Genomic DNA, 57671 nt, shown 5'->3' on the forward strand with positions numbered 1-57671 from the left:
TTTTATCTACCGCTTTTTCGTTACTTCCAGTTCCTACTGGCAGAACTTCGACAGAAGGAGTCGCCTGATCTTTAGTTATTTGCTAGCGGCAGAACCGAAGCGGCGGATACAGAAGCACCTAAAGCAGCAACCATTGTAAGTGTAGCAAGCATAGTAAACCATGTTTTCTACATTTGTAATTCCCTCCATCCTTTAATTTTTATTCTATTGATGTATAATTTTTGTATGCAAATAGTTACTAATCTTTTTTTGTAATATACAACTAATTTTTTATGGTTTTTGGAATATTCATGTTAATTATACAGGCAACTTGATAGTTTTTCCAACGTATTCAATTAATCAATAGCGAATATACCGGAATTGAGTATATAGCACTTTTTTTTGTTAAATGCGTAATTTAGGAAGTTTCACCTTCCCCATGACAACTTGATTTTTCAACAATTATAATCTCGTATATTTTTTTCAGGGAGGAATTTACATGGGCTTTTTGATCTTCGTACCACAGCCTTCAGTGTCGAATAGCCTTCCGTGGAACAATGCAAAAAAGCAAAGATTTGGCCAACTGGCTGATCCCCGCTTTTCTATGTCCATTTCCGAAAAACGGCCTTATTCGGGCTTATCCTTCGGCGGCTCATGGACGTTTACTTCTCCAAAAGCTTCAGCACGTTGTCCCAATCACTCGGCAGTCGGATTTTTGCCTATTCTGCCGGCATTTCTTCGTCTTCAAATTGACTCAAAATGAACTTTCCCTTCTGTATCAATGATGACCATAAACAACCAACCCATGCCCTATTTTTTGACTGTAAAGAAGCCATTATTGCATTTCGAATGCAATGTAAGAATATCTAAAAAATAAAATACAGGCGCCATTTCTGGCGCCTGTATTTTATTCCTACCAAGGCGTTTCCGTTTTGTGTTCAATCACTTTCAATACTTTGGGTTCCAGAATCCGTTTCAATATTTCCAGCGTACGATCGTCATCAGTAGCTCCACCATGCGGATCGGCTTGGATTTGTTTTTTTGCCTGCGTACTTGCGATTATGTCCATGACTTGTTGTTTGGAAATCTTTTTAGATGCTGCGATCTCGACGACAGATGCCCCCTTTGCCAATTCTTGTTTCAAGTCTGCTGGACTCATGTGAAGTAAAGAAAAGAGCTCTTCATCGTTTAAAAAGGCATCCGCAGTATAGTCAGGCTTGCCTTTAGTCATGAAAAAGCCTTCCACGGATGGAGCAGGGCCGCCTCCGATCAGAGAAACGCTGATCGTATTCCCTTGAACGAATGCCTGATAAAACGGCGTTGTTGATCCCTTTTCGGTGTAGTTCAATATAAATGTTTTTTGGTCCGGGTTCTGCATCGGCTCCATGTTACATTCGTACTTACTGGAGCTGCCGTACAGTTTGTTAATGAGGTCATCTACTTTCGATTTGATTTCTTGATCGGTTAAGGAGATGACCGGCTTCTCCTGAGGCTCCCAATTCTCTTGGTTCACTTGTTCGATTTCACCCGTGATACCGTTCAAATCAAGTCGGACCTTTTTGCCGTGAGCTCCCTTTTCCTGCAGCACGATGCTTGTTTGAATGGCTTTCCCCTGACTTGTATTCGTGGGGTCTCCTCCAATCTGGCTGGCGTCGATAATTTCAAACGACTTGGTTTCCGGATAAGAGCGATACAACTTTTCAAGCGCTGCTTGGCCAACCGCATCCATCTTGACTTGTTGGGCTGTCATCGGTGTCCTCGTAATCATTTCAATCAGGGGAGGGGCCGCGAATGCCGCGGTTGGAATCATAATTACTGCAGCAACAATGCCGCCGATCAATCGTTTTTTCATCGTTTTTTTGCTCCTTTGCCGTTGTACGTATTGAGAATAGGATTGTTCGATTCGTTTGGAAACAGCCGGGGGACATTCCATGGTCTCTGCCTCTTGGTGCAGGTACTCGCTGATTTGACTTTCAATAGGCATTGTTCTTTTCCATCCTTTCCAACGGGAGATTTCCCAATTGTTTTCGAAGCGACTGCAGGCCGGCATGATATCTGGACTTGACTGTACCCAGCGGAATATCGAGTAATGTCGCAATCTCCTCCAGCGTATAATCGTGATAAAAGCGGAGGATGATCACCGTTCGCTGTTTATCGGTCAGCTTGTGCATGGCCCTCGATATCTCGGGGTCTGTCCCATCCATCCTCAACGTGGGCTGATCCCAATGATACTCTTCCCGAGAAAAGACACGGATGCGTTCGAAAATTCGGAATCTCCTCCAGCTTTTCACCCGGAATCTTTGCACTTGTCGGATGACCAAGCCGTGCAGCCAGAAGTGGAAAGGACGATTCGGATCGTAGTTGGGAAGCGAGGTCCACATTTGCATGTAGATCTCATTCATAATATCTTCGCGATCCTGCGGATGATCCACCAGAAAAGAGACGGTCCGGTAGACATCCTTGTAGGTGGCATCATACAACGTATGAAACGCCTGCTGATCTCCTTCGATCATTTTTGTGAGCACGTGGTACATAGATTCACTTTGCATTCAGAGGGCCCTCCTGAGTAAGCAGCTTACACCCTATATTGTCGCTCGATGGAAAAAAGGTTCGGTTTTTTATGTTTTCGGTTGGGAGCCTATGGATTGTAAGAAGGCGAGCAGCGGCATGAAAGCGTGGAAGACATGTTGTTCTTCCGTCAGACTGCACGGTGAGCTCAAGGAATTAGGCCTTTGCAGGAGCTATCTGATCAAACCCAATAAAGATGAGTTCTGAACAATAAAGTTGAGTTCTAACTGAAAAAAATACAATAAAGTTGTGTTCTCAAAATTAAAGAGACCCGACGGTAGGTTACATCATAAGAACTCTTTTAGAGCAATAAGGGTAATTGATAATTAATTCAAAACTCAATATTATTGTATATGCTCGAATGAAAATGATGATTTTGTGAGACCAAGAACTCTACTTTATTGTCCGTAGAGGGTTACAGAAGAAAACACCATTTTTTTTTACTCTAGGATCTCCAAAAGAAAAAGTGATCGATGTTATGGGTACTTCAACGTCAATCATAGAAACTCATGGTCTATAGCAATAATGAGGTTATACTATAAATCTTAGTTATTGACTGACAGGTTACTTAATCAATTTAGGAGTGGCAATAATGGTGAAACAAAACTTAGAATATATCTCTCAATTGATCTATGACACATACAATATTTCTCTTTTTATTTTCAAGAATAAAAGTCATCGTATTACTAGAAGTGGAAAACAGCTAAGACATCCTCTTTTTGATTCAATAGAAACATTTATAAACAGGCTCATTCAACCTGGCGATCAACAAAACGTTCCTTTGATTAGAATAACAAACTATCTAGAAACGCTCATTGTATTTCATTCATCTTCCACAGAAACGATAATAATCGGACCTTTCACTTCCTTTGAGGTTACCGAGAACACCGTAAATGGTATTATGCATGATCATCAAATATCCTCTAGTTATCAGCAAGAGTTATGCCATTATTACAGTCAATTAGAGCTGTTAAACCAAAAACAAATTGTATCGCTTTGTTCACTCACGTATTTTTTAATCTACCAAGAGCCTATGGATGAAGAAATAGTGAGATCTCAATTAATGAATTTTAACGAAATTGAACCCACTCATATTGAACAAGCAATACGGCATCTTCGTCTGGAAACGTCTTTTCATTTAGACCATAAAACTGAGCAGAAAATATGGCAATATGTGAAAGAAGGCAAGAAGGAAAAGCTGTTACAGCATTTAGAATCAATTGAAATGGAGGGATTGAGTCAACTTTCGAAAAAAAGCCACCTTCGTAACATTAAAAATCAAATCATCATTTATATTGCACTTGCGACGAGGGCAGCTATTGAAGGCGGTCTTTATCCTGAAATTGCCTATACAATGAGCGATATTAGCATTCAAAAAGTTGAAGAAACGTTTGACCTACAAAAAGTTTTATTAATTGGTGATAACTTATTATTTTCATTAGTTGACCGTATGAATGAAAATAGGGAAAGTGCACATTCTAAGGCTGTGAATACTTGTAAAAACTATATATTCAATCATATATTTGAACAAATTTCGATAAAGGATTTAGCAGACCTCGTCCATTTAAATCCAGTTTATTTATCGCAGCTCTTTAAAAAAGAAACAAACAAACCTATCGGAAAATATATCCAAGAAGAAAAAATAAAAGAAGCACAAAAATTATTGATCCAAACGGACTATTCTGTAGCCGACATTTGTATGTTGCTTCATTTCAATAACCAAAGCCACTTTTCAAGCCTATTTAAAAAATTTACGGGTGTAACACCAAATCAGTACCGAAAAAATACACTCAATCATTAATTGATTGTTCACGAAAAAAACTGCTAATCCATTGCAGATTAGCAGTTTTTTCTTATTAGATGCGTCTATCTCTCCATTAACCCATACCTATTAATAGCATAGATCGCAATATGCACCATCTATTTCATTTAAGGTATTAAGCGTTAATAATGACACCGCCATCTACATTGATTGTTTGTCCCGTAATGTGTCTAGAGTCTTCACTCGCTAAAAACAGTACGACAGGTGCAATATCCTCGTAAGGCGTGCCAAATCTTCTTATAGCAGTTTGTGAGAAACCTAAATAAAGTGGATCTCGTTGACCTTCAGGCATTTGGTCTAAATATGCTTGAATCGCATCTGTAATGGCACCTGGGTTTACGACATTTACATTAATATTGTCAGGTCCCCATTCACGCGCAGCTACTCTCGAAAGACCACGAATTGCTTCTTTAATCGCTGCATATGCTGCATAGCCTTCTTGTCCTTCATTCCCACTTCCAGAGCCAAAGTTAATGATTTTACCACCATTTTCTTTCAGGTATGGATAGCAAAGTTTCATAAAGTCCCATGTTGTAACAAGACCCGTCTGGTAGCTTCGTTCTAGAGTCTCCCGCGTATGATCTAAGAACGAATGAGGTGGCTCAATCGCCATCGCTAAATTTACTAAAATATCTACAGTTTGATATTGTGCAACCGTATCGGAAATAAATGCTGTTGACTCTTTAAGATCAGTAGCATCAAATGCTTTTGCAAATACATCTGCACCTTTGCTTTTACATAATTCAGTAGTTTCGTTAAGCCCTTCTGCATTGATATCACATAATGCCAATTTAGCACCTTCTTCTGCAAAACGAAGTGCAATATATTTACCTAATCCGCCACCTGCCCCAGTAATAACAGCAACTTTTCCAACTATTTTGTTCATAATGTCTTCTCCTTCTTTGCTAACAATTGCTTTAAAATCGATGAAGTAGCCTGTTAGTCAATAACAAAGATTTGTAGTACGGTTTCATTTTAAGCAAATTTTTTAGTGTAAAATATGCATTTTTAAAGATTTTTATAAGGATTTATAGGATGTTTACTTTTTGTTATTTCAAAATATTTAATTTATTTTATCAGGGTTACGTAAGACAATTGAAAGTGCAATTCGTAATGGAAAAGTAAAATCCAGTTTGGAAACAATCAATAATACTCCTGTTTTTAAAATCTTATTTTTGTGCTTAACGATGTAAATGCAATACCTAGAGTCATCCCTTATACCACAATCGGGCGCATTTGTGGAGTAACGCAGGATGAGTACTATTTTTTCTAATGAATAAATTTAAAATTATGGAATTTAGTACACAACTTTATTGTATGTACACACTATCAGCACCAAATATTAAGTTGGCTATAATTTTGTATATAAATCTGTTGGAGTGTAATGGACATGGCCGCAACCAATTTTAGAACTGAAAAATTACTAAAGGAGCTGGAGGCTCTTTTCCAAAATTGATTGAGTCACTTGCAGAGTAAATGGGATCAGAACACCAGACCACTTCAACCTTGAAGTGGTCTTTTTTGTATAGAGAAGAATCTTAAGCTCTACAGGAATGTTTAGCGCAACAAGGCAGCTGATCCATGAGTCTGTGGTCAGCCAATCTATGGATGGAAACTTTTTCAAGTCCACCCGCGTCTAACATACAAATAGAGATTGCTGGTATGCATTCGGAAAGAACGTTGCCATCATGAGAACAGGAGTGGATACTATGAAAAAGCTTCTATGCACATTCGCCGTCATCGGTGCATTATCCGTCGGTACAACCGCGTTCGCCACCGTGGATATTGGCATTACGGTGAGGAGCAAGCCGATCGCGACCGACAGTCCCCCCATCTACGATCAGGGACTGGTGCTCGTGCCGATCCGAGCTGTCTCCGAAGCACTGGGCGCCGCCGTCGATTGGGATGCGAAAACGGACACCGTGGTCGTCCGAAAATGGTCGCAGACGATTAAGCTGACCGTCGGGAAGAAGACGGCCGCGACCGAGACGTTTGGGAATAACTCGTCCTCGTCGGGTCCGATTTCGCTCGACGTGCCAGCGAAGGCCGTCCATAATCGCGTCTATGTGCCTCTGCGCTTCGTCTCCGAGCAGTACGGCTACAAGGTGGAATGGAAAAACAACACTGTCGCCATCGAGTCGCCACTCTCCGATAAGCAGCGGGACGCGCTCTATACCGGCGATCTGGCCGCAAGCAGGAATCTGGCCATGGAAGCGATGTTCTCTGGAACCCATTACGAGCATACGCCACTGCGGACGCTCCACGAATCCGAGGACTACAGCACCGCCTTCCTCTTTCCCGAAGGAGAGGCACTCCGCTTCTTCACCATCGAGGGCAACGAGACGGCGACCTATTACGAATACAAGGACGATTTCCTTGTCGCGACATGGCAGGCCCATTTTGACGGAAGCATTGGAGATAGCTTTCAACTGCTGCTGGAGGAAAAGCTGAAGGACCGTACGGGTCGGACGCCGAAAATCGACAAGCCGCTGGTATTCTACAGCAGAGGCATTGCCGGAGATTCCAGCACGGAGGAAAGCGGCCTGATCGGACTGGACGGGAAGGTCACCCGGATCGGCTTCGAGCATACAGTCGGCGGTTCCGTGACCGACTCGTCTGGAAAGCTAACCGTGACGCAGCCGGACGAGGTGCGCAAGGAGGTCGTTCCCATCCCGCAAAATTAACAGCCTCAACGGATGTTCAAGTCTATTGCTCCTATCAGGAGGCGCCAGTAGGCAAAAAGGGATGGGATAAGATTATAAGTTCTTGTCCTTTTCGGGTACCGATTCATGTCTTGGGAAAGAACATGTATCACGATAAAAACAAAAATCCGCGAAATCCGCGAACCCGATACGTAATATGTTCTTTTCCTCCGACACATCCGTCAGGAGCATCGGAGAATTAACTGAATAGACCAGTGAATCTTGGCGTTTAACATGATTTTTTCGGATAAAAAATAAGTTGGGGCTACCGTGTGGCGCAGCCTCTTCGAAGTTAAACTAACGTTCTCCGTTAGCTTAGTCTTTTCTCAGGTTTTGAACAGGTTGTCCCCGTACTATGAATTTCTTAACATCTGTAGACTGGAATTGCTTAATAAAGCGGGTATTATCTCGTGAACGCGCACCGGATTTTGATGTTAGTCTTGTCTCTGCTCAATGCTCAAAAGGTCGACAATAGACTTGACATAGGAACGGGCGAGTCCACTTGTCATCGAGATGTGAACACCACCTGTTCCAAGCTTCTCTAAGAAGCCTTCGTTCATGACGACGCTTTCGACAGATGCATCATCCCATAAAATGGTTGCAACAATTCCCCTGCTCATTACTGTCTCAACCGGCCGGGACGCCAGCTGTGCGCCCTGAGCAACTAGGAAAAAATTAATGCTACTCTCTTACCTTGAACCAGCGCTCGAAGCGTTCGATGTTGGCCTGTAAATCAGCGCGGAATTGCTGTAACCCACCGATCTTCTGGTCAGCCTCTGCGAGATGCTACCGCAGGATAGAGAGGACTTTCTGCTTAGGTTGTACTCCACTAGGGTCAATGAAATAGAGATCAATAACGTCCCTTATTTCTTCCAGGCTGGCGGTTGATGTTGGTTTGCAGCATAGTACAGAATATAATGACTGGGCTCCTTTCATGCTCATTGAAAGTGTAAAAGAGCCTTATACTTTTAAGCCACGCTTTGAGCCTGATCAAGAAGTACAAATGAAATTTTATGTCCCTTCTGACTACAAGATCGACAAGACTATAATGACGGATCATACATTAGAAGAGTTCGTTGGGCTACATCCTACATTGGTAAAGATTCAGAAGATAATATTCCTTGGCGAAACAGTCAAACCTATGATTATTGTTCTATGCCACGGAGTAAAGTTGTAGTGGATTACGTACATGGAGGAGAGGAAACAGATAATATATTTTTAGATTGAATTCCGTGAGGGGCTGCTAGCCCCTCTCTTTTAAGGAGGATATTTTTATGGGAAAGATGTTGTTCAGAATTATGCTTATAGGTGCATTGTTTCTTTGTTTTTCTCTACCCTATATAGGAAAAATGTCAGCTCAGAGTATAACTCCAAACACTCCATTTTTGAAGATTAACAATTACTATGTCTTGTTCACAGCCCCCAAAGCACCTTATATTGATCAGAATAATCGCTATATGGTACCTTTGAGATCCATAAATGATTTGTTGGGAGGACAGACTACGTTTAACCCAACTTCTAATACGGCTACAATTAAGTTTGGAACACACAAGGTTGAGTTTAAAATGAACTCCACTGAGATTGTTACCGACTCGAGCTCGTCCGTGATGGATACCGTCCCTGTGCTTTATAAAAATGCGATGTTTGTCCCTTTAGGGGTACTTACTAAGCACTTAGACATACACCAGGAATGGGATCAGCAAAATAAACTGTATTCCCTCTCTGGGAAAGAATTAATGAAGACACCTATGATGGAGAATGTAGAAGATTTGGATCATTTTAGAGAACAAGTGGATAATGAAAATGCATTCCAGTTGTTATCGTACAAATTGACCATGGGAGAAAAAATTCATCTGGCCATTACAGCTAAGAATATGACAGGGAAAAAGATTAGTGAGGGCATTGAAGATTTAAATACCACTTTTATTTTTTCTGACAATAGCACGGCCGGGGAAAATAGAAATCGTAAAAGGCCCAGTATAGATAAGGATGAAATTGTAACTCGCGAAGATGACATAGATTATGTGAAAACAATAGAGAATAATAAAATTATCAAACATGAACTGTCGTATATTCTCTTTAAGGGCAGAACGCTAAAGACTCACAAGTAAAAAAGTACTTTTACTTGTAGAGTGGAATGGGTCAATAGTAAAGCTGATCCTAGAAAGGATCAGCTTTACTATTAAATATTAGATTTGTAGTTTCAAATTCCTTACGTTCATAAAAATACCCCAACCTACTCCATTGTCAATTAGGGACAAACTTGATAAATAGTGATTGCTTTCTCCGTTCCGAACGGCGTTTTACTTGACTGATTATTTATGTATTAGAAAGTTTATCAAGAGTATGTCTATATTTTCGACTGCCTTCTTTATTCTGGGGTGTTATCATGACGATCATCATTTTTATTCATATAATCCTCCTCGTGCAAATCTTCGTTTATAAAATAAAAATGCTGACTGTACTGAACCACGACTTGTTCTAAACCAAACCTTTTACCAGCCAACAAATTCGCAATCCACGCACTCATATAGAGTGCGACGACAGCGAAAATGAAGGAATTAATACCCTAATGATATCAATTCCATGCATTTTCGAAAAAAACGATGCCAAACAAGCTTGAATCCACTATCGACTTCTATCAAAAAAATTAATTCGAATCCATTTCGACAAATTTCGAGGTGCGAAGGATCCAGGTTTTTTATGTGAGCTTCACATTCGCACCGTAACCAAGACAATACACTCAGGATACCACAAAACATTTCTCTGTCCCAGACAATGCTCTATTTCTAAAACAATAACGACTCTGCCCCATCAATGACAATTTGTGCGCCAGTAATATGACGCGAATGATCTGAGGCCAAAAATGTTACCAAATCAGCTACCTGCTCGGGTTGACCTGGTCCATCAGCCAACGGTTGTCCTCCTTCGGGAAACTTGACGGGGATGGTAATTTGCTTTAACCCTTCCGACTTCTCCGTGGTTTCATCAATATTCGTCGAAATGGCACCCGGATAGATGACATTGACACGAATACGAAACTTAGCCAGCTCCAGCGCAGCCATTTTAGCAAAACCAGTTTGACCCGCCTTCGATGTGCTGTAGGCTGACATCCCAAAGCTGGTAAAGCGCTGATTTCCATTAATGGAACTGGTAATAATAATGCTGCCGCCACCGTTCTTTTTCAAATGTGGAATTGTATACTTCACCGTCAGGAAGGTACCGTCCAGATTCGTGGACAATGTTTGCCGCCAATCCTCAATGCTCAGATCCTCGATCGGTCCGACGACCCCGTTAATCCCCGCATTAGCAAAAATGATATGCAGACCGCCAAATAATTCAACCGCTTCCAGAACTGCTTTTTCCACACGCACCGGATCGGCAATGTCCACGTCAAATGCCCGCGCTGACCCTTCACGTATAGCATTAATTTCTCTTTCTGTCTCCAAAATACGCTCATTACTTACGTCAAAAAGAGCGACATTCGCTCCTTCTCTAGCCATTTGAATGGCCGTTGCCTTGCCAATGCCAGAACCAGCCCCCGTGATCAGAGCCGTTTTTCCTTCAAAGCGTGCGCCTCCTGCATATGTGTAGCTCATATGTATCGCTCCCTTTCAGTAATCTGTATAATCACAAGATTACCCAAAAGGATATACTTTATAATCACCATTTTTGCGCATTTTTTGCTATTCCTTTGCGATATTTAAGAAAAGTACGAATATTACGCGCATTAGCGCGTCTTTCCTTCTCCTCCTCGTTACATTCTATAAATATCTTAACGAATCGTAATGTTCTATGTATTCATCAAAAAAAGGACGTATACATCCATATCCATGGTTGTATAACGTCCTTTTGCTTATTCATTTACCACTGCAGCTCAATAAATGCAGCATCATCATCAAGTCCCCCGGTATGGGATGCATCCAGCAGTACCTGTATCTGCTCATCAGGGACAGGCTCGCGAATGGGGTCCAAATCGGATAAACCGTCCGTATATACCTGTAATCTCATCGGCATATCTGCGGGAATGCTTCTTTCATACCAATGAGGCTTCCCTCCAATCGGCCCACGACTTGTGGACCAGCGCTCCGCTGTAGAGAAGGTATGATCGAACAGCTCGCTGATTTCTTCGGCATCGTTCCATAGTCGCAAACGTGAATCCCCTTGCCAGGCAAGTCGGAGACGGCCACGGCTGCCACGCTTCGGCAGTTCGATTTTACCGCAAATATACATGGACTGGCTACCCTGACGACGTTTATCTTCCAATACCGAACGCATTAGGCCTGATTCGTGATCCAAAGGCTGCCGATCCAGTTCTTCTGCCGCTGTACCTGCCAAACGTTCAAGGTACACTCTCAATTGATCAGCAGACAGATCTTGTCCCCGTTCCATCCAATCCAGTAAAGAAGAACCCAGATAGCGGGCCGCAAAATCTCCTCGGTAACTGAGCCCGACACCATCACACAAGACAAAACAACAGACGGATTTATGAATACGTACTGCGGCGAAATCCTGTCCGCTTTCTCCCATACTGGCAGATTCGGCAGACCTTCCATAGCCATAACGACACATAAAACGACTGTGATGAGATGATAAAGGCTGATCGCCTGTCTGAGAGCTTATGTAAGCAAATTGCTGAGTCAGCCTTGCATTCATTCCCTTTTTTTTGCTCACGGGGAGCAGGGACAGCGGTGGATTCATGCTTTTACCTCCTTACCGTACAGGCGTTGCGGCCGACATTTGGAACCCAATGGACACCAGTTCCGCACAGGTTCCGGGTAGCATCATAATGGCTCCTTCACCTAACTGATAATCTGCCTCAAATAGCATTTCCCGATAGCTTTCAGGCAGCACAGAAGACATATCACGCAATTTCACAGCATGTTCATCCTGCAACGGCGTATTATGTGTTAGACCTTTCCAGCGACGGGGGTCCTGAATAGGCGTTTCCAGCAACCTGTCGGATAAAAATATATTTTCCACCAGTACATTACCGTCCGGTACGCTCATGCTCATAATACGCTTCGCAATCGGTTCCGGATCATCACCTGTGGAAACTCCATCTGTCATATGACAGACCAAAGGTGCAGGACAGTCCTGCATCCCTGGTAATTCCGCTTGCAAAATACGCTCAGCTTGCAAGAAGGCCTTTGCTGAATCTGAAAACCGTTTGGGTGTCAAATCGGGCAACGAACCAATGGCCGCGATTTCATCAATTCCCTTGACACCATTCAGCAGGTCATACACATCGTCACTATAAGCCAAAATCGCAATCCGATAGCGCGCTGTCAGCCGATTTCCTTTGGTTGATCGAAAAACCATCTGCCGGATCGCCAACGATATAGCTTCATATACAACGTCAATACGCCGCCGCCCCTCCATCAGCATGTTCATCGACGCGCTGATGTCAATCAGGTAAATGATCAGGGCGGGAGTGCGTTGTGAAGCCTGTATTGTATAATTCATGGTTTGTACATGCTCCCCTCAGTTACCTTCTATCTCCATCTGTTTCGTATCTATCATTCCGCCTATATATAAACATATGAAATATTAAATTTTAGGCAGTCTAAAATTCGTATCTCCTAAAAAATTATAAATAGAGGAGGCCCGATATCCTACTTCACCTACCGAACGATAATAAGAAGGATTACTATCATATAGTGTTCTAAAACGCTTCGCAAAGCTCTTTGCCTTCGCAGCGCTGCCACCTTCCTGAGAGGCATACGCCTTGTTGTACAGGGAAATAAGCTGAAGAACGTTCTCCTTGTTTCGTGCATGCATGGACTCTTTTTGCTTTTGTTCCGCCTCGGCTGCTGCCTTACGAGCTGCCTCTTCCTGGGCGGCACGAGCTTCCTGCTCTTTTTTCAAAGCCAAGTATTTTTCATACTTTGCCTGTTGATCATACGCTTTTTGCTTCGCCAACTTGGCAGCCGCCTGCTTATTTTGTTCCTTTTGAGCGAGATAAGCTTCATATTTAACCTGTTGAGCGATAAGGGCTTGCTGTTTCTTCTGCTCTTCCTGTTGCTTTTGAGCAGCAAGTGCCTGTTGTTTGGTCTGCTGTTCCGCTTCCTGTCGTTGTTTCTCCGTCAGCAATTTTTGAGCCGCTTTCTGCTCGGCTGCCAGCTTTTCCTCGGCCGCCTTTGCAGCCTTCGCTGCCTCTTCCTGCTTGGCTGCCTCGATTTGCCGCTGATTGGACTGATCTGCAAGAATATTCACGGCTGGGATTCCAGCTGCCAATAGAACGACTGCGGCCGCAGTTGTCACGATAAACGCTTTGGAGCGATACCAGGCTTTTGTTTTTTCAGGTTGCTCTGGCGTCATGGGATTCAACTGCTCCTCTAGTCCTGTGATCGCAGCTGACACCTCCACATGCAAAGGACTGCCGTCTTCTACAAAATGATACAACGACCGGTATACTTCCAGCGCTGCAGCAGGTTTGTTTTGCTGCTCCAAATCACGTGCCTGTCGGAACAGCTTGTCCGTTACCCCACGCTCTCCTTGCTCCAGGGCGGCCTGATTTAGCAGTGCAGCCTGTTCAGTCTTGAGCGGTGCAGGCGCTGACAAAGAGGATGCAGCTTCACTGGAAAGGCCACCCACCGCTGCCGATTCTATTGTTTCTGTCGCAGCAGGTTCCGGTTCTATAGCCTCAACTGAAATTTCCTGCTCAGTAACCGCATTAAGTACAACCAGCCATTCGCCAAAAGTAGGGCAACTGCTTAAATCCTGACTATCCCAAGCACGGCTGAACAATTCTACCACCTTGCTGCCCCAACGAGATTCCAGCGATTTTCGTAAAATAAAATAACGTTCGCAAGGCGTCTGCATTTCATGCTGATCAAAATAACTTTCGCCCCACGCTTTGTCGACTACTACACGGTCAGACCAGCCTAACATTTCTCCTATAATGATTGCCCCTGCAAAACGGTCTGCATACGCACTCCACAACCCGCTGTGGACGGTACGATGGGCGGCATACCCTGGCGAACCTGCCAATAGAGCGTCTGGACGATCCATTTTAGTACTATACATTTGTTCCACGTCCACCAATTCCACAGCTGACGTGCCTTCAGGCAGTTCCACTTCAGAAAAAAACGGAAGCATCACATTCGGCGCCGATAAATCACAGTGCGCCAATCCTTTTTGCTCCATAGCTGAACCGATCCCTGCCAATGCTCTGGCTAAAGCCAGACTATCGGAAGCCTCAAGCTGACGCTGATCTGTGAGACAATCGAACCATGTCATACCGTGAACCCATGGCATCAGTACCGCATACAGCAAATCAGGCTGCTCGGCAATCAGACTTCCGTTTCTTTCTGGAGTGAGCACATCACGCTTGCATACCTGCAAACCGGGAATATCCCCGTATGCTTCCATATGCTCAGATTGATAAACCATAGCCGGGATGCGGAACTTCGGAAAAAACACCTTAAGGGCTTTTGCCTCATGTGGCGCTCCGTTTTTGGCATTTAGCTGGTATACAATTCCCTGACGCCCTGCTTGAGCATAGGCTAAACCGGGTGCAGCGGGATGTCGTCCAACCACATAAGCTGTGCCGTTTATGATCAATTCGTCTCCCGGATTCGGTTGAAAAGACATGAAACATCCCTCTCCTTACATCATTCAGTATGCTAGTTTTCCTCACCTTATTATATACATCTATGGATGGCAAGAAAACCGGGTATCCGAAGATCGCCCGGTTTTTCCTGAACATCCTGTGCCAAACCGTGAGGAATGGCTCACATATTGCTTCTTAATAGAGTGGTATATGATAAGTTAATGCCTATCAGGCAAGACAACTTATTTCGTTTGGTCAACCGTGCGGAATTTGTTAGCGATAGCTGTCAATTCTTGACTGATGCTGTTCAAAGTCGTTACGAAAGCTTGCATTTGTTTGCTAGCTTCCTGAAACTCTTGGAAGAAGCGTTGTTTAGTCATACCTTCCCATTGACCTTCCATACCTGAGATGGACTGTGTCAAACTGGAAACGATCTGCTGGCTTTGCTCACCACTTTGTTTAAATTGGTTAGCCACCTGATCAACCTGTTCTGGGGTAATTAAAATGCGTCCTGCCATTTTTTGAGTCCTCCTTGATGATAAATAATGTTTTTGTTTATCTGGTTCAAATTGTACTATGGCTATTTAATTCCCTACAAAAGGCAAAGGACCTAATTGTAACAATCCCACTTTTTAACTATAAAACAGCACCTAACAGTATAATATTAACAAAAAAACACCTAATAAGTCCCATAAAGCCGGGAATTGTGGAACGAGCTCAAGTAATTTTGCAATCGATCCAGATTGTCCCGGAACGCGATCCCAACTAAGCGACAGGCTGATCTCTTACTGTAGACGGATCAGTAAAATACCAATCCTGCGGACTGCTAGAAGACGCCTGCATCAGAATATCCTGATGCAACGTTTCTACATCCGAAGACTGTACACCAGAAATGGCATGTACGACAGACTGCGGGTTAGAAATCAGGCTGCTTCCTTCCGAAGCTTGCCCAGGCAGAATAGACGGTGATTGCTGATTCGACCAATCGAGCATCGTGACGGGTCGTCCCAATGGTTGGCTGGCAAATGACAGTATCGTTTGATAGTTGTGGTCAACAGACTGAAACTGCTCTGCCTTTCGGTTCAGTTGTGTACCTGATGTATGGAGGTAAGCATGGATCTGTTCTGACATCCGCTTGGCCTGCATCCAATGATTCAAGATCGCCTCGCGTGCAGATACATCCCAATCCAGCGATTGTAACGCCTGCTCCAAACCTGCTGTTAACTGTTGAATTTGCTCCGCCGCATGCTGTAGCTGCCCGCTAAGCCCCCGAAGCACATCCGGTTCAACTCGAATGCGCATATCCATCACCCTTCTTCTGTCACTTCTTCATTCACTGCCGACTGTTTCAACCAATTTAATAATAAATCCACAAACTGATCTCTTGAAGCCATAGCTGCAATCAGCCAGTCCCCGTTACCACTAGAGCTCATCCGAAATATCCAGTTCATTGCAGGACACAGGACAAAGGCTGCCCGTTGTGATTCCCACTCCCTGCCGTTCCAAACCAGCAATTGCAGTTCTCCCTCAGCTACACGGGAACTCAAAGACTGAGCCAGTCTTGCAGACCCCTCTGCATCTCCGCTAGCCTCGGTCAGTTTACTGCTGATCAAAGACACACTTTCCCCTGCCGATTGCTCGTAAATTTTATTAAACGCCTGCTTGGAGAACATTAGTGCGGGGGATTCAGGCACAAGTCGATCTACCCAACCCATTTTATCAATCAATGTCTCGCAAGCCTTTTCCACATTACCCAGATCGTACAATCGATACTCATCGGGTTCATCAGCGGATTTCACGAGTTCCACTACACGCTCGTTCGTGCAATGGAGATAGCCTTCAAATTGCTTACCTCCCCGCACATAGCGTATACGGCAAGCCCTGTTGGATAATCCCGCGATAGCGACTCTTGAAAAAACAGTAGGAGGCATTGCTAGCTCTTTGCCCTTATCTACCCGCTTTAGATAACCCTTTTCCAAAAGAGTAGCTTTTACTTGCTCCCACTCTTCCGCCAACTCCTCTGCTAGATAGCCCTTAAACGGATCTTCCACCCCAAGCAGTCGGTCAGAACCCAATACGCCTGCCAGAAAAAACAGTTCCTTCGCCTTGAGGGTTATTAACTTCTGCTTGGAAGCTTGAAACGTTAACATTATGAGCCACCTCCCTTCAAACTACAACATGCCATCGGTCACGAATTTTCGTTATCCAATCCTCACAGCTCACTTGCTCTGAGAAGGGAATTGCCGCTTTTATCCTGGTAAATTTGCGCCGTACGTAGTACCCCTGCCCAGGTGGCAGGACTTTTAGTCCACCAGTAGCGGCGTTCGCCTCCGAATAAGGGATACGAAAGAACGATAGATCATTCGAATCTAGTGTTCCAAATAGCATACCGCTTTGGCTTGCCTTGACATCATTAAACCAGTCCACACCAAAGGTAGGAAAATCAGATGGCACACCCGAGAGCACGACATGCACATTGCGATCACGTCCCAACCGTACAATGGCGGAGAGCTGATCCTTTATCATAAAATCATTCAGTTGCTTGCTTAACATATCCGCATCATCAATGACCAGGAGCAATTCGGGATCATTCCCCTCCTTGTTCCGTTGTTGAACAATATCATACACTTGCTGTACCAGAGGTCCCATTTCTTCCTCACTTTCAGCAGCAGCCTTAACATGAGGAAGATGTCGTAATCTAGATAGTCCCCCGCCTCCATAGCGTGTATCAATCGTATAGACTTCCAATTGATCGGGTGATGTGTAATAAGCCAGCGATATAATCCAGCTCATTAGAAAGGAGGTTTTTCCACCCTCCATTGGACTACCCACAATAAAATTGGGCCCTTCTTTCAGATTCAGGAGAAAAGGCTCAAGATCGTCACTCTGTAGGCCTACAGGTACTTCGTAAGGTAGTGCGCCCGATGGTCCACTTGTCCTATCCCACTGCTGAAGCAGTTCCGATAGTGGAATCCGCTCAGGTAATGGTAGGATAGCTGGTGCGTGCTTGCCTTTCCATTCCTGCACAATGCCAGCAATATTGCGGCGTAGCCGTGCTGATCGCTCCGCCTCATCTTCTCCTGGTGAAGGCAGTGCCGTCTGGAACTCCAGCGGAGGAACATGCCCTTTAACCAGAGCGCGACCTGGAATTAACGGTCCTGGCGTTTTGGCTGGTCGCCCTACCGCATAGTAATAGTCACTCGGGTCGGACATTTCAAAAGAAACTGCATTCGGTATGTTACTGCGGAATTTCTCAAACACATCGGTAATCCGGTTCGCTGTAATGATAAACGTGATGCCTAGACTACCTCCTTCTCGCAAAAGAGATTCCAACAGTTCATTTTCATCTGGATAAGCATTACGGAAATTAAGATATCCATCAATAACTACGATAATTTGCGGGATATCCTCGACAGCAGAACGTCGATAAGAGCTTATTGTTTTGACTCCAGCCTCGGAAAGCATTTCCTTGCGTACGGCCACCATCTTGAACAGATAACGGAACAATCGCTTGATCCGGTCATCCTCCTCAGCCATCATAACAGCCCCGATTTGGGGAAGTTCCCCAAAGTCGCGCATCGTTCGACCCATGTCAATGATATAACCGTTCCAATGATTCGCAGCAAAACGCTGAGCCGTGGACATCAGCAACGTATGCAAAAAGGTTGTTTTCCCCATGCCGGGCATGCCATACACAGCCCAATGACCATGATCTAGCGATGCATAAATTGGCTCCTGTCGCTGATTCGGCAAATCATCCACTAGACCAATAAGAGCCTTCAGCTCCAAAGGTGATGATGTACTATCTATTTCGGTGCATGCCGGCAAATTTGTTAAATCCAGCAATTCAGGCAGCGGCGGAAGCCACGGTCCCTGAAGCCGTTCGATCCCTGCCTTAGCAGCCTCATTCGCAATATAATCAATAAATACTTGAAGCTGTTTAGGGGCTTCTTCTCCTTTTAAGCCCGAGCTTGCCCGTTCGCCGCCCGTCAGTAGCGCTTCACGTTTTCCGTTCAGTCTCACTTCATGTACAGGTAGTGCAGAAGAAATATCGCTGTTGCCTATATACGGCGCACCGCTCCAAGCAAACTGCATCTCTTCAAATACTTCGTCACTACCCACTTGGAAATATCCTCGTCCCGGCTTCGTAATCCACGCGGCATTCGGTATTTTCAACATGTCACGGCTATCGCCTTCGCTTTGCACCCGTAAGCAGATGCGGAATCTGGAGTTACTCCAAATCTTGTCATCCACGACACCTGCGGGCTTTTGCGTCGCCAAAATCAAATGGACACCTAGTGTCCGCCCAATCGCAGCAATACTGATTAGCTCGTCCATAAACTCTGGCTGATCCCGCTTTAATTGTGCAAATTCATCAATAATAATAACCAGATGAGGCAGCGGTTGTTCCTGCCGCTGCCGGAGTAGTCTGTAATATTCATCAATATGCTGTAAATTGCCTGCATCGTTCAATATCTTCTGCCGACGAACCAGTTCTGCTTTAAGAGATATTTTGGCACGTTCAATCAAATTATTGTCCAAGTTCGTGATCGTACCCACAACATGCGGCAAGTTAACGAACGTGTTGGACATGCCTCCACCCTTGTAATCGATCAGCATAAAAGCAAGATCATGCGGATGAAACTCGGCAGCAAGCGAGGCTACAATGGACTGGATAACCTCACTCTTTCCTGAACCCGTTGTACCGGCGATCAAGCCATGGGGACCATGCCCTTGACGCTCTATCTTATCATGCAGGTTAATCATAATCTTCTTGCCGCCTGCTCGCACGCCCATTGGCACAGGTAAGGTATCAGGATGGCGGTTACGTCGCCACCGATCTGCCACATCTAGTTCTTCCACACTTGCTACGCTCATCATATCAAACAGAGGCAGCACAGCGGGAATATCAGAAGCAGAGGAACGCTTCAAGCGAATAGGAGCCATGTACCGCGCTAATGCATCGGCTTCCTCTTTTGACAAACGATCCGGTTTAAAACTTTGCTGTTCAACCTCCGCCGACTCTGATTTACGGGCATATACGCCCTGCTCTTTGGAAGCCTCCACAATCAGCTGACACTGCATCGGCAAAGCCTCTTTACGAGAAGCCAGCACAATCGTACACGCATCAATGGTTCGGCCGTCTTCCAATAACAACGGCAGTAACGGTTCTTCCTCAATCAGCTGGGTGTCAGATAAAACAACGACATAACAAGGGACTTCCATCCCTTTGCCTTGACGCTCATTACGATTATTTTTACGGCGGTTCAGTCTGGCAAACAGAAAATCTGCTAATTGATGTGCACTACTACTGCGGTCTGACATCATTCTCTGGATTCGGTCATCATCCCACACATGTGGAAGCCAGCGCATCCAGGTCCATTCACTTTCCTCTCGCTCGTCATAGAAGGAAGCAATTTTCACTTCATCTGGCGAGTGACGAACCGTCACTTGTGCCAAAATGACTCTTAACGCAGCAAGGGTATGTTCCCGATCGCCGACCAATCCAACCACTTTGGATTGAAACAGCGGTAATGCAATGGAAGCAGCGTCTACCAGACGAAATTCTTCTTCCAGTTCATCCGCAGCTCCCAACAAAGGATCTCGGTCATAACCGTCTGGGCGTGGAATTTGCAATTTTATATGAAAGGGAACTTGTCCAGTTCCAATACGCACCTGCAAAAAGTCCTCATCCTCCGGTGATCGTTCCCAAAGTGAACTGTTGCGGTTTTTGACAATTTGAGTGCATATTTGCGGGTCACCGTGAATTTCATATAGTGTGCGAATTTGCTCCTCGCGTTTCATTTCAAGTTCTTCACGATGCTTTTGGAGCTGTTCCCGGTACATGCGGTCCCGTTCCTCTAGCTTGCGCTTGTATTCCTTCTTATTATTTAGATAGACAAAAAAAGGAATCGTATAAGATGTAAGCATCATGACCACAGTGACCATTTGGAACATCAAATAGTTACTGTTGCCCATCTTGCCTGTTTTGCTCATATATACGTAAAAGCCTATAGTCACCAACGTCATCATTAACGGAATAAGTATAGATATAATAGAAAAAGACGGCTTGCTCGGCTCAGCCGGAGGCCGTAAAATCTCCAGCTTCTCCTCTCGGAGCGCCGGCCTTAATCTCGGGGATCGCTGGTATAATGCATTCAAGACAAAAGTCCCCCTTTTCGCTTACTATTTCATTTTACCAAGGTTTCATATAATTTCATGTGTGTATTTACCCATTTTTTTCATTTTGAAACAGAGAACGCCTTCCATACACAGGCGCTTCGTCCTGAGTTGTCGAAAAAGCGCGCTGAATACGCACAGTACAGCCTTCCCGCAAGCCGGATCCTGTAAGTAGCTGGTTATCTCCCACCCTGAACCAGAGCCCTTCCGGGAACTTTGCTTCCATAATATATTGCATGCCTTCCGCCGGAGGCTCGCCGAAAATGCGCACACCCAGCATCAGCTTTAAATGTTCCACCGAGTATTCATCAGCTACCTCGATGTCAAACCACTCTGTTTCCTGTCGTCCTGAAAGCACGGTCAGGATCATCTGTCATCCCTCCCGATCCTTAATATATAGCAAAGTTCACGCAAAAAGCCTATTTCCACGGAAATATGGCTATCGTAACTGTAGCATCCGACTATTAGACTGTCAATTTGTTACAAAATACCCACTCCAAAAATAAAATAGTGACTTTGGTCATAGTTTCTCATATTAGTAGAGTCATTGGTATCAATAATATGTATTGGATCGGTTCTAATATGGGTATATACGTCATTTTGTCGATTAGTTAGAACTAAATTCGATTGTTACCTAGATTGTTGTGAACACTTTGTAAATTTTTCAGACCTTTATGTTTTTATAAGGTGTTTTTAAGGTAATTTTAAGAAACGGGCACTACAATTAAGCCATGAAATAACTCAGGCGAGGTGATTTTTGTGAGAACATTAATTACATTTCAAAACAAACGTATTCCCGTATACTTCAATCAAGAAAATAAGCAACCAGTACAAAAAACATTAAAACTTCTAAGTAACACTTTGGAGAATAAAATCTCCAGCGGCAAGCGTGCCCTTCAAAAATGCCTTAACTCTTTGATCAGTATAGAGATTGTCGGTTGTGAAGCCATCCTGCATAGTGTTAGTGAAAATGATTCATTGGCATTGTCCCTCTATTAAGAGGGACTTTTTTTTGTCCACTTTAGACACACAAAAAAGAGAGGGACATTTCAGCACCCTCTCCATATCAGCAGCTTTAAAACATGATACATGTGACTTACCGCAGCTTATGGATTGATCAGACTTTATTTAAAGTATTCTGCGATAACCTTTTTTACCGCCTCGTTCCTTATTCTGCGCCTTCTCAATCCGTATTCTAAACAGTTCTAGTAAATTAGCGCGTGTATGCTCTTCCCGGCAGTTGTCCAGCTTTTTTAAGATAAAACGGTCAATGGACATATGACTCAGGCTCCTTTACAGCAAGCTGCCCCTGCTTTTCAAGGGGATGATCAGGCTATCCATTTTTAACCATTCTGCCTGTTGTTTAAACAGGTACGTTCCTTATAGGATAAAGCAGGCGGGATTACATACCCTTTAATAAGGGTAAATACATAAAGTTTCGATAATTTTATCACGTTAAGCCTGGAAGCTATGGACAAGGAGCGAACAAAAACCATGAGTAAACACATGATTACCAAAATAGTCTGCAACCTTTTATTCGCATTCTTAATTCTAACGATGCTGGCTGCATGCAGCAGGGAAAAAGCTTCAACCCGGAGTATAGCCCAACATGAAGCTGAAGCACGTGCCTACACCGTAACGGGTAATCCCAACCAAGGTGCATCATCCCTTGATGAACGAGCTGCCAATCATACACCTGTCCATCAGCAAGGCAGCAGCTATGTCGAAATATCAGGTGGCGTCAGCATTGATAAAAATACCGTGAAGGTTACAGGACATTCCAACCTCCCGGCCGGAGCACGGATCAAAGGGAATCTTGCGGTCAAAAACTCCCTGTTAACTGGGTACACGGATGAGACAACCGTTCAAAAGGACGGAAGTTTTGTACTCCAGGTACAACGCCCCGGAATACAGGGCAGTATGGATCTGACTGTTCTGTTCCGTCCAGATGACCAAGACAATGAAATACGAAATCTGTATGGCAGCGGTGGCAACAAATTGGAAGGTCCTTATGTATATCAATACGAAGAAAACAAACAGCTTCTGTATGAAGTTCGGATTGGGGCTGAATTTGATCCTGAACAAGAACGCAATACCCCTTTAGTTAAGCCCGTCTGGAACAAACCTAAGGACTACGGCAGCCCTCAAGTGTGGATTAAGCCTGATGTGAAGCAAGAGGGTAACTATTATCATGTATATGCGCGCAGCAATTTGCTGGAAGGGTCGGACGTCAAACTCAAGATTGATTTTCCGGGACGATGGCAGTTTGGCTACGATGATCAAACCAAAGTTATGCCTGACGGCTCCTTCAGCATGAGGGTCAAAAAGCCGAGCCTTGCCAACCGCTACATCATAGTCATAAGTTTCGAACCAAACGAAGATATGTGGACCAACGCCAAACAGGCGTATGGTACACAAGGAGAACGTCTTTCGGGACCGTTAGTCAAATCTGCAGACGAAAAAGAGGGCTCCAAACAGATTGAAGCCCGTATCCCTATCCAACCCAAATCGTAACTAAACGCAGCATCTAACTTAAAGTTACGGCCGTTCGCCATGAAATACGCTTCACAGATACAGTCTATGACGCGGTTTCCACGTATGAGTAGATACAGAGTCTCATGTCGTCTAGCCGCTACGGCTGTATCGTGACTGGCGTGCCTATACTTACCCTCTCCTGAAGCTCAAGCACATCCTTATTCTGCATTCGAATGCAGCCATGTGACACCATCTTGCCAATGGACCATGGCTCATTGGTGCCGTGAATGCCATAATGCGGCTTGGACAGCCCCATCCAGAACGCTCCGAAAGGTCCGCCCGGATTAGGTTGTTTGTTAATAATCGTAAATTGCCCATGCGGTGTCTGTGTAGCCAGCTTGCCAATACCGACTGGATAATTAAGAACAATCTGATCTCCATCCTTCAAATATAAACGACGATCCGATAAATCCACCACAATGCTGTAGTTCGGCATATATTCACCCCTTTATACCATATGCCGACTACAACATAGATTTTCGTATATTTTTACATTTGATACTTCACTGCAGTTCGGCTCACCACTCCACATCACGTCGCCAGCCACTTCGCTGATCCCTACGCCCCGGGGTTGTGCTTGAACGACTATCTTTCCTGCGCCGGTCTGCTTCCTTACGCGCCTGATATTCCAGTTCCCGCTGCATTTTGCGATAATTGTTCACTCTGGATTCCGACAATTCCCCTCTCTCTATAGCTTCCTCCACTGCACATCCAGCTTCGCCCTTATGCTTGCAATCTGCAAAACGGCACTGCTGCGCCGTTTCCATAATATCCGTGAAGGTATGAGCGACACCCATGGAATCATCCCATAGATTAAGCTCGCGCATACCAGGTGTATCCAGCAAAACGGCTTGCTTTGCGATAGGAAAAAGCTGTCGGTGAGTGGTTGTGTGCCTGCCCCGACTGTCTTCCTCCCTCACATCCTGTGTCAGTTGAACCTCAGACTCGGAGAGCCAGTTTACTATCGTGGATTTGCCACTACCGGAAGAGCCTGTCAAAGCAACTGTAGAGCCAGGCTGAAGAAACGTCTCCAGTTGCTCTCTGCCTTCATTCTGCAAAGCAGAAATAACGATAACAGGTACACCAGGGGCAACTCCCTCCGCTTCAGCAACCCGTTGTTCGACATCTTCACAAAGGTCACTCTTACTCAAAACGACAACCGGGTTTACCCCGCTGTTCCAAGCCATAATTAAATACCGTTCCAGTCTGCGCATATTAAAATCATGATTCAGCGCATTAACAAGGAACAGCGTATCCACATTGGTAGCGATCAGCTGCTCCCTCGTCTCAAAGCCCGCTGCCTGTCTAGATATTCGACTTTTCCGCGGCAAGACGGCATGAATTACTGCATCCGACACTTCATCTGGCGTAGTGATTGCTAGCCAGTCCCCTACAGCAGGCATTTCCGCCGGATCGACAACAGCATGTCGTAGCTTACCTGAAGACACTCCCCAGCGTTCTCCATCCATTGTGATAAGCTTCACCTTTTGTCCATAATCGGCAATCAAGCGAGCAGGACGTACCTGTGTATTTCCTGTGCGTTCCTCAAAGCCTTGCTTCCATTGGTCCCAAAAAACGTTCCAGTAATCAGACCAACCGTATTCATGTATACTCATTGTTTTCCTCCTGAATTCATTGTTCATTTTTGATCGTAATGTTATTTGATAGGTGTACATTTTCTCCCCGCATGCGAACAACGCGAAAAATCCGCAGGGGTTTCCCTGCGGAGGGTATACGATTCAGGTCGATGCGATCCGTTCGTTCACTTAAGCAAGCAGTCTCACAGACCACTCCCCAGAACCAACAACTGGATAACAAGACGCCTAACCATAAAAAATCCGCAGGGAATCACTCCCTGCGGATTTCGTTGGTTCTACTGTCCAACCAACTGCTAAGCCAAGACCATAGATCTATACAGTCTTTAACCGTGCATTGTCCGTGCGGGAGACAAGTCATTCTGCTGCTGAACCCATCCATTCATGTTCGTACGCATATAACATCGCCTCCTCCTAAAATTTCCTTTATCATACAAGTCCATCAATTGTCTGTCAAGGCGGCTACGAAACTTTTTTGAAATCTTGGTCAAGTTTCGTTTAGCGTACCTGATCCCAGCGCGTCCACATCTCACGCGGGTTCAATTCGTACATTTCCCGTTCCCTGTACATAAACTGATGCATAATCAGCTCACGCCGAATCGTTGCAAAATCCTCATGGTATTGCTTGATCCACTCGTTTAATTCACGTTCAGGATACATGCGGCCTGGCTCCAGCTTTTCTGCTAGCATCTGAAGTACGATCAATTTTTTCTTATACTGCGCAGGGATTTGGCGCAACTTGCCGTCCTTGGAAAAAAAATTGCGTAAGACCGATGCCTCTAGCGTTTCATTCAACTCTGACATCTCTTCCTCCCCCTCTCCTTTTTCGAAAATAAATCGCGCCGTCGCCTCGGCATGCTGCCGGATCAATTCTGGATTCAGTGTAAAATACACCGTGTTTTTATCACGTCGTTCCTTAATCAACCCAGTCTCACGAAGTTTGGAAGCATGATGCGTAACAGTCGGTTGGGACAAATTCAGCTTTTTCGCCAAAGCTTGGCCATGCATCTCCCCACGAGACAAAAGAAGTAATATCCGCATTCGCGTTGGATCAGCAAGTGCTTTATGATAATTGACCATTTTATCCAGTTGCATCGTTATTGCACCTCTTTTCACTAGTACATACTTGCTATGCAAACGAATTCAATCACATAAATTAGATATATATCTAATTATATGTTTGCTAAAAGTGGCTGTCAATCTTCACCGTCCGTCATCTCTTTCTGAAAACGGCTGGATATTGTGTTCGCATTGCGGTAGGATTATTATTTGAAAACTTCTCACATACTGAGCTATTTGCTTCAATCCTGAGAGCTGTTTTTAATCGTCAAAATATTGTTAACCCTACAAAACTGGCGTAATAAACCAATACAACTGGAGGTTCATCCAAATGCACGACGTAATCATTATCGGTGGCGGACCCTGCGGACTATCCGCTGCAATCGAATGCAGCCGCAGAGGTTTGCAAACTGTCATTATTGAAAAAAGCAACATCGTTCACTCCATTTTTCTGTATCCGACGAACATGCAGTTTTTTAGCACCGCCGAACTACTGGAAATCGGTGATGTACCGTTCAGCACCCCTAATGACAAACCTTTTCGTCATGAAGCACTGGCGTACTATCGTAAAGTAGCTACACATTATAACTTGAACATTCAGCATTATGAGGAGGCCCAGTCTATTCATCGCCAGGATGACGGTACATTTACTGTACATACCCTGAGCAAAGGAGAAATAACCAAAACGTATTCGTCACGCTATGTCGTTGTGGCTACAGGATATTTTGATCATCCGAACTATTTGGGCATTCCCGGGGAACAATTGGATAAAGTCACTCACTATTTCAGCGAAGCCCATCCCTATACAGGAACCCGAGTCGCAGTTATCGGTGGCAGTAACTCTGCGGTAGATGCTGCGATGGAATTGGTGCGGGTCGGAGCTACGATTGATATGGTATATCGTCGAAGCGAGTTGTCCCAATACATCAAGCCGTGGGTTCGTCCACTGTTTGACAGCATGGTACAAAAAGGGAAGATCACGCTGCACTTAGGCGCACGCATTACCGAAATTCATCCAGACCATGTCGTAGTCACTCCGCTGGACACTGAAGCATTCCGACTCGAAAATGATTTTGTACTGGCACTGACTGGATTTCACCCGGAGCGAAAACTGCTGGAGTCTGTCGGCGTCCACATGGCTGAGGATCTGGACAAACCAGAATTTAATCCTGCCACGATGGAAACGAACATCCCAGGTATATATGTCGCTGGGGTCATCGCTTCAGGCAGCAATGCCAATGAAGTGTTTATTGAAACAGGCCGCTGGCATGGGCGTCAAATCGCGGAGCATATCCAAAGCTAAATATACGAAGGAGAACATCTGTATGGATTACAGCTCACTTATCTTACTGGTATTGGCTGGTCTTGGGATTGTTAGTGGCAACTCTACCGTGACTATTGCCATGGTTGTATTACTGCTACTGCGGGTAACCAGCTTTCACACTGCTTTCCCCTGGCTTGAAAAGTATGGCCTGACGATCGGAATTATTATTTTGACGATCGGGGTCATGACCCCGCTAGCCAGCGGTAAAATCAGCATCAATCAGGTGATGGAGTCCTTCCTGCACTGGAAATCACTGCTCGCGATTGGTATCGGAATTCTGGTAGCCTACCTTGGCGGCCGCGGAGTAACTTTGATGTCTGGACAGCCCATTATTGTGACAGGTCTACTGATTGGGACCGTCATTGGCGTTGCCTTCTTTAAAGGAGTTCCTGTTGGACCTCTAATTGCTGCCGGATTGCTTTCCTTGTTAATTGGCCGCAGCTAAATTCGTACAACAAATATAGGAATAAATGATAGCAATCTGCATGTCGGGCTGAATTCAGTCCCGCTTTGTGGTATACTCATATCGCATAATTTGGTAAATGCAGGAGGCTTGACCGATGTCTCGACAATTTGTAACGGAAGCTGTAATGGTGGCTATATATGGCCAACTTCTTACATCTCCCGCCCCTGTGGAATATATGGTGCCTTACACATCACTGCTAGAGCTATACGAATTCCAGGATAGCACAGAGCCGCTCATGGATAATCCTATGGACGATCAACATGTGAAGCGGAAGGTAAGCGAGTTGATCAGTTATTTTGAGGAACCGTTGAATCAGAAAAAAATTCGGCGTGCGCTTCAGATGCCTTGGGCCAAGAGCTTGCCTATTCTATTCGATGCCAATACATCACTCATTATCATTAATGCTGTTGATACAGCACATTACGGAGAATATTTTGATCCAATTGAGACTGAACTGGTGTTAACAGCTCAGCGTGAATCATTACCCATTCTGACGGATCAATTGGACTGGATCCACCGCATTATCGAAGCTTCCGTACCTGTACATGTGTACGACATTGATGATTTTGATTTTGCACTCGATGGCCCGATACTTAACAACCCTTAACATACGACATACCCGCCTTAACCACAAAAAAGCGGCGGAGCATCATGTACAGGTTCATCTCCTGTAACACGATACTCCGCCGCTTTTCATGTCCAAGAACAATTATTTGCACGCTATGATTGACAGTGGAGTACTAAGCTTGTCCATCCTCAACATAGGTATAAATAATGTCATCATGTTCCTCCAAATACTTAACTTCCAGATGATGGCCCTTGAGATACCAGTAATCCTGGTCCTCCATATAAAACGTAATGCCAGCCGCTTCATGCTGTAATACGGGGTGCTGCGGAGGCTCTACGGCAATTCCCAGAGAAAAGCCTGGATGCAACCCACCGCCAGAGCTATAGCGAACAAAAAAACGGATCGAATCTCCACGTTTCAAACCAAGCTCCTTAATGTACCACTGTGCCGCAGGTTCAGTTACCTGTATGCTCATACGCTATTCTCATCTCCTTATACAATGACGTCTGCTAACTATATCATAGCATTTTTTAGAATGACCACCAACCGTCCTAACCCAGCCAGCTTCTTGGAAAGCCATATACATTTTTTTGAAAAAGGTTTGACAATTCGCAAAAAAGGGTGTTAAGATTCAACCATACGAGAACCATTTTGAAATTTATTACCAATTTGAACGATTACTCATGTTAGAATGAATCCATTTTGAGGAAGAAAGGAGTGTTACCGGTGCTAAAATTTCCTATTGCATTTTACCCACATCTACAAACACAACAACTTCATACCGGAGCATCTCCCCTGTCGCATCCTTCAGAATTGGGCCATTCATGTTGTATGGTTTAATACGAGTGGCTGCCTGCGTTTGAGCAGTTTTTCAGTGGTGAGTGTGCTGAAAATACCTGCGCGCCATATGATATTGAGATTTAAGGCATATCGTCTGCGGACGGTATGCCTTTTTTGCGCCTGTTGTCGGATCATACTTGTGGCAGCAAGCCCTGTTGTTTCTTCAAAATGGTACACAACTCTCGAATGAACTTGTCATGAAAGGATGGGATTCCTCTTGTTTTCAGTACTTAAAAATTTAAGCTGGTTTTTTAAAAGAGAACGAAGCCGATACTCCATTGGACTGTTTTTGCTGATAGCTGTTGGAGTACTGGAGCTTGCTCCACCTCGGCTGCTAGGTAGTGCCATTGATGAAATTGTGCGCGGTTCGATTTCCTGGTCCTCACTTTGGCATTATATTTTGTACATCATAGGCATTCTAGCCGTCATTTACTACATTACGTACATATGGATGCACAAGCTGTTTGGTGGTGCCAATCTGGTGGAGCGCTTACTGCGCACACGCTTTATGAATCATCTGCTGCGGATGACCCCTCCATTTTTTGAACGTAATCGCACTGGCGATCTGATGGCTCGTGCTACGAACGACCTTCGCTCCGTAGCAAGTACAGCGGGCTTCGGCATGCTGACACTGACAGACTCTACGGTCTATCTGAGCGTGGTATTAGTTGCCATGGGCACCCTAATCAGTTGGAAGCTGACACTGGCAGCTATCCTGCCCCTACCTTTTATTGCACTGGCTATGAGCATTTACGGTAAAGCCGTTCATGAGCGTTACACACTGGCACAAGATGCATTTGGTGATATGAACGATCAGGTGTTGGAATCCGTGGCTGGTATCCGGGTCATTCGCGCCTATGTGCAAGAGCGAATGGACGAAAAGCGTTTCGCTGATATTACTGACGATGTATTTCGTAAAAATCTGGCTGTCGCCCGGATGGATGCCCTCTTTGAACCAACAATCCGTTTATGTGTAGGACTTAGCTACGTCATTGGACTCGGGTATGGTATTTATCTGGTATTTCATAACGATATCACGCTAGGCGAATTGGTCTCCTTTAATATGTATCTAGGAATGATGATTTGGCCGATGTTTGCCATTGGAGAGCTGATTAACATTATGCAGCGCGGTAGCGCTTCACTGGACCGGGTCAATGAAACTCTCGATGTCCAGCCAGACGTTCAGGATGCCGCTCAACCTGTTCCAGTGGACCGCCTCGAATCCATCAGGATGAAAGACGTTACCTTCCGTTACCCTACCTCCACTATTGACAATCTGTCACATGTGAGTCTGGATCTCAAACGCGGAGAAACGCTAGGCGTCGTCGGTAGAACTGGCAGCGGAAAATCCACTCTGCTCAAACAGTTACTGCATGAATATCCGACGGGTAGCGGTGATATTTTAATCTCCGGCATACGTTTGGAGGACATTGCAGTAGAACAACTACACAGCTGGATCGGCTACGTGCCGCAAGAGCAAATTTTGTTTTCCAAATCAGTGCGCGAGAACATTCAATTCGGGAAACCTCATGCAGATGATGACGACATTATGGAAGCAATCCGTACTGCTGCCTTCGATCAGGATTTAGGTACCCTGTCTGACGGGCTGGATACACTGGTCGGAGAAAAAGGTATCGCCCTGTCTGGCGGCCAGAAGCAGCGCGTTTCGCTGGCACGCGCCTTTATCGGTGACCCGGATATTCTATTGCTCGACGATGCACTGTCTGCAGTAGATGCCCGGACGGAAGCTAGAATTATTGACAATATCCGACGCAAGCGCTCAGGTAAAACGACTCTGATCTCCACCCACCGCCTCTCCGCTGTAGAACATGCAGACCGGATCGTCGTGTTGGAGCAAGGACGCATTATTGAGGAAGGAACCCACAACGAGCTGCTTCAGACTGACGGATGGTACCGACAACAGTATGAACGGCAACAAGTGGAATCTGATCTGACCTCAGGGGAGGTATCCTAATGAAACCCAATATCGGCAAAAGGCTATTCCAGTACGCACTGACGAGCAAAGCAGGCTTTATCGCCGCTCTCATCGCTTTGGCTATCGGAGTAGCCGCCGAGCTGGCTGGTCCCTTCATCGCCAAAACGATGATCGACGACCATATGCTCGCTATTGAAAAACCATTTTATGAAACAACTCGTGTGGACGACGGCACTGTAAGCTATGCGGGAACCCACTTTAAGCGTGAAGATCGCTTTGAGTCCGGGGAGACTAAAGGTCGCGAAGCGAGAATTTTACAAGTTGGAAAATCTTTCGTATTTGTGGATGGCTCGGTTCAAGTGGCTGACGGTAATCGCTCCTTTACGAACGGAACGCTGACTGTGACACGCGGCTCCGACACCTTTCGCTATGAAGCCAAGGCTCTGACAGCTGATGAACTGTATAGCTTTTACAAACCGGAAATGCCCGGTATCTTTCAGCTGATTGGTTGGTATTGCTTCTTCCTGGTTATTTCCATTTTTGCTGAATTCGGCAAAACATACTGGCTGCAATCCTCGGCGAACAAGGTCATTCAAAAGCTTCGGCTTGATCTCTACGCGCACATCCAGCGGTTGCCAGTTTACTTTTTTGATAACTTGCCTGCAGGCAAAGTCGTATCCCGTGTTACGAATGACACTGAGGCAGTCAAAGATTTGTTTGTGGCTGTGCTCTCAAATTTCACTTCAGGGATTGTGACGATGGCAGGAGTATATGTTGCACTCTTTTTACTGGACTTCAGACTGGGCCTTATCTCTCTGTTTATTGTACCGTTAATGATCTTGTGGATTGTATTGTATCGCAAGGTCGCCACCCGCTATAATACGATTATTCGGTCCAGACTTAGTGAAATTAATGCGATTATCAATGAATCGATTCAAGGGATGTCCATTATTCGCGTGTTCCGCCACCAGAAGCAAACGCAGCAAGAGTTTGAAGAACTGAATGATGACTATATGAAGCATCAGAATAAAATGCTGAATTTGAACGCCTTCACTTCGCACAATTTAGTCAACGTGTTGAGAAATCTCGCCTTTGCCGTCGTGTTGTGGTATTTCGGATCTGAGGCGCTCGGAACGACAGGTAGTGCTGTTTCACTAGGCGTATTGTATGCCTTCGTCGATGTGCTGGGTCGACTGTTCCAACCTATGACGGGTATGGTCAACCAACTCGCCGTACTGGATACTTCTATCGTATCCTCAGGACGCGTATTTGAGTTGATGGACGAAACTGGAGAGCCGGTGACCGACGGCATGATGCCGCGCTACAAAGGCCAGGTAGAGTTTAACGACGTTTCCTTTGCCTACAAAAAGGATGATGTACTTAAGCATATCTCCTTTACAGCACAGCCCGGGCAAACGGTTGCCCTTGTCGGACATACCGGATCAGGCAAAAGTTCGATTATCAACCTGCTATTCCGGTTCTATGATCCGCAAAAAGGAACGATCACCATTGACGGAACGTCTGTCAAAGACATCCCTAAGCAATGGCTTCGCCATCATATGGGTATTGTTCTTCAAGATCCATATTTGTTCACAGGTACGGTAGCCTCCAATGTCAGTCTCGGAGACAGCCGAATCACGAGAGAACAGGTGAATAAAGCGCTGCATGATGTTGGAGCTGACAAATTGCTGGCCCATTTGCCGCAAGGATTCGATGAGCCCGTTATTGAGAAAGGTAGCACCTTATCAGCCGGACAACGCCAGCTTATTTCCTTCGCTCGTGCATTAGCCTTTGATCCGGCAATTTTAATTCTGGATGAAGCTACTGCCAATATTGACACCGAAACAGAAGCGCTCATCCAATCCGCTCTTGAGGTACTTAAGAAGGGACGTACGACCTTTATCATTGCTCACCGTTTGTCCACCATTCGCAGTGCGGACCAAATTTTGGTGCTGCATCGGGGTGAAATTGTTGAACGGGGTAGCCATGACGAGCTTATGGCCCAAGGCGGGCGTTACTTCCAAATGTATCAGCTCCAGTCGGGAACAGTTGCAACAGAATCCGATTCAATCTCTGCTACGCCTCCTGCGCAAAATGATTTACTTACTGGCAAAGTCAGCATTTAAAGCTAGAATAGCCCTATTGCTCAGGACTAACGATGAACATTTGGCATGAAAAAACCAGCAAGTCTCCCCCACAAATTGGAGGCTCGCTGGTTTTATTTATATCTATAACATATGGCTTGTAATTTTATTTAGCTACAGATGTGCCTGTTCCTGTGGGCGGAAGCACTGTTCCATCTACCGCTTTAAGCGTAACCTTATACTTACTGTCTACCATTGTACTTGTGTGGGTATCCGTAATGACCTGAATATTCATTTCCCCTGGCTTTGGACTAGTCAACTTGTAGTAAATTACTGCATTTGTATCACCTACGTAGTCGATGTGATCCACTTCAATGCCGTAACCCGGATTAGGTGCCTGCAAACGAGTAATTGTCACTTTGTTCTGCTGGTCATTCGCCTTCTCTATACTCATACTAATGTTATTTTGGTGAACCGGATCTGCAGGCTCAACCGGATTTTCAGGAGTGGATTCAACTGGTTTATGATTTTGCACAAATTCGGATGCGTTATAGACCATTTCTGCTGCCTCCATCCGGGTTACTTTACGATCCGGGTTAAAATTGCTCTGTTCGTCCAATTTTGCAATTTTGGTCAACAGCAGGAATTGAACTGCTGCGTTAGATTCCTGATCTAGTTTTTTGCCATCCGCTACATTAATGTACATACGGACAGTTGGATATTCACCCGTTGCACTCACTGCTTTATACAGAATATTAGCAAATTGTTCTCTTGTCATACGAGTGCTGGGATCAATATCTGGTGACAAAGGGATTTGGTGTTGGGCTGCAATCCGATAGGACTGAGCATACCATGCGGAAGCCGGAATGTTTGCAAAGGAACCCGTTGTGAAATCAGGCATCACCTGAAGATCCATTGCACGAACAACCAAGTGTACTCCTTGTGCATACGTGAGCGTTTGATCCGGTGCAAATTTATCCTTGGTTATTCCTTGAATAATTCCTTTGTCCTGAAGTGAGTTTACGATCTTCTCCTGTTCAGCTCCCTTTATATCCAGAAAAGCAGAAGCCGACGTAGCCACTGCCAATGAGCAGACGACAAGCAGGGCAGCTGTCACACTTTTGTTCTTTTTCATGAGATACACCTCCATGTTTACTTTGCTTCTATACTTACCGACGCAATAGAATCATCAAATGTTTCAAATATACACAAATTGGTTGCAAAACGGTGGAATTCCTGCGATTAGTGTACCCGTCTAACTCTTTTCTGCTCACAACATTTATGCATACCCAAAAGTGGCTGCAACAGATTAATCTTTTACAGTATTCCTTTGGAAGAGCCAGGTATGGGTAGCAGTCATCCCGCCAGCAAAAACTCGCTCCCTTCGTTCGCTTTGCTTACATCCGATTCGGTGCTTTCAGACCAAGAAGTTGCAGCGCGCATGCCAGAATATCGGCAGTTTGTTCCGCCAACTGAATACGCCATTGTCCACCATCGACAATCCTTTCCTTGGCGTAAAACCGGTTAAACGCCTGGGCCGTATCCAATGCAAATCTCGCAATTACCGAAGGCTCTAGTTGGCGAGCCGCACGTATCAGTTGCCCGTGATAGCGACCCAATTGCTTAAGCAGCGCCCAACCTGCGTCACCCAATATTTCATCCGATACGCCATTCAAATCACGAGAATGGCTATCTTGGACAAGGTCATTGTCGCTAGGGTTAGTATTAACATCAACATCGGCGCGAGCGTGAGCTTTCTCCAGAAGGCTGCGTATGCGCGCATGAGTATACTGCACATAAGGCCCGGTCTCGCCTTCAAAGGTCAGCGCCTCCTCCAACGAAAAGTCCACTTCATTCAGCCGGTTGTTTTTTAAATCACCAAAAATAATCGCCCCGATGCCAACGTCCTCCGCTATTGCCTGTTGTTCCTGTAAACCAGGGTTCTTCTGAGTAATGATGCCTTGAGCACGCGCTACAGCTTCATCCAGCACCTCCTCCAGCTTCACAACCTTGCCACGTCTTGTGGACATTTTCTTACCCGCAAACCGCATTAATCCAAACGGCACATGCTCACATTGCTCCGCCCATGCCTCCCCTGCATGCTTCAGCACCGCAAACACCTGCTGGAAATGCAACTTCTGTTCTCCACCAACGACGTACAGCAAACGATCAGCCTTCATCACTTCATGACGATAAATCGCTGTTGCCAGATCACGTGTCGGATAAATGGTGGTTCCATCCTTTTTCAGAATAAGACACGGAGGCAGTTCCTCGTCTTCCAGGCGAACTACGAGCGCCCCATCACTTTCCTCCAACAATCCTTTTGCTCTTAATTGATCAATAACTGCCTGCATCTTATCATTGTAAAAACTTTCTCCCAGCACATGGTCAAATGCAATGTTTAGACGCTGGTACATACGATCAAATTCACCCAGACTGATTTCAACAAAAAACTCCCATAGTTGTCGAGCCTCCGCATCCCCATGTTCCAAACGTCGGAACCACTCGCGCCCTTCATCCTCCAAAGTCGGATCATGATCGGCCTCCTGATGAAAACGCACATATAGCTTTAGCGATTCACCAATCGGATCATGTTGTAACTGCTCCTCATTTCCCCATCTTTTATAGGCCGCAATTTGCTTACCAAACTGTGTTCCCCAATCCCCAAGATGATTCACACTAATAGGTACATAACCTGTTTCACCAAGTATGCGATACAAGGCAGCACCGATAACCGTAGAGCGAAGATGACCGATACCAAACGGTTTGGCAATATTAGGCGAGGACATATCAATAACTACCCGCTGCCCGTTCCCGATATTAGGCCTGAGGAAATCAGCCTTGCTCAATTCAGCAAGCATAAGCGGAATATGAACCGATCGATCCAAGGTTATGTTTACATAGGCACCCGATGCTGAAGCGGTTAAACCTTCTTTATGGCCTACTAGTTCCGCCAATTCCAGTGCAATGTGCTGCGGAGACTTTCGAAACTTTTTAGCCAGCATAAAACAGGGAAACGCCACATCTCCCCATTCAGGCTGCGGAGGCACCTCAAATAAAGATAAAATTTCTTTTTCCTCCAAGCCCGTATGGGCTAATATCGCTTGAGCAGCAATCCTCATTAACATGATGATCTCTCTCCTTCTTTTTATAGAATCTAACAAAAAAAGCCCCCGCCTCTTGAAATCATTCAAGAGACGAGAACTTCAATATCCCGCGGTACCACTCTTCGTAAATCGGTTGTGCAGCTAAAGCTAACTACACAAATCGCGATTTCACTCCAATGACTAATAACGGTGTCTGCCGGGCTGATCTACTAGAAGTTCTGCTCGTTGGATCAACCGTCTCCCGGGTGCGCTTCACATCGGACCTCATACCGGCTTCCACCTCTTCCGGCTCGCTGTAATGATACGGCTCAGCTGCTACTCTCCCGTTCCGTGACGTTAATTCCATTCATTATACAAACCTATTCAGTAGAAAGCAACCTATTATTTCCTCTTCAGGCACTAGTTCCATATATGTAATTACACTGCCACCAATTGGCGGCATGCCTGAACGCAACGACGGCAGGCTTCTGCACAATGATTGCAATGATCATGGGAATGCTTGCTGCATTCAGCAGCACATACCTCACAGGCCTTGGCGCACAGCTCACAGATTTGCTCGGCAAAATCCGTTCCACGCTGCAGCATTTGGGCAGCAAATCCGCATATTTCTGCACATTCCCTACTCACTCGAATACATTCACGCAGCATAGCTAAATCATATTCCTTCAAACTCGCTACGTAACATACATTGCAAGCGTTCATACATTCCAGGCAAGCATCCACGCATTGTTGGTATGAATGATTCATATTACATTACCTCCCAGTTGTTGACCCTGCTGTACTATTACCCGCTGTCCCTTGAGGTTAATCATTTGATGTGCGCGCTTTCAATAATAAAACAAAACAATATAATCCCGACTTATGTAAGGAAGTGTACTATATTCCAGTGTGCAAATGCAAGGATATTAATCACATAGATTTTTAGCCCCTGTTTCTGACTTGCATACGCTCAGTCATTGCTCTATTGTAAAAAGTGTATGTCTAACCACCGATCAAGGAGTGAACATTTTAATGAATATGTCTTCTGTAGAGGAACACCGTCAGGAATCCCCCCAACAAGTGAATTGCATGGTCGTGACTGTCTCGGACACACGCACCGTGGAAACAGATACTGGGGGACGACTGCTCATGGATCTACTAGAAACCAATGGATATACAGTTGTTCGATATGTCATCGTCAAGGATGACTACGAAGGTATTCAGCAGTTAGTATCCGAAGCAGCGGCACAGGATGACATCGAGGCTGTTCTTTTGACAGGTGGTACCGGTATTTCTCCACGTGATACTACATATGAAGCTGTCTCTTCTCTACTGGATAAGGAACTACCTGGCTTTGGGGAAATCTTCCGTTATTTAAGCTTTGCTGAGGACATTGGTTCAGCAGCTATCTTAAGCCGGGCTGTAGCTGGCACTGTGGGCCAGACAGCTGTATTTTCTATGCCTGGCTCACGCGGAGCCGTTCGTTTGGCAATGGAACGCATTATTGTCCCTGAGCTACGACATGTGATGAGAGAAATTTATAAATAAGCTCCTATTTCCTACATGCTTCAACACAAAGAGGCACCCCATGCATTCATGAGGTGCCTCTTCCAACTATTCTTTTTCTTCAACTTCGGGCTGCATATAGCTGTCGATCAGCTTTTGCTTTAGCTCCCATACCTTCTCGCTCAGATTTACACGATAAATTTCAGGGTTCAGCTTCCGCAAATATTCTGGCCAGAACAGTTTCAACTGTGAAGTATGGTAGGCACGAATTTCATCCAGCTCGGGAAGCTCATATACCTTCTGTCCATTTATAAAAATAGGCTCAAGCATCGGCACGGCTTCGTAATTTTCTACATACTTCTTCATATACGGATGCAAAGGGTTAAACAGCTTCAGGCGCTTACCATTACGCGGACGCTCTTCATCCGGAAAAGAAATATAATCGGCTACAGCTCTCCCTTTCTTCTTATCCACAATGCGATATACATCCTTTTTGCCTGGTGTGGATACTTTTTCTGGATTCCCCGAGATCTTAATCGTCGGCAGCATTTCGCCATCTACTTCACGCTCAACCAGCTTGTACACCCCGCCAAGCGATGGTTGATCCGAAGCCGTAATAAGCTGTGTTCCTACACCCCATACATCAATACGTGCCCCTTGGGCTTTCAGGTTAAAAATCGTATTTTCATCCAAATCATTGGAAGCTACAATTTGTACGTAATCTAATCCTTCAGCATCGAGCATTTCTCGTGCCTGAATGGATAGATAAGCCAAGTCACCGCTATCCAGACGAATTGCATTCATACGCTTGCCCTGACTCTCTAGCATTTTTGCTGTCCGAATCGCATGAGGAACACCGCTTTCCAGCGTATCAAAGGTGTCTACCAGCAGTGTAACCTGGTCTGGCAAAACCTTCGCATAGACGTCAAACGCCTCCTGCTCCGTCATAAAGGTCTGCACCCATGAATGGGCATGTGTCCCCTTCGTCGGGATTCCAAAATGTTCGCCTGCCAGCATATTAGAAGTCGCGTCAAAACCAGCCACATAAGCTGCTCGTGCTCCCCAAATCGCTGCATCTGCCTCCTGCGCACGCCGTGTTCCAAATTCGAGCAGTGTATCGTCACTTGCCACCTGCTTGATGCGCGATGCCTTTGTCGCAATGAGTGTCTGATAGTTCATAAAATTCAGCAATGCCGTTTCGACAAGCTGCGTTTCCATAATCGTTCCTTCAACACGTACCAGAGGCTCGTTGGGAAAAACAAGGGCCCCTTCTTTCATCGAATGGACCGTTCCACCAAACTCAAACTGGCGAAGCGCCTCCATGAACATGGGATCGTACTTCTCCTCCTGTTCAGACAGGTAGCGAATGTCCTCTTCTGTAAACCGCAAATTTGAAATATAATTCACAATGCGTTCCAGACCCGCGAACACGGCATATCCATTACCAAAAGGGAGTTTACGAAAATACGCCTCGAACACAGCTTTACGCTGGTGACTTCCGTTCACCCAGTGGGCGTACATCATATTAATCTGATATTTATCTGTATGTAATGCGAGGCTCGTTGACTGCATTGTAATCATCCTCTCTGACTGTCTCCAGGTTTGTGGCGCTACCGCCTCATCTGTCCAGATTCAGCAATATCCGGCTCCATTTTGTTATCGGACATTGGTGCACAATCGTTAAGTTATTTTACTTCTTCTGGCGTAAAACCGTATCCTCAGCCGATCGTACCGCGGCTCCAAGACTTCCCTCAAAATGACCCAAAGCCCAATCATGTCCAGCTTGATTAAAGCTCGCCACAGCGTCCTTGTATACAGTAATAGCAAAACCTTTGTTATAAGCATCTACAGCCGTATGCAGTACACATATATCCGTACATACACCAATCAGATGAACTTCCACAATACCACGTTCACGCAGCCTGAGTTCCAGATCTGTGCCCGCAAAAGCACTATACCGTGTTTTATCCAACCAGTAGATAAGATCACTTTGTTGCTCATAGAGGCTATGAAGCTTGCCATACAAATGTCGTCCGTTGGTTCCACGTATATTATGCGGAGGAAACAGCTTGCTCTCTGGGTGATAAAGGTCGTTCTCCTCATGCAAATCCACAGCCATGACGACAAAGTCCCCTTGATCTACATATGCCTGCGTAATTGCTGCGATCCGTTCATCCAACTCAATCGCAGGTTGTCCTACAGGCAAACTACCATCCACAAAATCTTTCGTGTAATCAATCACAATTAGTGCCTGCATCGTACGGTCAGCTCCTTATCCTCAAAGTGAAATTGTACGTTCTATGCGTACCTATTACATTAGACGTTACGTGTAGATAGATAAACGCGGTACTCTGTCACTAAAACGGTACAACTGTGCCGGTCTTTGTGAATACTGGTTGGAACTGAGCGGTTTGCCGTTCTCATCACGCACCTCTTCCAGAATTCCCTGTCTGCTACGAGTCGATGTTATTTTGCGAATAAAGTTTGGCTCTTCGAAGTCCGGTACGACACTCTGTATCACCTGATATAATTCACCCAGTGTAAAATGTAGCGGTAAAAACTGCTTGGCGATCGTCGTCTGAAGCATCTGCAACTGAATTTTGCGATAAGCATCTACTATGATATCCCGGTGATCAAATGCCAGCTCCAATTCCTCCAACGCTTCGCGGATTGTGAATAGCCCCACCTCGGAAGCATCATCGGCCGCCTGACGCTGTTCCAACATCCATTCTTCTACCAGCGCAAAAAATGCATGCGATATGATCCAGCCGCGCGGATCACGTCCCGGTCCACTATATACACCCAAATACTCCAGATGCCCGCCGTCCACACCCGTTTCCTCTAACAGTTCCCGCTTGGCAGCTCCATACATGGATTCATCTTCCTGACAAAACCCTCCAGGCAACGCCCAGCGTCCTGCAAACGGCCAACTGCGGCGCTTGATGAGCATCACTTTCAGCTCCCGAATCGGCAATGTCTTTGTTACCGTCTTGCGCTCCCGCTTCGTTAAGGTAAACATAACGATATCCGCCGGAGCTCCATCTGGAGTGCGGTATTTCTTAATGTTATACGACGCCTTTTGCGCCTCTTCGTTTATACGATTGCTATCCATTGGCATCACCATATTATATCGTTTTGATAAATTCATTATGACATAATAAAAATTTTTGTCAAGCGTCAGGCCTTACCTGAATCACTTGCTTGTGTACGTAATACTCGGAAGGTTGCTGTAGATGTAGACCCAAGTGTGCCTTCACTATCCCTTACTTCCGCCTCAGTGGTTATAGTCCGACCTCCCTGATGAAGAATCCGCGCCCTAACCTCCAGTCGGCCTTGCCTCATGGCTGACAAGAAATGAACATTCAGGTTCGTCGTTACACATGGATCCATATTTCGTGAAGCCATACTGACCATCCCCATCGCCTGATCCATCAATGAAGTAAGCACACCCCCATGGACAATACCCATCACATTGGTATGCTCTTGTTTGGCTTCCAAAGCGATCTGTACCTCGTTTGCATCAGCTGCAATCAGCTCACACCCTAAATACTCCCAAAAAGTATTATTTTCGCCCTCTAGCATCTTACCGAACTTATCCATTCCCTTGCTTCCATCCCTTCTATGTTGTCCCATTTCTCTTGATGTCTTATAAATATATACGATGGCAAATTGCTTTCGAAAAAAAGGCGTGGAAGCTACGCCTCCACACCATAAATTTCATTCTAATCACTGCAATTCGACGAGGAAGTACTTTTTCCCTCTTCAACGTTCACCTTCTCAGCAACGGTATCACGAATCGCCATGATCACCATTTGCAGTAGCTCATTAATTTCCACCTGACTCTGCTGAAACTCCGTTACAATTGGAATACCATCAAGTTCTTCCTGTAGCTCCTGTAGCTCGGCCTCTATTTTGGCAATCATTTTTTGATTTTTTAAGGATTCAAATGCAACAATTTCCTTTTGCTTCTTTTTCATCGTTGCAATCAGTTGCTGAATGCGCCCATGATCCTGAATCTTTTCTTCTGCTTTCCGGAATACCTGTACTTCCTCACTGCTACCCAAAATACCTGCTAATTCTTTGGCTTTTGCCAATATCATTTCGCGATTGACCAAATGATCATGCTGGCGCGCCGCCGATTGAAGTTCTGTTTGTTGCAACCGCTCCTCTGTCATTGTCCATCGCTCCTTTTCTCACTTAGACGGCCCTGCACACAACCTTACTCAGACCGCATGCAACCCGCTAGAATATTCTTTTATCCGTTAACTGCTACAGCCGTTTCAACCAGATCACCTTTGATGTAAAAGGTCATAGGTTCCGTAATTTTCACTTGAACAAAGGAACCAATCAGGTCCTGAGAACCCTCAAAATGTACAAGCTTATTGGAACGGGTCCGACCGGCAAGCACTTTGCTGTCATTTTTGCTCTCGCCTTCCACCAACACTTCAACCACTTCGCCACGCAATCGACTATTAAAGCGAAGGCTGTTTTGGTTCACCGCAATGTTCAGACGCCGGAGACGCTCTTTTTTGACCGACATAGGCACATTATCTTCCATCGAAGCAGCTGGCGTACCTTCACGTGGTGAATAAATGAATGTGTAGGCAAAGTCATAGCCGACCTCGCGCACCAAAGATAGAGTATCTTCAAACTGCTCGTCTGTTTCGCCCGGGAAACCTACAATGATATCCGTTGTCAGAGAAACATGCGGAACAGCTGCTTTAATCTTCGCTGCCAGTTCCAGAACACGCTCACGGGTATATTTTCGGTTCATTTTCTTCAATATATCCGTATTACCGGATTGAACAGGCAGATGGATATGCTCCACCAAATTACCACCCTTACCGAGCACTTCTACCAAATGGTCATCAAAATCACGTGGATGTGATGTTGTAAAACGTACACGCGGGATATTGATTTTGCGCATATCATCCATCAGATCCCCGAATCTGTAATTCAAATCTTTCAAATCCTTACCATAAGCGTTAACATTCTGCCCCAGTAAGGTGATTTCTTTAAAACCTTGACGTGCCAAATCCCGTACTTCAGCGATAACATCCTCTGGACGACGGCTTCTTTCCTTACCACGTGTAAAGGGAACAATGCAATAGGTGCAAAATTTATCACAGCCGTACATAATGTTCACCCAAGCCCGCATACCCTCGCGCTTCTTCGGCAAGTTTTCGATAATGTCGCCTTCCTTAGACCACACTTCGACCACCATTTCTTTGCTAAAGAGTGCTTCCTTGACGAGCTGAGGCAGACGATGAATATTATGGGTACCAAAAATCATATCGACAAAACCGTGTTTTTGCATAATCCGGTTAACGACGTTCTCTTCCTGTGACATGCAGCCACACACGCCGAGCAGCAGTCCTGGCTTTTCTGTTTTGAGATGCTTGAGGTGACCCAGCTCGCCAAACACTTTATCCTCCGCATTTTCACGGATAGCACAAGTGTTTAGTAAAATGATGTCTGCTTCCTTCCGATCCTCGGTTGATTGGTAGCCCATTTGCTCCAGCAAACCTTTTATGGTTTCGGAATCATGCTCGTTCATTTGGCAACCAAATGTGTATACGATGTAATGCTTTCCCTCACCGATATGCTTTAGCTCATCCGGGACTGCGTTATCATATAATACCTGTACATCCTCTTTACCGCGTTGCTTTTCTTTTCTATGGTTCGGCTCCGCCATAATGTTGATTTCACGTCCGCGAATACGGATCTTTTTGCTATGCTCATCTTCAGAAATAATCTTCGCATCCGAGAAATCAAAATATTTGGAGTAATCTTTTGTTTTCTTTTCCATTCCTTAGTCACTCCTTACACCATCTATTTCACGAGCTAATTTGTGATTTTACTGTATCTTTAGGCATGGGTAAATTTATTTTAAGTTCTAAAAAAACCTTTAAAAAAGGCATTACACTAAATTATAGCATGATTTATAGGCCATCGCCATAGATCAACCGCAGATACCATTGAGTGCAAAGTGAACTCATGTTCTTTTTGTACATAAGTGAAGTATCTGTGAATTATATAGTATGTAAAAAGCCCGATTCTTTTGCAAGAATCGGACTCTTTAAGCCTTCCGGCATTTAAATCGTGTATATTAGTCTACGATTTCAGCGTTGTCACCGTTTTTCACACCGGCACCGTTCGCTTCATCTGTATCAATGTGCATATCCAAAGCAAAAGAATCGGACACACGTGCAAGAACATTTTCAAATACAAGACCACGTTCGCCGCCAACACGTACTTTCAGCAACTGCTTGTCCTTAATGTCCCATTTAGCTGCATCAGATGTATGGAAATGAATATGGCGGGCTGCTACAATCACGCCTTCTTGCAGTTCCACTTCACCAGCTGGTCCTTTTACTGTGATTCCTGGTGTACCATCAATGCTACCCGATTCGCGTACAGGTGCTTTTACACCAATAGCAAAGGAATCAGTGCGAGAAATTTCCAACTGGGAAGCGGGACGAGCAGGTCCCAAAATGCGAACCTTATCAAATTGGCCCTTAGAACCAATTACAGCTACCGTTTCATTTGCGGCAAATTGTCCTGGTTGGGACAAAGGTTTAAATTCGGTTAATTGATAGCCTGCTCCGAACAAAATTTCAATATGCTCTTGAGTCAGGTGAATATGACGGGCGGAAACGCCGACAGGTACGATTTTACTCATCGTGTGGTCACTCCTTTTTCTCTATACAATACTTTACACATCCATGCTATTATACTCCTATTTTGCCAAGAAAGAAAAGAAGAGCGTATAAAGTTCCCTTTTTCGCCCCAATCATCGTTAAATATCATCCCTATAAATCAGATCAAATCGTCGTTTTAGCGAACAGGAGAAAGAAAAGCATGATTTCAGCTACAATGAGATGAGGGGGGACGACAATAAATATATTAAGGATAAACAGGACACAGAGTATTCCAGTTAAGAAAAAAATGACTCTGAGACGGGGTTTAAGATGACTTAATCTGTACTGATGAAATACCAGTAAAACCGACAAAAAGTAAATAAAAACAGAAGCAAAGGTAAAGCAAAGCACAAAGATATGGTCTACTTGTCCCAAAAACAAGAGCTGAATCGAAGCAGCTAGCATGCTAAGGGAAAGATAAATAAACAAATGACCATAAATAATAGTCTGTCCTGCTGATTGTTTTGATTTATCTACGCGCTTCTCCATATTCTCAAAATATTGCCACCAGATTGCGATGACTAATATAAAAGCCAAAGCGGCAAATACAACGGAAGAAACCGTAAAATGATCGGATTGTAAAACAGAAAGCATACTTATCACAGATTCGCCAAGCAGAATTAAGGTGAACTGTGCAAATCGTTCTAAAAGATGCTCCGTATGGATTGGTGTGATCACCAACTTTTTACGACCAATCAAAGGAACGAGGATATCAACAGCTATACCGGTATATAAAATCAAATATCGAACCCAAGAGTCAAAGAAAAGGGAGAAACTAGAGATGACTATTCCAATCCAAAAATAGGTTCCGAAAAAACGAGCTGTTTCCTGTTTATGAGCCGTTTCTTTGGGCGCCGAAAGTAAATATTGAACGACAGTTAAACCTCTTAACCCAATATAGCCAACAAAAAAAGATACATAATACGCATCAAAATCTATATTCAAACTGGCAGTCATGATTAACACGAAAAACAATTGCAGGATCATAAAGATTCGATGCGTTATACTGTCTTGACCAAAACGGTTGTTGTAGACAGTTTGCCCCACCCAAGCCCACCATATCGGGATAAAAATCATAATGAACTTCTCCATATGTTCCCACGAGATACTACCATGCTCAACATGTAGTAAAACATGAGTGGCCTTAGAGACAGCAGCTACGAATAGTAAGTCATAAAAGAGTTCAAGCCAGGTAACCTTTTTTATTAACATTGTGTAATGGAGCCCCCTCTGGTATAGCGGTGCAGCATGGTGCACCATCAGTCTCGCTCCATTGTCTGCCGTATTTCTGCAAATATTATTTAAAATCTAAGATACTTCTCATTATTTCGTAATCGTTCTCGCTTTGTCAAGAGTGTTCGCAGCCAAAACATCCCCTTAAATAGCTATTTAAGAAGACATTTTAGAAGGCAGATTCGTTTGCAGGTATTCCAGGGCATGACCTCCCAGCCATCCTTTGACTAGCTCCTCAGGGTAATGCTTCAGCAGCAGTTCTGCAAAAGCCGGATATTTCCCCGAGTGTTCCAATCCTTGCACATGGTGCTCGATACCGTCAAAATCAGAGCCAAACATCAAATGCCTTTCGCCCCCTAATGAACAAATATGCTCAATATGCGGTAGCAGATCCTCAGCAGTTACTGTATCCTGCTCTTTGAGAAACATGGTGACGAAGGTCAAACCAATCCGTCCGTTACGGGCGATCAGTGCACGAATCTGTTCATCCCGCAGATTACGAGGATGAGCACATCTCGCAAAGACATTCGAATGCGAGGCGATGGGCGGTAGAGTAGCCTCCTCCAGCACCTCCCAGAAGCCCTGTACGGACAGATGCGACACATCTAACAGCAGTCCCAGGTCATTACAGCGATTGACCAAATCGCGCCCCTTGCTAGTCAGCCCGCCACCTCTATGTTCCATAATGCCGTCAGCTGCCCAGTTCGCATAATTCCATGTCAGCCCAATCAATCGTATTCCCATGGCATAGCATAATTCTGCATAAAAAGGGTTCCCTTCCAGCGCATCTACCCCCTCCAGTGAGAGCAAAGCCCAAGGTGCCCATGTATGATCCGTCCCATTACCATCCAAATACGTTATCTTTTCCGTGCGCTTCTCTTCTCCTTCCCGCTTTACTTGCTCTTCCTGATGCACTGCGGACGCATTTTTCCACATTGCCAAGTCTTCCTTCCACAGCAATGGTCTCAACCCACCGGAGATAGAGGTAACATGCTGCCTGAACAGCTCAATTTGACGTACCACATGTTCAAATCTTGGTGTGCCTAATACCTGTGAAATATATATAGCAAACGTTTGCAACTGCACGTTACCTTCTAGCAAACGTTCTTTTGTGACATCAAGCGATGGATGACTGAAATCGATCTGCGCATCGAGCTGCATTTTACATAACACATCACAATGAAAGTCAACAACTGGCCAATTCACTTTTAGCTTATCATTCATGTATCTTACCTCCATTTATAGATTGAAGCACCACAAATTTATTTTAAAAATCATAGTAACAGACTCACAATGCAAAAAAGCCCGTTTACAAATCGTAAACAGGCTCAGGCAACTTACATTTATTATCTTGGCTCTACAATCAATTTGATCGCAGTCCGATCTTCTCCATCAATAACAATGTCTGTAAAAGCAGGAATACAAATCAAATCCACTCCGCTTGGTGCGACAAATCCCCGGGCAATGGCTACCGCTTTAATGGCTTGGTTTAGTGCACCCGCTCCAATCGCCTGTAATTCTGCATTTCCGCGTTCACGCAGTACTCCTGCGAGTGCGCCTGCAACTGAATTAGGATTGGATTTTGCTGATACTTTTAATACATCCATAGTAAGTACCTCCCCTGGGAATGATGATGGTTTGATTCCACTATTAGATGTTATTCGAGGGTCAGCAAAAAATTCCTGCTTTTTGGTGACAGTTTTCCTTATTCTTTCCTTAAGCAGCTTACAAAAAAGTTAATCCATCCGCCATTCATCTTCTTTGAGTCTGATTTTCTGAATTTTGCGGGCTTTTCCATCGTTATCATTCAGCTCTACGCTGATGGCATGGAAATGCCATTTGCCCATGTCCACTTGAAAACGCACCGGAAGCTGGGTCTGGAATTTCTGTAACACAGCCTCTTTCTGCATTCCAAGCACTCCCTCATAAGGACCTACCATTCCCGCATCTGTCTGATACGCAGTTCCTTGTGGCAAAATTGTATCGTCATTGCTCTGTACATGTGTGTGCGTACCTACCACGATTGAAGCACGTCCATCCAAATGCCAACCCATAGCGATTTTTTCCGAGGTTGCTTCGGCGTGAAAATCAACTAGGATATGTTTATGTTTTTTGCGCAACTCATCGACAATTTCATCTGCTGCACGGAATGGATCGTCAATAGCTGGCAAAAAGGTTCTACCTTGCAGATTAACAATAGCCAGCTCCTTACCTCCACCCTTTACAACGGTATAACCTCGGCCCGGTGTTCCTGGTGGAAAGTTAGCCGGGCGAATGATCCGTGGCTCATCATCTATAAAATCAAATATTTCCTTATTGTCCCAAGTATGATTTCCCATCGTAATCCCATGGACGCCCCAATCAAAAAACTCTCTGGCGATAGCAGGGGTTATGCCTCTTCCCGAAGCTGCATTTTCTCCGTTCACGATAATAACATGCGGATTGTATTTTGATTTGAGCGAAGGAAGATTTTCCCTCAGTGCCTTTCTGCCTACACTGCCGACGATGTCTCCAATAAATAATACGTTGATAGAAAGCCCTCCCTAGTCTGCCTTACATAAATGAAAAGTGGCCCTACAAACAGTGGCCACTTTTCATTGAAATGCTTTTATTTTGCGTATTCTACCGCACGGGTCTCGCGAATAACAGTAACTTTGATATGTCCCGGATAGTCCAGTTCATTCTCAATCGTTTTCGTAATATCGCGGGCCAGTCGGAATGCTTCCGCATCATCAATTTTCTCTGGCTGTACCATGACACGAACTTCGCGTCCGGCTTGAATCGCGTATGATTTTTCAACGCCTTCAAAAGATTCGGAGATGCGTTCCAGCTTCTCAAGACGACGGATGTACGTCTCTAGCGTTTCACGCCGCGCTCCCGGTCTTGCTGCTGATAGAGCATCTGCCGCCCCAACCAGCATGGCGATCACTGAAGTCGCTTCGCAGTCGCCGTGATGTGAAGCAATGCTGTTGATGACGACCGGGTGTTCCTTGTACTTCTTCGCCAGTTCCACGCCAATTTCAACGTGCGATCCTTCCACTTCGTGATCCAGCGCCTTCCCGATGTCATGCAGCAATCCTGCCCGTCTTGCCAGTACAACGTCTTCGCCCAGTTCCCCGGCCATTAGACCTGTCAAGTATGCAACTTCCATCGAGTGCTTTAATACGTTCTGTCCGTAACTCGTACGGAACTTAAGACGTCCCAAGATCTTGATCAAATCCGGATGTAAGCTATGCACGCCCACCTCAAAGGTGGCCTGCTCACCATATTCACGGATTCGTTCGTCCACCTCTTTACGGGATTTTTCCACCATCTCTTCAATACGAGCCGGATGTATCCGTCCGTCCGCTACGAGCTTTTCAAGCGCAGTACGCGCAATCTCTCTACGAATCGGATCAAATCCGGACAAAATAACAGCTTCCGGCGTATCATCAATAATGAGGTCAATTCCTGTAAGGGTTTCAAGTGCACGGATATTACGGCCTTCGCGCCCGATAATCCGGCCTTTCATTTCTTCGTTCGGCAATGTGACGACAGAAACCGTCGTTTCTGCTACATGATCTGCCGCACAGCGTTGGATGGCCAGTGTGATGATTTCACGAGACTTTTTGTCCGCTTCTTCTTTGGCCTGCTGTTCAATTTCTTTAATCATCTGAGCTGTTTCATGACGAACTTCCTGCTCTACGTTGGTCAGAATAATACTTCTTGCATCCTCCATCGTCAGATTGGAAATACGCTCCAACTCAGTTACCTGACTCTTGTAAATCAAATCAATTTGCTGCTGGGTTTCATCGATTCGTTTCTCTTTGTTGGCCACCTGTTCTTCTTTGCGTTCCAGCGATTCCAATTTTTTATCCAGCGATTCTTCTTTTTGCAGCAATCTTCGTTCCTGTCGTTGAATTTCATTGCGACGTTCACGAGTTTCTTTTTCAGCTTCGGCACGGATGCGGTGAATTTCATCTTTCGCTTCCAATACCGTTTCCTTCTTCAGCGCTTCTGCCTCTTTTTTCGCGTTCTCCACGATTTGCGCGGCAGCTTCTTCCGCACTGGAGATCTTAGCTTCTGCAATAGATTTGCGAATAAAATAACCAATCCCGAACCCAAAGAATAACGCGGCTACAGCAACGAGAACGAACCAGATCGCAGTCATCATACTGTTCACCTCCCCGTTGGTTCCTCCAAGGCATTCCTTGGGACTTTTTGCAATTGTCACATTTACTTTGATCGTCAAACTAAGATAACGACACAAGGTCGTTTCATTTCATATGCACATGCTTTCACATGTACAATTCCGCCTGGCATAGCGGCATCACTTGTTATTTGGCGATGAGAACTCACCGGTGGATTCCGCTTTTTTGGAAGGAAAAAGGGCGTTCCACAAGTATCGTTTCATATATATTTTATTATTTGACAAATGGCATTGTCAAGGGAATGCAAACATTAGTAGAGTACCATGCAGCTTTCCATGTAATAACTAGCTCATCCTATCCGTTCATACTAGCCCAAGGTTCAGCAGCCGTTTGGCAATTATTCCTCCCACTGCAACAATTCCTCGTCATCTGAAGCAGCGTCATGCTCGGCCGCAGTGAGATGATTGACCACTCGGCGTGTCATATCCCCCGAATATCCGCGTCTCATGAGAAAAGGGTAGGTTTTCCTTTTTTTCTCCATTATATCACCACGTACCTGATTCCATTTCTTACGTCCGATCGTCAAAGCACTCTCCCACTCCTCATTATCGGTGATTTCACCTAACGCTTCCCCAATAGAGGCTTTAGAGATGCCTTTCTGACGGAGTTCTTGCCTAACCCACATCTTCCCCTTACGTTGGCTAGTTATACGCTGCCTTGCCCATTGGCGGGCGTACAAATCATCATCCACGAGTTGCTCCCTTTCCAGTCGGACCATTACTTCGTCAATAACAGACTGATCCAGTTCTTTTTGCACCAAACGCTGGGCAATTTCCTGACGTGTGCGAGGCTTTCGCCCCAAATATCGAAGCGCGAGTACATAGGCCTGTTGCTTTTCATCTGCCAGAACAATATCTTCCAGTTCTTTTTTGACGAATGACGTTCCTTTGAACATATTGTACTTGATCATTACATCTTCTAATACAGACAATGAATACGGGCCAAAATGAATGATATAGCGTCCACGTTTGCGTCCCTGTCCCTGCTCTACCCTAGTAATCATCAATTCCTCATGATCCGGAAAAAGAGAAATCTCTTGTTGCTTATTTGCTTCCGCAGAATATTCATCTTCATCGTCCAACTGCAATATGTTTCCCTCACTTTGAAATTCACGAAAGCAGTCTTTGGACAACTGCTACGCAAAAGTTAGATTCCGCTGACAAAGCAGCTTTAATTGATGCAAAAATGCCCTGCACAACTGTGCAGGGCATCAGAATCATGCTATTCAACCGGATTGTGCCATAACCCTGGCTCCAGTTCACAAATCAGGATTCACCAAGCTTTATTCAAGCTCCAACAATTCCTGTTCTTCCTTGGCTTGCTGTGCCAACTCTTCTTCTGTAGGCGGAGCAACCGTCGTAATCAAATTGCTTGCCACCCGAATTTTTTGCTCGATCGTACTAGCAATGTTCGGATTTTCCTTCAAAAATTGCTTCGCATTCTCACGTCCCTGACCAAGGCGCTCACCTTCGTAGGAATACCAAGCTCCACTCTTGTCGACAATGTCATGCTCCGTACCGATATCGATCAAGCTACCTTCTTTGGAAATGCCCTCACCGTACATAATGTCCACTTCAGCCTGACGGAATGGAGGGGCAACTTTATTCTTCACGACTTTAATACGTGTGCGGTTACCCACAATGTCGTTACCCATTTTCAAACTTTCAATACGACGAACATCCAAACGTACCGTAGAGTAAAACTTCAAGGCACGTCCACCTGGTGTTGTTTCAGGGTTACCGAACATAACACCTACTTTTTCACGTAGCTGGTTAATAAAAATAGCAATAGTTTTCGATTTGTTAATGGCTCCAGACAGCTTACGCAATGCCTGCGACATCAGACGTGCTTGAAGACCGACATGGGAATCTCCCATTTCGCCTTCAATCTCTGCCTTCGGCACAAGTGCCGCTACGGAGTCAACAACTACAATGTCTACTGCTCCACTACGTACAAGGGCTTCGGCAATCTCAAGCGCCTGCTCTCCTGTATCTGGTTGCGATAGTAACAACTCATCAATATTGACACCCAGCTTGCTTGCATACGACGGATCAAGCGCATGCTCGGCGTCGATAAAGGCGGCTTGTCCGCCTGTTTTTTGCACCTCTGCGATAGCGTGAAGAGCTACTGTCGTTTTACCGGATGATTCCGGTCCGTATATTTCAATAACCCGGCCTCTTGGAAAGCCGCCCGTTCCTAACGCAATATCCAAAGCAATCGAACCACTGGGGATCGTTTCCACTTGCATGTGGGTAGACTCACCCAACTTCATAATGGAACCTTTACCAAATTGCTTTTCTATTTGACGGAGCGCCATATCCAGCGCAGCACGACGATCTGACAATAAACTCACATCCTTCATTGTTTGTACTTTAATAATACCTTGTTTTGACACGCTTGCCAAGCATTTTTTCGAACATACATTCGTTTTTTTATTCACACAGCTCTCTTCTGTAATTACACCTGTCTCTTAAAACAAAAAAAGAACCGCTGGCAAAAGGCTTTGCAACGGTTCTTCCGATAAGGTGATTATATCATGAATATCTATCTAAAACAACTCTACGACCCACACTGTACATAGATGATTAAGAGAGTTTCTCGTTCTCTACCAGCCTGCGCCACAATCTGTACAGAATCGCTTTGACTGATCGCAGTCGGATTGTTTCGCGGTTACCACTCAGTCTCAGTTCATGTACTTCCGTTTCCTTGTCGCGTTCAGCAATGCCAATATACACTAGACCGACTGGCTTACGTTCGGAATACCCAGGTCCGGCTACACCAGTAACTGAAAGTCCAAAATCGCTGTCCATGATCATTCTCGCCTGCTCTGCAAGCACAAGGGCCACTTCCTTACTCACTGCACCTGGCGCTTGATCCCCCTCTAAATAATCACAAGGCACGTTGAGTAATTTCATCTTCATTTCATTGGAATAGCACACGATGCCACCTTGAAACATAGTAGCACTGCCAGGTATAGAAGTGAGGTGTTCCATCAGCAGTCCACCTGTACAGCTTTCTGCCGCACTCACAGTGAGTCCGCGATTGGCCATTAGATCTACGATAACCTTCTCCAGCGTAACATCTTCGCTTGCATACATAAATTCCGAAAGACGCTGCTGAATTTCTACTTCCGTAGCCGTCAGCTTAATCAATGCTTCACTTTCGCTGGCCGCCTTGGTGGATATACGGATCGTGACTTCCCCTTCCTTGGCATAAGGAGCAATCGTGGGGTCTGTCTGGGATTGGATCAGATCTAACAAACGGGTTTCAAGAGCTGACTCACCAATCCCTGCAAATTTTAGCATTTTTGAATAAATTGGCATTTCCTCACCGCTCAATGCCTGCTGAAGCAACCAAGGTTTGGCCTGGTTTGCAAACATCGGTTTGAGTTCCTTAGGAGGTCCAGGCAAAACTACATAAAATTTACCATCCTGTGCAATTGCGTCGCCCACAGCTAGCCCTGTCTCATTTTCAAGCGGAGTAGCACCTTCAATAGAAAGCGCCTGCCGGCGGTTATTTTCGGTCATTTCTACCCCACGGTTACGAAAAAATTGATCTAGCTTGTCCATTGCAAGACGATCTATGTGCAATTTTCGCCCCAATACAGACGCTATCGCATCTTTCGTCAAATCATCCTGGGTCGGTCCCAGACCGCCAGAAAATAAAATAATATCCGCACGCTTCTGAGCAATTCTTATGGCTTCCTGAAGCCGATCTATGTTATCGCCAACCACAGTCTGAAAATATACATCGATTCCAATTGTAGCCAACTCTTGTGACAAATATTGAGCATTTGTATTCACTATTTGTCCGAGCAATAACTCTGTTCCTACCGCAATTATTTCAGCTTTCATCAATTCTTCCTCCTGTACTGCGAATATGATGGGAATTATATAAAGAAACAGCAATAAGTTTAGTCCCTATTGCTGTTTCCATAAAATTTATACTGTTAAACCTTGGAGGAGCTCAGCAAATGGATATTTTTCACGAAATAATCAATACCCGAATAAATGGTGATCAACACCGCTGCCCATATCGCTATTAAATCAAACGGTATACCAAGAAAAACAAACGGGAAATTATTAATGAGCAGCGCTACGATAGCAACAATCTGAATGATCGTCTTTAATTTGCCCCAATTGCTTGCAGCAACCACAGACCCATCCAGCAAGGCAATCTGACGCAGCCCCGTAACCGCAAACTCACGGCTAACAATCACAACAACAATCCACGAATCAATTTTCCCCATTTCTACCAAGGAAACCAAAATGGCGGTTACCAAAAGCTTATCAGCAAGGGGGTCCAACAGCTTGCCCAAATTGGTGACCATATTATTTTTACGTGCCAAATACCCGTCAAGACCGTCCGTGCTGGCTGCTACAAGGAAAATGATAGCCGCAATCAGCTGATTATACGGCAGCTTGAAAGCTCCGATCTCAATCGGTGGCGGATAAAAATCAAAGTCCACCAGCAAGGCCAGCATCATCACCGGGATAAGGCAAATCCGCGTTATTGTAATTCTGTTGGGTAAATTCACAACACACTCTCCCCTGATTATCGTACTTGATTACAAATGGCAGTTTTCGGATTAAATTCAACCCTATGTAAATCGCTTTCGGCGAGCGCTATACACCTGAATTGTCTGCATTTTCGTTACAAGTATAATATGGCGCAAAACGCATGTCAAAATAACCTGCCGCACATCAAGCAACGTTTTTCCTGCAAAATATATGAGGGAAAACGTCTTTATTTCATGTTTGTAAATTGAAGCTCCAATGGCAAATCAGCTTTACGTAGCAATTGAATGATCGCCTGTAAATCATCCCTGTTTTTCCCGGTCACCCGGATTTGATCACCTTGAATCTGACTTTTAACTTTTAGCTTGGAGTCCCGAATAAGAATGTTAATTTTCTTGGCATTATCCTGATCAATTCCCTGCTTCAGCGAAAGACGCTGACGCACTGAACCTAGAGAAGCGGGTTCCAATTTGCCATACTCCACATTTTTGAGGGACAGACCTCGTTTAGCCATTTTAGACTGCAAAATATCAATCACCGCATTCAGCTTGTATTCGTCTTCCGATGCAATCGTAAGAGCTTCTTTCTCAAGCTTGAGGCTACTTTTGCTATCCTTGAAATCAAATCGTGTTTCAATTTCACGCTCCGTCTGATGAACCGCATTTGTTAACTCCTGCATATCCATTTTGGAGACGATATCAAATGAATTTTCTGAAGCCATCGTTTCACTTTCCTTTCCACAACAAAGTTCAATATCTAATTATAGGCTAGTCATTTACAAAAATCCAATAATCGGTTGACTAAAAAGGCGTTCTTGCCAGTTTTCCTGACAAAAACGCCTTTATTTCATTTACGGTCAAAATATCTAATTATGGCTTCGTGTTGGAGTTCGGAACATATCCAAAAGTCCAAGCACAATGTGAGCAAGACCAAAGCCCAGTATGCCATAGCCCCATGCATTCGGTGTCAGATAATAGCCCAGTAAACTGACAATTATACCGAGCCCAGTCACAATCCAGCTGACGGTCATAACGTATACACCTCACTTTGCGGAAAATGAAATGACTGCCTTTCCAGGAATTACAGTCATTAGTATTTCCTCGCACCAAGGCGTTTATTCACCATTAGTAGTTGTAGAATCTGTACCACTTTGTGCTGAATCCGTACTGCTACCTGTCGTAGAATCTGCAGGTAAACCCGTCACCCCTGCACTCGTTCCGGTCGAAGAGGCTTCTCCTTGCTGTAACAGTACACGAGTAGTCGATTTATTATCTGTTATCGGTTGACCTGCTACGGAAATATCTGTGGCAGAAGACCGCCCTGATTTGATATATAAACCTTCTGGACCAATATCGAAAGACATGGCATCTCCACTTTTAGTCATACCATAACTCAGCTTTTCTCCACGGGAATTTTCTCCCTTGTACACTTCAAGCCAGCTTTCACCCGTAGCTTTAATATCAACCTTGGCTGTGGCTCCCGTTGCACTGGAAACTTTAAAAATCGTCGTCTTGCCTTGCTTGCCGTCCTGTGCCACAGTTACACCTTGTTGTGGAGTAGTCGTATCCGGCTGTTGTCCAGTATTTGGAGTAGTAGCATCCGTATTCCCCGTACCATTTGGCTGAGTTTGCCCGGTTTGCCCCGCACCAGGAGTCTGCCCACCAGCACCATTTGGAGCCGTCGTTTGACCATTGTTCGGCTGTGTCGTAGTGGTATCAGGAGTAGACGTGTTTGGTGTTGTACTCGGTGTTGTACTTGGTGTTGTACTTGGTGTTGTACTTGGTGTTGTACTTGGTGTAGTAATCGGTGTTGTGTTTTCTGCTGTTTTTGGAGTTGAATGGTTGTTGCTCACCCAATAAGCATAAATAACCCCAACAATGAGAACTAGAAAAAGCCACATTAACGCTGTAGGCAACCATTTAAGATTACCAATCGTGGCGGGACGGCTGGAGCGTTTCTGTGTAACAGGCTCCATGACTGCTTCCGGTTCAGGTTCAGGCACATTGCTTTGATGCCCTTCCAGAATCTCATCAGGATTCAACCCGACCGTTTCAGCGTATGTTTTAATAAAAGCTCTGACATAAAAGCTTCCCGGCAGCACTTTGTAATCGCCCGTCTCAATGGCTTCCAGATAACGTTTGCGTATCTTCGTCATTTCCTGAACATCGTCAAGGCTCAATCCTTTTTGCAGCCGGGCCTCCTTTAATTGCTGACCCAGTTCTGACATGTCATCATCTCCTTGTGTAATTACGCTTATTTAAAGATCTTCTGTATAACTGGCTGTAAAGGTATCATAAATAATTTCCTCAGCCGGATTATTGCGAAGTTCAATAATGATATTGAAATCGTCAAAGCTGTATCCCGACTCACGTACAAATACATCAGGATGCTCAATCACTTTAGTACTTGGCATGCTCATAATTTCCTGAAGCAGGTGATAATGTCTTTCATTTGACCGAATTGTACTCACAATACCATCAATAATAAACACATTGTTTGGGTTCATTTCTTCTTCAGAGAGCTGACTGCGTACCGTCTGTCGTAGTAGCGTCGAAGATACAAAAGTCCAACGCTTCATTGCGCATACACTACTGGCAATAATGGATTCCGTTTTGCCCACACGTGGCATCCCGCGAAGACCGATTACCTGATTGCCGTCCCTCTTTAATACTTCACCCAAAAAATCGACCAGCAACCCAAGCTCATCGCGTGTAAAGCGAAATGTTTTACGATCATCCGAATCCCGATCGATGTAACGGCCATGTCTTACTGCCAATATATCAACCAGTCTCGGAGCACGTAAGGCCGTGACTGTAATGTTGCTCGCTTTTTTTAACGTGTCTCCGAGAATACGTATCTTCTCATCATCGTCTGTTTCAAGCAACATCCCCCGTCTTTCACCTTCAACACCGTTGATCGTCAGTATATTAACCCCCAGAATACCAAGCATGGAAGCAATGTCTCCCAGCAGTCCGGGTCGATTTTTATGTATCTTGTACTCCATGTACCACTGTTTCGTTTCTTCCGTCACGTTAGCACCTCATTCACATTCAAACCGTCAACAACTCCAAATCAAAGCATTATTGTATCATAAAATAACATCTTTCGACAAAACCAATTATTGAAATTTGATAGGCTGCATTGTGTTGTAAGCCTCAATCACGTTTATGATATATAAATTACAATGGAATTACAAGAACAGCTCTGTAACCATTACAGAAAAGC

Annotated in this window: 53 protein-coding genes and 1 other annotated feature; of the genes, 12 read left to right on the forward strand and 41 right to left on the reverse strand. The window is 44.9% G+C overall.

Annotation, left to right across the window (positions count from 1 at the left end; translation table 11 throughout):
- Window positions 1-478 precede the first annotated feature (478 nt).
- Window positions 479-742 carry a hypothetical protein gene (locus tag ACEN8J_RS11945; RefSeq protein WP_029517073.1) on the forward strand — a complete coding sequence of 88 codons (264 nt, stop codon included), beginning with the start codon at window positions 479-481 and terminating at the stop codon, window positions 740-742.
- Window positions 743-892: 150 nt separating this feature from the next.
- Here the strand turns inward: ACEN8J_RS11945 and ACEN8J_RS11950 are convergent, their stop codons facing one another.
- Together ACEN8J_RS11950 and ACEN8J_RS11955 are read right to left on the reverse strand one after the other, a co-directional pair.
- Window positions 893-1963, reverse strand: coding sequence for a hypothetical protein (locus ACEN8J_RS11950; RefSeq protein ID WP_342435061.1), 1071 nt, complete (start codon window positions 1961-1963; stop codon window positions 893-895).
- Window positions 1953-2528: a sigma-70 family RNA polymerase sigma factor gene (locus ACEN8J_RS11955; protein ID WP_341039267.1), complete on the reverse strand. Its 576-nt coding sequence runs from the start codon at window positions 2526-2528 to the stop codon at window positions 1953-1955. Before ACEN8J_RS11955 ends, ACEN8J_RS11950 begins: the two co-directional genes overlap by 11 nt.
- Window positions 2529-3139: 611 nt before the next feature.
- Here ACEN8J_RS11955 and ACEN8J_RS11960 point away from each other — a divergent pair.
- The gene (locus tag ACEN8J_RS11960; RefSeq protein ID WP_342435060.1) at window positions 3140-4348 is read left to right on the forward strand and encodes a helix-turn-helix domain-containing protein; all 1209 of its coding nucleotides are present in this window, start codon (window positions 3140-3142) and stop codon (window positions 4346-4348) included.
- Between the two features lie 136 nt (window positions 4349-4484).
- Here ACEN8J_RS11960 and ACEN8J_RS11965 read toward each other — a convergent pair whose 3' ends face one another.
- Window positions 4485-5255: an SDR family NAD(P)-dependent oxidoreductase gene (locus tag ACEN8J_RS11965; protein ID WP_069011427.1), complete on the reverse strand. Its 771-nt coding sequence runs from the start codon at window positions 5253-5255 to the stop codon at window positions 4485-4487.
- Between the two features lie 823 nt (window positions 5256-6078).
- On the opposite strand from ACEN8J_RS11965, the gene ACEN8J_RS11970 reads away from it, so the two are divergent.
- Window positions 6079-7053 (forward strand): stalk domain-containing protein, encoded by a 975-nt coding sequence (locus ACEN8J_RS11970; protein ID WP_342435059.1) that lies wholly within the window; start codon window positions 6079-6081, stop codon window positions 7051-7053.
- A gap of 452 nt (window positions 7054-7505) precedes the next feature.
- On the opposite strand, the gene ACEN8J_RS11975 is transcribed toward ACEN8J_RS11970, so the two are convergent.
- Complete coding sequence (locus ACEN8J_RS11975) at window positions 7506-7691, reverse strand: hypothetical protein (protein WP_069011426.1); 186 nt, start codon at window positions 7689-7691, stop codon at window positions 7506-7508.
- A gap of 654 nt (window positions 7692-8345) precedes the next feature.
- Between ACEN8J_RS11975 and ACEN8J_RS11980 the strand changes: the two genes are divergently transcribed.
- Window positions 8346-9182, forward strand: coding sequence for a copper amine oxidase N-terminal domain-containing protein (locus tag ACEN8J_RS11980; protein WP_449292711.1), 837 nt, complete (start codon window positions 8346-8348; stop codon window positions 9180-9182).
- Between the two features lie 678 nt (window positions 9183-9860).
- Here the strand turns inward: ACEN8J_RS11980 and ACEN8J_RS11985 are convergent.
- The 9 genes from ACEN8J_RS11985 to ACEN8J_RS12025 form a co-directional block, all read right to left on the reverse strand.
- The gene (locus tag ACEN8J_RS11985) at window positions 9861-10670 is read right to left on the reverse strand and encodes an SDR family oxidoreductase (protein ID WP_023988269.1); all 810 of its coding nucleotides are present in this window, start codon (window positions 10668-10670) and stop codon (window positions 9861-9863) included.
- Between the two features lie 265 nt (window positions 10671-10935).
- Window positions 10936-11772, reverse strand: coding sequence for a hypothetical protein (locus tag ACEN8J_RS11990; RefSeq protein ID WP_340932003.1), 837 nt, complete (start codon window positions 11770-11772; stop codon window positions 10936-10938).
- 12 nt (window positions 11773-11784) lie between these two features.
- Complete coding sequence (locus ACEN8J_RS11995; RefSeq protein WP_013309992.1) at window positions 11785-12537, reverse strand: vWA domain-containing protein; 753 nt, start codon at window positions 12535-12537, stop codon at window positions 11785-11787.
- An 84-nt stretch (window positions 12538-12621) separates the two neighbouring features.
- Window positions 12622-14667 carry a serine/threonine-protein kinase gene (locus ACEN8J_RS12000; RefSeq protein ID WP_341039262.1) on the reverse strand — a complete coding sequence of 682 codons (2046 nt, stop codon included), beginning with the start codon at window positions 14665-14667 and terminating at the stop codon, window positions 12622-12624.
- Between the two features lie 201 nt (window positions 14668-14868).
- A complete protein-coding gene (locus ACEN8J_RS12005) occupies window positions 14869-15144 on the reverse strand; it encodes a WXG100 family type VII secretion target (RefSeq protein ID WP_013309990.1) in 276 nt (91 codons plus the stop codon).
- Between the two features lie 247 nt (window positions 15145-15391).
- A complete protein-coding gene (locus tag ACEN8J_RS12010; RefSeq protein WP_029517064.1) occupies window positions 15392-15928 on the reverse strand; it encodes a WXG100 family type VII secretion target in 537 nt (178 codons plus the stop codon).
- A gap of 5 nt (window positions 15929-15933) precedes the next feature.
- Window positions 15934-16776, reverse strand: coding sequence for a hypothetical protein (locus ACEN8J_RS12015; protein WP_029517063.1), 843 nt, complete (start codon window positions 16774-16776; stop codon window positions 15934-15936).
- 16 nt (window positions 16777-16792) lie between these two features.
- The gene (gene essC / locus ACEN8J_RS12020; protein WP_495594527.1) at window positions 16793-20788 is read right to left on the reverse strand and encodes a type VII secretion protein EssC; all 3996 of its coding nucleotides are present in this window, start codon (window positions 20786-20788) and stop codon (window positions 16793-16795) included.
- Window positions 20789-20855: 67 nt separating this feature from the next.
- Window positions 20856-21176, reverse strand: coding sequence for a hypothetical protein (locus ACEN8J_RS12025; RefSeq protein WP_029517061.1), 321 nt, complete (start codon window positions 21174-21176; stop codon window positions 20856-20858).
- Between the two features lie 389 nt (window positions 21177-21565).
- Between ACEN8J_RS12025 and ACEN8J_RS12030 the strand changes: the two genes are divergently transcribed.
- Complete coding sequence (locus tag ACEN8J_RS12030) at window positions 21566-21805, forward strand: hypothetical protein (protein ID WP_013370782.1); 240 nt, start codon at window positions 21566-21568, stop codon at window positions 21803-21805.
- A 129-nt stretch (window positions 21806-21934) separates the two neighbouring features.
- Here ACEN8J_RS12030 and ACEN8J_RS12035 read toward each other — a convergent pair whose 3' ends face one another.
- Window positions 21935-22084 (reverse strand): hypothetical protein, encoded by a 150-nt coding sequence (locus ACEN8J_RS12035; RefSeq protein WP_023988262.1) that lies wholly within the window; start codon window positions 22082-22084, stop codon window positions 21935-21937.
- Between the two features lie 216 nt (window positions 22085-22300).
- Between ACEN8J_RS12035 and ACEN8J_RS12040 the strand changes: the two genes are divergently transcribed.
- Window positions 22301-23320 carry a flagellar motor protein MotB gene (locus ACEN8J_RS12040; protein WP_209018285.1) on the forward strand — a complete coding sequence of 340 codons (1020 nt, stop codon included), beginning with the start codon at window positions 22301-22303 and terminating at the stop codon, window positions 23318-23320.
- A gap of 118 nt (window positions 23321-23438) precedes the next feature.
- Here ACEN8J_RS12040 and ACEN8J_RS12045 read toward each other — a convergent pair whose 3' ends face one another.
- The 3 genes from ACEN8J_RS12045 to ACEN8J_RS12055 all read right to left on the reverse strand — a co-directional run bounded on the left by ACEN8J_RS12045 (window position 23439) and on the right by ACEN8J_RS12055 (window position 26031).
- Window positions 23439-23777, reverse strand: coding sequence for a L,D-transpeptidase (locus ACEN8J_RS12045; protein ID WP_029517059.1), 339 nt, complete (start codon window positions 23775-23777; stop codon window positions 23439-23441).
- Between the two features lie 82 nt (window positions 23778-23859).
- Window positions 23860-24957 (reverse strand): ribosome small subunit-dependent GTPase A, encoded by a 1098-nt coding sequence (gene rsgA / locus ACEN8J_RS12050; protein ID WP_029517058.1) that lies wholly within the window; start codon window positions 24955-24957, stop codon window positions 23860-23862.
- Window positions 24958-25434: 477 nt separating this feature from the next.
- The gene (locus ACEN8J_RS12055) at window positions 25435-26031 is read right to left on the reverse strand and encodes a DUF2087 domain-containing protein (RefSeq protein WP_495594528.1); all 597 of its coding nucleotides are present in this window, start codon (window positions 26029-26031) and stop codon (window positions 25435-25437) included.
- A 295-nt stretch (window positions 26032-26326) separates the two neighbouring features.
- Between ACEN8J_RS12055 and ACEN8J_RS12060 the strand changes: the two genes are divergently transcribed.
- From ACEN8J_RS12060 to ACEN8J_RS12070, 3 genes are all read left to right on the forward strand, one after another.
- Window positions 26327-27298, forward strand: a complete 972-nt coding sequence (locus ACEN8J_RS12060; RefSeq protein WP_480282403.1) for a YpdA family putative bacillithiol disulfide reductase — start codon at window positions 26327-26329, stop codon at window positions 27296-27298.
- 22 nt (window positions 27299-27320) lie between these two features.
- Window positions 27321-27764, forward strand: a complete 444-nt coding sequence (locus ACEN8J_RS12065; protein WP_029517055.1) for a DUF441 domain-containing protein — start codon at window positions 27321-27323, stop codon at window positions 27762-27764.
- Window positions 27765-27879: 115 nt separating this feature from the next.
- The gene (locus ACEN8J_RS12070) at window positions 27880-28392 is read left to right on the forward strand and encodes a hypothetical protein (protein WP_039273552.1); all 513 of its coding nucleotides are present in this window, start codon (window positions 27880-27882) and stop codon (window positions 28390-28392) included.
- Between the two features lie 133 nt (window positions 28393-28525).
- On the opposite strand, the gene ACEN8J_RS12075 is transcribed toward ACEN8J_RS12070, so the two are convergent.
- Complete coding sequence (locus ACEN8J_RS12075; protein ID WP_039273555.1) at window positions 28526-28828, reverse strand: HesB/YadR/YfhF family protein; 303 nt, start codon at window positions 28826-28828, stop codon at window positions 28526-28528.
- A gap of 582 nt (window positions 28829-29410) precedes the next feature.
- Between ACEN8J_RS12075 and ACEN8J_RS12080 the strand changes: the two genes are divergently transcribed.
- Window positions 29411-31168 carry an ABC transporter ATP-binding protein gene (locus tag ACEN8J_RS12080; RefSeq protein ID WP_495594529.1) on the forward strand — a complete coding sequence of 586 codons (1758 nt, stop codon included), beginning with the start codon at window positions 29411-29413 and terminating at the stop codon, window positions 31166-31168.
- Window positions 31168-33255, forward strand: coding sequence for an ABC transporter ATP-binding protein (locus tag ACEN8J_RS12085; RefSeq protein ID WP_495594530.1), 2088 nt, complete (start codon window positions 31168-31170; stop codon window positions 33253-33255). Before ACEN8J_RS12080 ends, ACEN8J_RS12085 begins: the two co-directional genes overlap by 1 nt.
- Before the next feature lie 124 nt (window positions 33256-33379).
- Here the strand turns inward: ACEN8J_RS12085 and ACEN8J_RS12090 are convergent, their stop codons facing one another.
- From ACEN8J_RS12090 to ACEN8J_RS12100, 3 genes are all read right to left on the reverse strand, one after another.
- Window positions 33380-34348: an S-layer homology domain-containing protein gene (locus ACEN8J_RS12090; RefSeq protein WP_029517050.1), complete on the reverse strand. Its 969-nt coding sequence runs from the start codon at window positions 34346-34348 to the stop codon at window positions 33380-33382.
- A 262-nt stretch (window positions 34349-34610) separates the two neighbouring features.
- Window positions 34611-36341, reverse strand: coding sequence for an arginine--tRNA ligase (gene argS / locus ACEN8J_RS12095; RefSeq protein WP_340955243.1), 1731 nt, complete (start codon window positions 36339-36341; stop codon window positions 34611-34613).
- A gap of 62 nt (window positions 36342-36403) precedes the next feature.
- Window positions 36404-36660: a binding site (T-box leader), on the reverse strand.
- Between the two features lie 77 nt (window positions 36661-36737).
- Window positions 36738-37067: a four-helix bundle copper-binding protein gene (locus ACEN8J_RS12100; protein WP_029517049.1), complete on the reverse strand. Its 330-nt coding sequence runs from the start codon at window positions 37065-37067 to the stop codon at window positions 36738-36740.
- 264 nt (window positions 37068-37331) lie between these two features.
- On the opposite strand from ACEN8J_RS12100, the gene ACEN8J_RS12105 reads away from it, so the two are divergent.
- The gene (locus ACEN8J_RS12105) at window positions 37332-37847 is read left to right on the forward strand and encodes a MogA/MoaB family molybdenum cofactor biosynthesis protein (RefSeq protein ID WP_029517048.1); all 516 of its coding nucleotides are present in this window, start codon (window positions 37332-37334) and stop codon (window positions 37845-37847) included.
- A gap of 66 nt (window positions 37848-37913) precedes the next feature.
- On the opposite strand, the gene ACEN8J_RS12110 is transcribed toward ACEN8J_RS12105, so the two are convergent.
- The 20 genes from ACEN8J_RS12110 to ACEN8J_RS12205 form a co-directional block, all read right to left on the reverse strand.
- Window positions 37914-39377, reverse strand: a complete 1464-nt coding sequence (locus tag ACEN8J_RS12110; protein WP_069011437.1) for a nicotinate phosphoribosyltransferase — start codon at window positions 39375-39377, stop codon at window positions 37914-37916.
- A 118-nt stretch (window positions 39378-39495) separates the two neighbouring features.
- On the reverse strand, window positions 39496-40062 hold the full coding sequence (locus ACEN8J_RS12115; protein WP_029517047.1) for a cysteine hydrolase family protein: 567 nt from the start codon (window positions 40060-40062) through the stop codon (window positions 39496-39498).
- Between the two features lie 66 nt (window positions 40063-40128).
- On the reverse strand, window positions 40129-40917 hold the full coding sequence (locus tag ACEN8J_RS12120) for an NUDIX domain-containing protein (RefSeq protein ID WP_023988247.1): 789 nt from the start codon (window positions 40915-40917) through the stop codon (window positions 40129-40131).
- 65 nt (window positions 40918-40982) lie between these two features.
- Window positions 40983-41405 (reverse strand): PaaI family thioesterase, encoded by a 423-nt coding sequence (locus ACEN8J_RS12125; RefSeq protein WP_029517046.1) that lies wholly within the window; start codon window positions 41403-41405, stop codon window positions 40983-40985.
- 122 nt (window positions 41406-41527) lie between these two features.
- Window positions 41528-41980, reverse strand: coding sequence for a YlbF/YmcA family competence regulator (locus ACEN8J_RS12130; RefSeq protein WP_023988245.1), 453 nt, complete (start codon window positions 41978-41980; stop codon window positions 41528-41530).
- An 80-nt stretch (window positions 41981-42060) separates the two neighbouring features.
- The gene (miaB, locus tag ACEN8J_RS12135) at window positions 42061-43614 is read right to left on the reverse strand and encodes a tRNA (N6-isopentenyl adenosine(37)-C2)-methylthiotransferase MiaB (RefSeq protein WP_029517045.1); all 1554 of its coding nucleotides are present in this window, start codon (window positions 43612-43614) and stop codon (window positions 42061-42063) included.
- 300 nt (window positions 43615-43914) lie between these two features.
- The gene (gene pduL, locus ACEN8J_RS12140) at window positions 43915-44487 is read right to left on the reverse strand and encodes a phosphate propanoyltransferase (RefSeq protein ID WP_013309962.1); all 573 of its coding nucleotides are present in this window, start codon (window positions 44485-44487) and stop codon (window positions 43915-43917) included.
- A 142-nt stretch (window positions 44488-44629) separates the two neighbouring features.
- Window positions 44630-45718: a low temperature requirement protein A gene (locus ACEN8J_RS12145; RefSeq protein ID WP_495594531.1), complete on the reverse strand. Its 1089-nt coding sequence runs from the start codon at window positions 45716-45718 to the stop codon at window positions 44630-44632.
- 177 nt (window positions 45719-45895) lie between these two features.
- Window positions 45896-46963: a dipeptidase gene (locus ACEN8J_RS12150; protein WP_495594532.1), complete on the reverse strand. Its 1068-nt coding sequence runs from the start codon at window positions 46961-46963 to the stop codon at window positions 45896-45898.
- A gap of 122 nt (window positions 46964-47085) precedes the next feature.
- Complete coding sequence (locus tag ACEN8J_RS12155) at window positions 47086-47346, reverse strand: stage V sporulation protein S (protein WP_007430104.1); 261 nt, start codon at window positions 47344-47346, stop codon at window positions 47086-47088.
- 129 nt (window positions 47347-47475) lie between these two features.
- Window positions 47476-48270, reverse strand: coding sequence for a TIGR00282 family metallophosphoesterase (locus ACEN8J_RS12160; protein ID WP_013309959.1), 795 nt, complete (start codon window positions 48268-48270; stop codon window positions 47476-47478).
- Window positions 48271-48347: 77 nt separating this feature from the next.
- A complete protein-coding gene (gene rny, locus ACEN8J_RS12165; protein ID WP_013309958.1) occupies window positions 48348-49892 on the reverse strand; it encodes a ribonuclease Y in 1545 nt (514 codons plus the stop codon).
- Between the two features lie 374 nt (window positions 49893-50266).
- A complete protein-coding gene (locus tag ACEN8J_RS12170; RefSeq protein WP_069011415.1) occupies window positions 50267-51016 on the reverse strand; it encodes a regulatory protein RecX in 750 nt (249 codons plus the stop codon).
- A gap of 195 nt (window positions 51017-51211) precedes the next feature.
- Window positions 51212-52273 carry a recombinase RecA gene (gene recA / locus ACEN8J_RS12175; RefSeq protein ID WP_023988239.1) on the reverse strand — a complete coding sequence of 354 codons (1062 nt, stop codon included), beginning with the start codon at window positions 52271-52273 and terminating at the stop codon, window positions 51212-51214.
- Window positions 52274-52514: 241 nt separating this feature from the next.
- Window positions 52515-53783, reverse strand: a complete 1269-nt coding sequence (locus tag ACEN8J_RS12180; protein ID WP_029517041.1) for a competence/damage-inducible protein A — start codon at window positions 53781-53783, stop codon at window positions 52515-52517.
- A gap of 95 nt (window positions 53784-53878) precedes the next feature.
- On the reverse strand, window positions 53879-54466 hold the full coding sequence (gene pgsA / locus ACEN8J_RS12185) for a CDP-diacylglycerol--glycerol-3-phosphate 3-phosphatidyltransferase (protein ID WP_013309954.1): 588 nt from the start codon (window positions 54464-54466) through the stop codon (window positions 53879-53881).
- A gap of 209 nt (window positions 54467-54675) precedes the next feature.
- The gene (locus ACEN8J_RS12190; RefSeq protein WP_013309953.1) at window positions 54676-55167 is read right to left on the reverse strand and encodes a YajQ family cyclic di-GMP-binding protein; all 492 of its coding nucleotides are present in this window, start codon (window positions 55165-55167) and stop codon (window positions 54676-54678) included.
- A gap of 144 nt (window positions 55168-55311) precedes the next feature.
- On the reverse strand, window positions 55312-55476 hold the full coding sequence (locus ACEN8J_RS12195; protein WP_023988236.1) for a hypothetical protein: 165 nt from the start codon (window positions 55474-55476) through the stop codon (window positions 55312-55314).
- 84 nt (window positions 55477-55560) lie between these two features.
- Window positions 55561-56673, reverse strand: a complete 1113-nt coding sequence (locus tag ACEN8J_RS12200; RefSeq protein ID WP_495594533.1) for a helix-turn-helix domain-containing protein — start codon at window positions 56671-56673, stop codon at window positions 55561-55563.
- 30 nt (window positions 56674-56703) lie between these two features.
- Window positions 56704-57477, reverse strand: coding sequence for a DUF3388 domain-containing protein (locus tag ACEN8J_RS12205; RefSeq protein ID WP_013370747.1), 774 nt, complete (start codon window positions 57475-57477; stop codon window positions 56704-56706).
- Between the last annotated feature and the right edge of the window lie 194 nt (window positions 57478-57671).

This window comes from Paenibacillus sp. Paensp38, assembly GCF_059491915.1.

What these genes read in the sequence shown, in the direction of transcription:
- rny (WP_013309958.1), bottom strand. Translation starts at nt 49,892, where the DNA reads ATGATGACTGCGATCTGGTTCGTTCTCGTTGCTGTAGCCGCGTTATTC.
- ACEN8J_RS12105 (WP_029517048.1), top strand. Translation starts at nt 37,332, where the DNA reads ATGAATATGTCTTCTGTAGAGGAACACCGTCAGGAATCCCCCCAACAA.
- ACEN8J_RS12060 (WP_480282403.1), top strand. Translation starts at nt 26,327, where the DNA reads ATGCACGACGTAATCATTATCGGTGGCGGACCCTGCGGACTATCCGCT.
- ACEN8J_RS12130 (WP_023988245.1), bottom strand. Translation starts at nt 41,980, where the DNA reads ATGACAGAGGAGCGGTTGCAACAAACAGAACTTCAATCGGCGGCGCGC.
- ACEN8J_RS11995 (WP_013309992.1), bottom strand. Translation starts at nt 12,537, where the DNA reads ATGAATTATACAATACAGGCTTCACAACGCACTCCCGCCCTGATCATT.
- ACEN8J_RS12015 (WP_029517063.1), bottom strand. Translation starts at nt 16,776, where the DNA reads ATGTTAACGTTTCAAGCTTCCAAGCAGAAGTTAATAACCCTCAAGGCG.
- ACEN8J_RS12125 (WP_029517046.1), bottom strand. Translation starts at nt 41,405, where the DNA reads ATGGATAAGTTCGGTAAGATGCTAGAGGGCGAAAATAATACTTTTTGG.
- ACEN8J_RS12180 (WP_029517041.1), bottom strand. Translation starts at nt 53,783, where the DNA reads ATGAAAGCTGAAATAATTGCGGTAGGAACAGAGTTATTGCTCGGACAA.
- ACEN8J_RS12110 (WP_069011437.1), bottom strand. Translation starts at nt 39,377, where the DNA reads ATGCAGTCAACGAGCCTCGCATTACATACAGATAAATATCAGATTAAT.
- ACEN8J_RS12045 (WP_029517059.1), bottom strand. Translation starts at nt 23,777, where the DNA reads ATGCCGAACTACAGCATTGTGGTGGATTTATCGGATCGTCGTTTATAT.
- ACEN8J_RS12005 (WP_013309990.1), bottom strand. Translation starts at nt 15,144, where the DNA reads ATGGCAGGACGCATTTTAATTACCCCAGAACAGGTTGATCAGGTGGCT.
- ACEN8J_RS12075 (WP_039273555.1), bottom strand. Translation starts at nt 28,828, where the DNA reads ATGAGCATACAGGTAACTGAACCTGCGGCACAGTGGTACATTAAGGAG.
- ACEN8J_RS12200 (WP_495594533.1), bottom strand. Translation starts at nt 56,673, where the DNA reads ATGTCAGAACTGGGTCAGCAATTAAAGGAGGCCCGGCTGCAAAAAGGA.
- ACEN8J_RS12040 (WP_209018285.1), top strand. Translation starts at nt 22,301, where the DNA reads ATGAGTAAACACATGATTACCAAAATAGTCTGCAACCTTTTATTCGCA.
- ACEN8J_RS12145 (WP_495594531.1), bottom strand. Translation starts at nt 45,718, where the DNA reads ATGTTAATAAAAAAGGTTACCTGGCTTGAACTCTTTTATGACTTACTA.
- ACEN8J_RS11955 (WP_341039267.1), bottom strand. Translation starts at nt 2,528, where the DNA reads ATGCAAAGTGAATCTATGTACCACGTGCTCACAAAAATGATCGAAGGA.
- ACEN8J_RS12000 (WP_341039262.1), bottom strand. Translation starts at nt 14,667, where the DNA reads ATGTCTTTTCAACCGAATCCGGGAGACGAATTGATCATAAACGGCACA.
- rsgA (WP_029517058.1), bottom strand. Translation starts at nt 24,957, where the DNA reads ATGAGTATACATGAATACGGTTGGTCTGATTACTGGAACGTTTTTTGG.
- ACEN8J_RS11990 (WP_340932003.1), bottom strand. Translation starts at nt 11,772, where the DNA reads ATGAATCCACCGCTGTCCCTGCTCCCCGTGAGCAAAAAAAAGGGAATG.
- ACEN8J_RS12010 (WP_029517064.1), bottom strand. Translation starts at nt 15,928, where the DNA reads ATGCGCATTCGAGTTGAACCGGATGTGCTTCGGGGGCTTAGCGGGCAG.
- ACEN8J_RS12115 (WP_029517047.1), bottom strand. Translation starts at nt 40,062, where the DNA reads ATGCAGGCACTAATTGTGATTGATTACACGAAAGATTTTGTGGATGGT.
- ACEN8J_RS12155 (WP_007430104.1), bottom strand. Translation starts at nt 47,346, where the DNA reads ATGGATGTATTAAAAGTATCAGCAAAATCCAATCCTAATTCAGTTGCA.
- pduL (WP_013309962.1), bottom strand. Translation starts at nt 44,487, where the DNA reads ATGAGTAAAATCGTACCTGTCGGCGTTTCCGCCCGTCATATTCACCTG.
- ACEN8J_RS11970 (WP_342435059.1), top strand. Translation starts at nt 6,079, where the DNA reads ATGAAAAAGCTTCTATGCACATTCGCCGTCATCGGTGCATTATCCGTC.
- ACEN8J_RS12150 (WP_495594532.1), bottom strand. Translation starts at nt 46,963, where the DNA reads ATGAATGATAAGCTAAAAGTGAATTGGCCAGTTGTTGACTTTCATTGT.
- ACEN8J_RS11945 (WP_029517073.1), top strand. Translation starts at nt 479, where the DNA reads ATGGGCTTTTTGATCTTCGTACCACAGCCTTCAGTGTCGAATAGCCTT.
- ACEN8J_RS12190 (WP_013309953.1), bottom strand. Translation starts at nt 55,167, where the DNA reads ATGGCTTCAGAAAATTCATTTGATATCGTCTCCAAAATGGATATGCAG.
- ACEN8J_RS12120 (WP_023988247.1), bottom strand. Translation starts at nt 40,917, where the DNA reads ATGGATAGCAATCGTATAAACGAAGAGGCGCAAAAGGCGTCGTATAAC.
- ACEN8J_RS11950 (WP_342435061.1), bottom strand. Translation starts at nt 1,963, where the DNA reads ATGCCTATTGAAAGTCAAATCAGCGAGTACCTGCACCAAGAGGCAGAG.
- miaB (WP_029517045.1), bottom strand. Translation starts at nt 43,614, where the DNA reads ATGGAAAAGAAAACAAAAGATTACTCCAAATATTTTGATTTCTCGGAT.
- ACEN8J_RS12065 (WP_029517055.1), top strand. Translation starts at nt 27,321, where the DNA reads ATGGATTACAGCTCACTTATCTTACTGGTATTGGCTGGTCTTGGGATT.
- ACEN8J_RS11975 (WP_069011426.1), bottom strand. Translation starts at nt 7,691, where the DNA reads ATGAGCAGGGGAATTGTTGCAACCATTTTATGGGATGATGCATCTGTC.
- ACEN8J_RS11980 (WP_449292711.1), top strand. Translation starts at nt 8,346, where the DNA reads ATGGGAAAGATGTTGTTCAGAATTATGCTTATAGGTGCATTGTTTCTT.
- ACEN8J_RS11965 (WP_069011427.1), bottom strand. Translation starts at nt 5,255, where the DNA reads ATGAACAAAATAGTTGGAAAAGTTGCTGTTATTACTGGGGCAGGTGGC.
- ACEN8J_RS12100 (WP_029517049.1), bottom strand. Translation starts at nt 37,067, where the DNA reads ATGAATCATTCATACCAACAATGCGTGGATGCTTGCCTGGAATGTATG.
- ACEN8J_RS11960 (WP_342435060.1), top strand. Translation starts at nt 3,140, where the DNA reads ATGGTGAAACAAAACTTAGAATATATCTCTCAATTGATCTATGACACA.
- ACEN8J_RS12035 (WP_023988262.1), bottom strand. Translation starts at nt 22,084, where the DNA reads ATGTCCATTGACCGTTTTATCTTAAAAAAGCTGGACAACTGCCGGGAA.
- ACEN8J_RS12090 (WP_029517050.1), bottom strand. Translation starts at nt 34,348, where the DNA reads ATGAAAAAGAACAAAAGTGTGACAGCTGCCCTGCTTGTCGTCTGCTCA.
- ACEN8J_RS12070 (WP_039273552.1), top strand. Translation starts at nt 27,880, where the DNA reads ATGTCTCGACAATTTGTAACGGAAGCTGTAATGGTGGCTATATATGGC.
- ACEN8J_RS12085 (WP_495594530.1), top strand. Translation starts at nt 31,168, where the DNA reads ATGAAACCCAATATCGGCAAAAGGCTATTCCAGTACGCACTGACGAGC.
- ACEN8J_RS12055 (WP_495594528.1), bottom strand. Translation starts at nt 26,031, where the DNA reads ATGCAACTGGATAAAATGGTCAATTATCATAAAGCACTTGCTGATCCA.
- ACEN8J_RS11985 (WP_023988269.1), bottom strand. Translation starts at nt 10,670, where the DNA reads ATGAGCTACACATATGCAGGAGGCGCACGCTTTGAAGGAAAAACGGCT.
- argS (WP_340955243.1), bottom strand. Translation starts at nt 36,341, where the DNA reads ATGTTAATGAGGATTGCTGCTCAAGCGATATTAGCCCATACGGGCTTG.
- ACEN8J_RS12195 (WP_023988236.1), bottom strand. Translation starts at nt 55,476, where the DNA reads ATGACCGTCAGCTGGATTGTGACTGGGCTCGGTATAATTGTCAGTTTA.
- ACEN8J_RS12025 (WP_029517061.1), bottom strand. Translation starts at nt 21,176, where the DNA reads ATGATCCTGACCGTGCTTTCAGGACGACAGGAAACAGAGTGGTTTGAC.